The organism is Streptomyces chisholmiae (assembly GCF_031845445.1).
GTDB classification, from domain to species: Bacteria; Actinomycetota; Actinomycetes; order Streptomycetales; family Streptomycetaceae; genus Streptomyces; species Streptomyces chisholmiae.
Genome location: NZ_JAVREO010000003.1, coordinates 452,694 through 510,364, shown reverse-complemented (window position 1 = coordinate 510,364; position 57,671 = coordinate 452,694). Strand labels below are relative to the sequence as shown.

At 72.2% G+C, this 57,671-nt stretch carries 46 protein-coding genes (1 of these 46 only partly in view); 31 read left to right on the top strand and 15 right to left on the bottom strand.

The features are described 5' to 3' along the window. Positions 1-229: 229 nt before the first annotated feature. A complete protein-coding gene (locus tag RM844_RS07350) occupies positions 230-1,396 on the bottom strand; it encodes a hypothetical protein (protein ID WP_311666113.1) in 1,167 nt (388 codons plus the stop codon). Positions 1,397-1,821: 425 nt separating this feature from the next. Here RM844_RS07350 and RM844_RS07345 point away from each other — a divergent pair, with 425 nt between their 5' ends. The 10 genes from RM844_RS07345 to RM844_RS07300 all read left to right on the top strand — a co-directional run bounded on the left by RM844_RS07345 (position 1,822) and on the right by RM844_RS07300 (position 9,907). Continuing rightward, positions 1,822-2,115 (top strand): hypothetical protein, encoded by a 294-nt coding sequence (locus RM844_RS07345; RefSeq protein WP_311666112.1) that lies wholly within the window; start codon positions 1,822-1,824, stop codon positions 2,113-2,115. 229 nt (positions 2,116-2,344) lie between these two features. Beyond that, positions 2,345-2,608 (top strand): hypothetical protein, encoded by a 264-nt coding sequence (locus tag RM844_RS07340; protein WP_311666111.1) that lies wholly within the window; start codon positions 2,345-2,347, stop codon positions 2,606-2,608. A 99-nt stretch (positions 2,609-2,707) separates the two neighbouring features. After that, positions 2,708-3,271, top strand: a complete 564-nt coding sequence (locus tag RM844_RS07335; RefSeq protein WP_311666110.1) for an HAD domain-containing protein — start codon at positions 2,708-2,710, stop codon at positions 3,269-3,271. A 505-nt stretch (positions 3,272-3,776) separates the two neighbouring features. Further along, positions 3,777-4,562 (top strand): class I SAM-dependent methyltransferase, encoded by a 786-nt coding sequence (locus RM844_RS07330; protein WP_311666109.1) that lies wholly within the window; start codon positions 3,777-3,779, stop codon positions 4,560-4,562. A gap of 24 nt (positions 4,563-4,586) precedes the next feature. Then, the gene (locus tag RM844_RS07325; RefSeq protein ID WP_311666108.1) at positions 4,587-5,639 is read left to right on the top strand and encodes a cytidine deaminase; all 1,053 of its coding nucleotides are present in this window, start codon (positions 4,587-4,589) and stop codon (positions 5,637-5,639) included. A gap of 65 nt (positions 5,640-5,704) precedes the next feature. Then, complete coding sequence (locus RM844_RS07320; protein WP_311666107.1) at positions 5,705-6,643, top strand: phosphotransferase; 939 nt, start codon at positions 5,705-5,707, stop codon at positions 6,641-6,643. Further along, on the top strand, positions 6,640-7,209 hold the full coding sequence (locus tag RM844_RS07315) for a dCTP deaminase (protein ID WP_311666105.1): 570 nt from the start codon (positions 6,640-6,642) through the stop codon (positions 7,207-7,209). The genes RM844_RS07320 and RM844_RS07315 overlap by 4 nt, the downstream gene beginning before the upstream one ends. Positions 7,210-7,218: 9 nt before the next feature. Beyond that, on the top strand, positions 7,219-7,764 hold the full coding sequence (dcd, locus tag RM844_RS07310; protein WP_311666103.1) for a dCTP deaminase: 546 nt from the start codon (positions 7,219-7,221) through the stop codon (positions 7,762-7,764). Beyond that, the gene (locus tag RM844_RS07305; protein WP_311666101.1) at positions 7,761-8,882 is read left to right on the top strand and encodes a hypothetical protein; all 1,122 of its coding nucleotides are present in this window, start codon (positions 7,761-7,763) and stop codon (positions 8,880-8,882) included. Before dcd ends, RM844_RS07305 begins: the two co-directional genes overlap by 4 nt. Positions 8,883-8,893: 11 nt before the next feature. Beyond that, positions 8,894-9,907: an NUDIX hydrolase gene (locus RM844_RS07300; RefSeq protein WP_311666099.1), complete on the top strand. Its 1,014-nt coding sequence runs from the start codon at positions 8,894-8,896 to the stop codon at positions 9,905-9,907. Here RM844_RS07300 and RM844_RS07295 read toward each other — a convergent pair. From RM844_RS07295 to RM844_RS07280, 4 genes are all read right to left on the bottom strand, one after another. Continuing rightward, positions 9,889-10,146 carry a phosphopantetheine-binding protein gene (locus tag RM844_RS07295; RefSeq protein WP_311666097.1) on the bottom strand — a complete coding sequence of 86 codons (258 nt, stop codon included), beginning with the start codon at positions 10,144-10,146 and terminating at the stop codon, positions 9,889-9,891. The two genes, RM844_RS07300 and RM844_RS07295, sit on opposite strands and share 19 nt — an antisense overlap. 63 nt (positions 10,147-10,209) lie before the next feature. Then, complete coding sequence (locus tag RM844_RS07290) at positions 10,210-11,379, bottom strand: acyl-CoA dehydrogenase family protein (RefSeq protein ID WP_311666094.1); 1,170 nt, start codon at positions 11,377-11,379, stop codon at positions 10,210-10,212. After that, positions 11,366-12,694: a type III PLP-dependent enzyme domain-containing protein gene (locus tag RM844_RS07285; protein WP_311666093.1), complete on the bottom strand. Its 1,329-nt coding sequence runs from the start codon at positions 12,692-12,694 to the stop codon at positions 11,366-11,368. Before RM844_RS07285 ends, RM844_RS07290 begins: the two co-directional genes overlap by 14 nt. After that, complete coding sequence (locus RM844_RS07280) at positions 12,691-14,247, bottom strand: class I adenylate-forming enzyme family protein (RefSeq protein ID WP_394814451.1); 1,557 nt, start codon at positions 14,245-14,247, stop codon at positions 12,691-12,693. Before RM844_RS07280 ends, RM844_RS07285 begins: the two co-directional genes overlap by 4 nt. Before the next feature lie 317 nt (positions 14,248-14,564). Here RM844_RS07280 and RM844_RS07275 point away from each other — a divergent pair, with 317 nt between their 5' ends. The 7 genes from RM844_RS07275 to RM844_RS07245 are packed head-to-tail and all read left to right on the top strand — an operon-like array spanning position 14,565 to position 28,786. Further along, on the top strand, positions 14,565-15,752 hold the full coding sequence (locus tag RM844_RS07275) for a nucleotidyltransferase family protein (protein WP_311666091.1): 1,188 nt from the start codon (positions 14,565-14,567) through the stop codon (positions 15,750-15,752). A gap of 24 nt (positions 15,753-15,776) precedes the next feature. Then, positions 15,777-16,757 (top strand): HAD family hydrolase, encoded by a 981-nt coding sequence (locus RM844_RS07270; RefSeq protein ID WP_311666089.1) that lies wholly within the window; start codon positions 15,777-15,779, stop codon positions 16,755-16,757. Then, positions 16,754-24,811 (top strand): non-ribosomal peptide synthetase, encoded by an 8,058-nt coding sequence (locus RM844_RS07265; RefSeq protein WP_311666087.1) that lies wholly within the window; start codon positions 16,754-16,756, stop codon positions 24,809-24,811. The genes RM844_RS07270 and RM844_RS07265 overlap by 4 nt, the downstream gene beginning before the upstream one ends. Then, positions 24,808-25,764, top strand: a complete 957-nt coding sequence (locus RM844_RS07260) for an ABC transporter ATP-binding protein (RefSeq protein ID WP_311666085.1) — start codon at positions 24,808-24,810, stop codon at positions 25,762-25,764. The genes RM844_RS07265 and RM844_RS07260 overlap by 4 nt, the downstream gene beginning before the upstream one ends. Further along, entirely contained in the window at positions 25,761-26,573 is an 813-nt protein-coding gene (locus RM844_RS07255; RefSeq protein ID WP_311666083.1) for an ABC transporter permease, read from the top strand. The genes RM844_RS07260 and RM844_RS07255 overlap by 4 nt, the downstream gene beginning before the upstream one ends. 22 nt (positions 26,574-26,595) lie before the next feature. Further along, positions 26,596-27,384, top strand: coding sequence for an ABC transporter permease (locus RM844_RS07250; RefSeq protein ID WP_311666081.1), 789 nt, complete (start codon positions 26,596-26,598; stop codon positions 27,382-27,384). 46 nt (positions 27,385-27,430) lie between these two features. After that, positions 27,431-28,786, top strand: a complete 1,356-nt coding sequence (locus RM844_RS07245) for an alpha/beta fold hydrolase (RefSeq protein ID WP_311666079.1) — start codon at positions 27,431-27,433, stop codon at positions 28,784-28,786. A gap of 366 nt (positions 28,787-29,152) precedes the next feature. On the opposite strand, the gene RM844_RS07240 is transcribed toward RM844_RS07245, so the two are convergent. Next, complete coding sequence (locus tag RM844_RS07240; RefSeq protein ID WP_311666077.1) at positions 29,153-30,136, bottom strand: SDR family NAD(P)-dependent oxidoreductase; 984 nt, start codon at positions 30,134-30,136, stop codon at positions 29,153-29,155. Between the two features lie 360 nt (positions 30,137-30,496). On the opposite strand from RM844_RS07240, the gene RM844_RS07235 reads away from it, so the two are divergent. Further along, positions 30,497-30,637 carry a LuxR C-terminal-related transcriptional regulator gene (locus tag RM844_RS07235; protein WP_311666075.1) on the top strand — a complete coding sequence of 47 codons (141 nt, stop codon included), beginning with the start codon at positions 30,497-30,499 and terminating at the stop codon, positions 30,635-30,637. A gap of 16 nt (positions 30,638-30,653) precedes the next feature. On the opposite strand, the gene RM844_RS07230 is transcribed toward RM844_RS07235, so the two are convergent. Continuing rightward, positions 30,654-31,076 (bottom strand): winged helix-turn-helix transcriptional regulator, encoded by a 423-nt coding sequence (locus RM844_RS07230; protein ID WP_311666073.1) that lies wholly within the window; start codon positions 31,074-31,076, stop codon positions 30,654-30,656. 124 nt (positions 31,077-31,200) lie between these two features. Then, the gene (locus tag RM844_RS07225) at positions 31,201-31,494 is read right to left on the bottom strand and encodes a hypothetical protein (protein ID WP_311666071.1); all 294 of its coding nucleotides are present in this window, start codon (positions 31,492-31,494) and stop codon (positions 31,201-31,203) included. A 95-nt stretch (positions 31,495-31,589) separates the two neighbouring features. On the opposite strand from RM844_RS07225, the gene RM844_RS07220 reads away from it, so the two are divergent. Continuing rightward, positions 31,590-32,126, top strand: coding sequence for a CPBP family intramembrane glutamic endopeptidase (locus tag RM844_RS07220; protein WP_311666069.1), 537 nt, complete (start codon positions 31,590-31,592; stop codon positions 32,124-32,126). A gap of 1,174 nt (positions 32,127-33,300) precedes the next feature. On the opposite strand, the gene RM844_RS07215 is transcribed toward RM844_RS07220, so the two are convergent. From RM844_RS07215 to RM844_RS07200, 4 genes are all read right to left on the bottom strand, one after another. Continuing rightward, complete coding sequence (locus RM844_RS07215) at positions 33,301-34,113, bottom strand: hypothetical protein (protein ID WP_311666067.1); 813 nt, start codon at positions 34,111-34,113, stop codon at positions 33,301-33,303. 1 nt (position 34,114) lies between these two features. Then, positions 34,115-38,497: an AAA domain-containing protein gene (locus tag RM844_RS07210; RefSeq protein ID WP_311666065.1), complete on the bottom strand. Its 4,383-nt coding sequence runs from the start codon at positions 38,495-38,497 to the stop codon at positions 34,115-34,117. 1,895 nt (positions 38,498-40,392) lie between these two features. Next, positions 40,393-41,067, bottom strand: coding sequence for a response regulator transcription factor (locus tag RM844_RS07205; RefSeq protein ID WP_311666063.1), 675 nt, complete (start codon positions 41,065-41,067; stop codon positions 40,393-40,395). Next, on the bottom strand, positions 41,064-42,308 hold the full coding sequence (locus tag RM844_RS07200; protein ID WP_311666061.1) for a sensor histidine kinase: 1,245 nt from the start codon (positions 42,306-42,308) through the stop codon (positions 41,064-41,066). Before RM844_RS07200 ends, RM844_RS07205 begins: the two co-directional genes overlap by 4 nt. Positions 42,309-42,440: 132 nt before the next feature. Between RM844_RS07200 and RM844_RS07195 the strand changes: the two genes are divergently transcribed. From RM844_RS07195 to RM844_RS07175, 5 genes are all read left to right on the top strand, one after another. Continuing rightward, positions 42,441-43,325: an ATP-binding cassette domain-containing protein gene (locus RM844_RS07195; protein WP_311666059.1), complete on the top strand. Its 885-nt coding sequence runs from the start codon at positions 42,441-42,443 to the stop codon at positions 43,323-43,325. After that, positions 43,322-44,914, top strand: coding sequence for an ABC transporter permease (locus RM844_RS07190; RefSeq protein WP_311666057.1), 1,593 nt, complete (start codon positions 43,322-43,324; stop codon positions 44,912-44,914). Before RM844_RS07195 ends, RM844_RS07190 begins: the two co-directional genes overlap by 4 nt. Continuing rightward, complete coding sequence (locus RM844_RS07185) at positions 44,911-45,867, top strand: CPBP family intramembrane glutamic endopeptidase (protein WP_311666055.1); 957 nt, start codon at positions 44,911-44,913, stop codon at positions 45,865-45,867. Before RM844_RS07190 ends, RM844_RS07185 begins: the two co-directional genes overlap by 4 nt. A 150-nt stretch (positions 45,868-46,017) precedes the next feature. Continuing rightward, positions 46,018-46,134, top strand: coding sequence for a deaminase domain-containing protein (locus RM844_RS07180; protein WP_311666053.1), 117 nt, complete (start codon positions 46,018-46,020; stop codon positions 46,132-46,134). Between the two features lie 96 nt (positions 46,135-46,230). After that, positions 46,231-46,512, top strand: coding sequence for an ankyrin repeat domain-containing protein (locus tag RM844_RS07175; protein WP_311666051.1), 282 nt, complete (start codon positions 46,231-46,233; stop codon positions 46,510-46,512). A gap of 581 nt (positions 46,513-47,093) precedes the next feature. On the opposite strand, the gene RM844_RS07170 is transcribed toward RM844_RS07175, so the two are convergent. The 3 genes from RM844_RS07170 to RM844_RS07160 form a co-directional block, all read right to left on the bottom strand. Next, complete coding sequence (locus tag RM844_RS07170; RefSeq protein WP_311666049.1) at positions 47,094-47,516, bottom strand: YjbQ family protein; 423 nt, start codon at positions 47,514-47,516, stop codon at positions 47,094-47,096. A gap of 65 nt (positions 47,517-47,581) precedes the next feature. Beyond that, positions 47,582-48,604, bottom strand: coding sequence for a LacI family DNA-binding transcriptional regulator (locus RM844_RS07165; RefSeq protein ID WP_311666046.1), 1,023 nt, complete (start codon positions 48,602-48,604; stop codon positions 47,582-47,584). A gap of 118 nt (positions 48,605-48,722) precedes the next feature. After that, the gene (locus RM844_RS07160) at positions 48,723-49,043 is read right to left on the bottom strand and encodes an L-rhamnose mutarotase (protein ID WP_311666044.1); all 321 of its coding nucleotides are present in this window, start codon (positions 49,041-49,043) and stop codon (positions 48,723-48,725) included. Between the two features lie 248 nt (positions 49,044-49,291). Here RM844_RS07160 and rhaI point away from each other — a divergent pair, with 248 nt between their 5' ends. From rhaI to RM844_RS07125, 7 genes are all read left to right on the top strand, one after another. Continuing rightward, positions 49,292-50,452, top strand: a complete 1,161-nt coding sequence (rhaI, locus tag RM844_RS07155; protein WP_311666042.1) for an L-rhamnose isomerase — start codon at positions 49,292-49,294, stop codon at positions 50,450-50,452. A 5-nt stretch (positions 50,453-50,457) separates the two neighbouring features. Next, the gene (locus RM844_RS07150; protein WP_311666040.1) at positions 50,458-52,521 is read left to right on the top strand and encodes a bifunctional aldolase/short-chain dehydrogenase; all 2,064 of its coding nucleotides are present in this window, start codon (positions 50,458-50,460) and stop codon (positions 52,519-52,521) included. A 222-nt stretch (positions 52,522-52,743) separates the two neighbouring features. Then, positions 52,744-54,186: a rhamnulokinase gene (locus RM844_RS07145; RefSeq protein WP_311666159.1), complete on the top strand. Its 1,443-nt coding sequence runs from the start codon at positions 52,744-52,746 to the stop codon at positions 54,184-54,186. 1 nt (position 54,187) lies between these two features. Then, positions 54,188-54,940 carry a (Fe-S)-binding protein gene (locus tag RM844_RS07140; protein WP_311666038.1) on the top strand — a complete coding sequence of 251 codons (753 nt, stop codon included), beginning with the start codon at positions 54,188-54,190 and terminating at the stop codon, positions 54,938-54,940. 31 nt (positions 54,941-54,971) lie between these two features. Continuing rightward, positions 54,972-56,456: a lactate utilization protein B gene (locus RM844_RS07135; protein ID WP_311666036.1), complete on the top strand. Its 1,485-nt coding sequence runs from the start codon at positions 54,972-54,974 to the stop codon at positions 56,454-56,456. Then, positions 56,453-57,094, top strand: coding sequence for a LutC/YkgG family protein (locus RM844_RS07130; RefSeq protein ID WP_311666034.1), 642 nt, complete (start codon positions 56,453-56,455; stop codon positions 57,092-57,094). The genes RM844_RS07135 and RM844_RS07130 overlap by 4 nt, the downstream gene beginning before the upstream one ends. Before the next feature lie 145 nt (positions 57,095-57,239). After that, positions 57,240-57,671, top strand: partial view of a questin oxidase family protein gene (locus tag RM844_RS07125; protein WP_311666032.1) — the beginning only. Its footprint extends 624 nt past the window's final position; 432 of the gene's 1,056 nt are visible here — the first part of the coding sequence; the start codon lies at positions 57,240-57,242; its stop codon lies beyond the right edge, outside the window.

The following is a 57,671-nucleotide window of genomic DNA, read 5'->3' as shown; positions in this document are numbered from 1 at the left end:
CCCGGCCTCGAACGACACCGGACCGGGCGGCGACACCGGCCTCGGGAGTGGACGATCAGCTCCACCGGCCGGTTCGGGCGGTGCAGCGCCGAACATCCTGCGGATGACCGCCCATCCCAGCGCGGCGGCCCTGGCGCAGGATGCCCGCGACCGGCGGCCTGGTGCGCGAGTTGACGGGCCCGGTGGCAGCCCAGCCCGCAAGGCGCGAGCCGGACGGTGCCCCCGGTCGTCACACCGCGGCCCGGAGCCGTTCCCGGATCCGGTCGACCGGATCAGCGACCACCGCGGCTCCCGTCGCCGCGGCGACGGCGGCGAACTCGGCGAGCCGAGCGCGAAGCCGACCACTGACAACCTCACCGGCCCCGTCCAGGACCCGGCCGATCTCCCCACACGCCTCCTCCACCTCCCGCGCCTCCAACAACGTGAGCGCGAGCCGCGAGCGGTACAACGCCGCGTTCCGCGCGTGGCCAGCCCCCGCGGCGGAGACCGCGTTCCGCAGGAACGGGACCGCCCGGGCCGGCTGGCCGTCGCGGCGGTGCCAGGCGGCGGTGGCGTAGTCGATCTCCACCTGGCCCGTGGACCCGGCCCACACCGGTACGTCCTCCTGATCGCGGTCAGCGCGGGCGTGGTAGTACACCGCGCGGCTGAGCGCCCGACGGGCCACGGCCTGGTCTCCGGCGCGCGTGGCCGCGCCGGCCTCCCGCAGAGCGATGACGCGATGGACGGCGGGGCCGGCTCCGGCGGCGCGCGCCAACTCCCCCGCGCGCTCGACGGCCGACCGGGCCTCCCAGACCCGGCCGGACCGCATCGCGACCAGCGCGTGACCGCCCAGCGCGCGGACCTGGAGGAGCGGGTGCCCGGTGAGCTGGGTGGTGGTGACGGCCTCCAACGACGCGACGCGGGCCGCCGCGCCGGAGGTGTCGTAGTCGTAGACGCACCACGCCCGGTGGCACGCGAGTTCGGCGAGTGCCGCCTCCAGGTCCCGGATGACCGATGGTGGCAACGAGGCCGCGTCGAGGGCCTGGGTGAGGTACCGGCCGAGCGCGGCGGCGCGCGCCTGGGCCGGGACCCCGCCACGCTGGTCGGCCATCCGGTAGAGAGCGGCCAACTCGTCACGGACACCGGCGACATCGACCGCCCCGCCGACCCGGCCGGCGCTGTCCGACAGCACCCCCGGGCCCCCACCGGGCCCGCCACGGACCACGTCCTGGCGCCCGGTGTCCCCGCCGCCACGGGACCGCGACGTACGCCGGTGTGGCGGCACGACGAAACCGAGTTCCTCCAACGGCGCCCCGAGGACGACCTCAAGGAGCTGCTGCTGAGCGGGCTGGGGCAGGGGCGGCGGGTCCCCGGTCTCCCACCGGCTGAGCTGCCGGACCGTCAGGGACGCCCGCACACCTAACCGAGCGGCCTCCCGCCGGAACTCGGCGACGAACGTCTCCTGGGTGTATCCGGCCGTCCGACGTGCCCCGGCCAACACCCGCGAACCCACCACCACGCATCCCCTCTCCTCCACCGTCGCACCTCACGCTAGCCAGGCCCACCCGCCGCCGGGACGAGAATCCCGATCCCGGAAAGTCCGGCCAGAAGTCCGGTGGAACCACGAGGCCGGCGGTCGGCCGCGCGGTGCACTGGTGCGGACGGTCGTCGGACGGACGAGAGGGAACCGCGGTGAGACGACAAGAGGACGGAGCCGGGTGCGTGTCGGGGCTGCGGCCCCCGGACCGGCGACCGGGGCGGGACGTCGAGGTCGACGAGCGGGACGAGGCCGCCCACGGCACCCGCGCCGGCCTCCGAACGGACCCGCGAACAGGACGCCGCGTGGACGAACCCCAACCGGCCGCGCTCAACCTCTGGTGCCCCACCTGCTCGACCCACCACGCCGAGTGCGACGGACACCGGCGCGCCGCTCCCGTCGTGCCGGCGTCGCTGGCCTGGGTCGATCTGGATCGGCTGACACCCGCGCAGTGGGCGGGCACGGCGTGCGTGCGCTGTGGTGGGGCGTTCGCGCCACGCGGGATGACGCACCGCTGGCTGGGCGAGGTCATCACCGCCACCGGGCTGCGACGGGTGCTGTACGACCACGCGCACCACACCCCCCAGCACGGCTGCTGACCGTGACACGGCCGAGGCAGCGCGGGAGCGGGCGACCGGAACGAGAGAGCGCCGGGACGAGAGAGCAGGGGGCGACCGTGTGGGTCGCGGGGAAGGCGCTGGTGAGCGGCACCGTGCCCGGGGTCGCGGCCAGGGCGTGGCCGCCGCTCGGGGACCGCCGCCGGCGGGCGGACCGTGCGGACGACGTACAGGTGGCGGTGCCCGACGAGCGGCGGACGGCGGGCCGCTCATGACCGGCGCTGGCCGCAATCTCGGGATCGGCCACGAGCACCATCCGCTCCTGCACACCCTGGTACGCGACGCCGAGACAGGGCTGATCGGGGTGCTGTGCGGCATAACCCGGCACCCGGCGACAGTGGAGCCGGGCACCCGGATCACCGTCCGCAGGGCCTGGATCAAACCGCCCGGAAGCAGCCGGGAGATCCCCGTCTCGACGGACCGTCTGGAGCCCGCCGCCGCACCACCCGGCCGCCGGGAGGGCGCCGGCGCCTGAGACCGCGCCCCGTCTCGTTGCACACCCCTCCCCCGCGGGCGGGTTGTCGGTGGTTCGGCGGGCGCCTCGGGCGGTGGTGTCGTGGCTATCCTGGCCGCCATGACTGGTCGTGCCGGGCGTCCGCTGTTGTTCCTCGATGTCGACGGGCCACTGATCCCGTTCGGCGCGCCGCCCGGGAGCTACCCGACGTTCCACGAGAGTTCCGGGCCCGTGGCGGTGGCCGGGAATCCGCTGCTGGCCAGGCTCGACCCGGCCCACGGGCCCCGACTGGCCGCACTGGGCTGCGAGTTGGTGTGGGCGACGAGTTGGCTGGCCGAGGCCAACGCGTGCGTCGCCCCGCTGCTCGGCCTGCCGCCCCTGACGGTGGTCGAGTGGCCGGAGGCGTCCGAGCAGGACGAGCGGGACGAGCGGGACGGGCTGCACTGGAAGACCCGCGCCCTGGTCGGCTGGGCCGCCGGGCGGGCGTTCGTCTGGGTCGACGACGAGATCACCGCGGCCGACCGGGCCTGGGTGGCCACCCACCATCCGGGGCCGGCGCTCCTCCACCGAGTCGCCGCCCGCCTCGGCCTGACCAGCGACGACTACACGCGGATCAGCGCGTGGCTTCGGAAGCGCCCCGGGGCGGCGGGGTGGGGCGGCGCTGGTCAGCACGCCTTGTCGTAGCGCGTGACCACCGGTCAGCCACCGGACCTCCCTCAGGAAAACAGCCCGGGACCTCGACGCGCACGCGGCCGCGCGTAACCGCCGTCGCCGACGCGCGCGACCGAGCCGCGGAGGAACGCGCGCACCGCTCACCCGAGGCCGCCTCCCGCAATTCGCCCCAAACGCCTCCCCGACGCCCGGGCACCGAAGGAAAAACCGGGCACCGGTGCCACACAATTTGGCGGAATACGCGGAAGGGTGGGGTGTACCGACACGGATCAGCCGCCCCAACTTCCCCTCTACCGCCTCTTGTTCATCTGCTGTACCCACGCTAGTCTCTCTGATCACGCCAACAGGGGATCACCACTGTCCTGACTTGTTGTTCCAGCAGTCAGCACGCTTATCAGCACAAAAGGTGAGGTGAATAGTGAGCCAGACCACGGTGCCATCGGCCCAGCCCTTTGAATTCGGTCTCGACTACATTCGGGTCCATTTCGGCAACAACACGGCGCTCGCCACCCAGCAGATGACCCACAATCTGTACCGGGACAATCCGGAGCCGCTCATCGACCACATTCTCCGGGCGCTGGAGCTGACCGGGCGTGAGTCGGTCCTGGACCTCGGTTGCGGTAACGGATTCATCCTGCGTGACGTCGTCAGCCGCATGCGCGCCGGGGGCCGGACGATCGCCATGGACATCGCCCCCTCCATGCTGGAGTTGGCGAAGCGGAACGTGACGGTCTCCTGGGCTCCGCTGGAATTCGTCGAGGGGCAGGCGGAGGACCTCTCCCGCTACGCCGACGGCGAGTTCGACCGCGTCATGGCCAACTACATCTTCCACTACATCAAGGACCCCGACCTGGTCTGCGGGGAGATAGCCCGGGTGACCAGCGACACCGGACGTGCGCTGATCACCATCGAGGCCCGGGGCTCCATGCCCGAAATGTACGAACTGCACTTCGCCTCCATGGAGAAGGCCGGGTTCCCCGCCGACTTCATCGAGCGGCTGCCGCGCGGGCGGCGCGGGAAGATGGTCCTGGACAACGCGGAGGAGACGCTTGTCAAGCACTTCTCCTCGGTGGAGGAGCGTCCCTACCCGGATACGCTCCGTTTCGAGACCCCCGAACCCTTCATGCAGTTCTACGCCACCGGCCACAAGTACTGCGGGGCCAAGGCGATGGCGGGCGACGACTTCCCGGAGAGCATATTCGACCGCCTCCACGAGGAAGTGGAGACCGTGGTCAAGCAGCGCATCTCCGACGTCGGCTACTTCGAGGTCAGCAAGCGGAATTCCGTCTTTGTCTGCAGGTAACGGAGCGCGGGGGAAGTGAGTCAGATGGCGGATGGCGACCGGAAGACGCTGCGCCTTGCCCTCTTCGGGAAGCCGGGTGCGGGTAAGTCGACCACGGCCGGAATCCTGGAGAAGGCGCTCCGGGAGGCCGGGCAGCGGGTCGCGGTGGTCAGGATCGCCGCGCCGCTCTACGACGTGCAGGAGTTTTTCCACGCACGCGCCGGGGCGCCGTTGCGGAAGGGGCAGCAGGACGGCGCGCTGCTGAACTTCCTGGGCTCGCATTTCCGGCGCACCGCCAGCGGTTTCCTGCTGGAGGACTTCGCGGAGCGATGTGCCCTGACCGCGTTCGGCGGCGTGGATGTGATCCTCTGTGACGATGCCCGGCCGGCGGATCTCGGTGGCCTGGCGGAGCAGGGATTCCATCTGGTGCGGATCTCCGCCCCGGACGCGGTCCGCCGCCAGCGGAAGGCGGGCCGCGGGGACGCCACCGCGGGGCAGGACGACCATCCCACGGAGCTGGGTGTCGACGGCGCGGTGGCGGACACCGAGCTGGACAACTCCGGCACCCTGGGCGAACTGGAGTCCTCCGTCACCGCGTTCGTCGCCGCGTTGAAGGACCCGGGATTCGTCGGAGCGGACCGGGCGGGGCCGGACGAGCGCGCCCTCGCGGTGCGGGCGCTGGTGCGGCACGCGGAGCGGACCATCACCCCCCGCTATGTGGAGGGGCGTCACCAGATCGGTGCGGTGGTGCTGTCCGGGGACGGCCGGCTGTTCACCGGCGTGCACCTGGAGGCGATGGTCGGCCGGGCGTCGATCTGTGCCGAGGCGGTGGCGCTCGGCCAGGCGTGCCTGGCGGGGGCCACCGACCTGCGGGCGGTGGTGGCGGTGCGGCACCCCAAGCCTTCGGAGGACCACGACGAGGTGCGGCTGGTGCCGCCGTGCGGGCTGTGCCGCGAACTGCTGCTCGACTACGGGGCGGAGATCGAGGTGGTCGTCGACTCCGGCGGCACGCCGGTCCTCAGGCCGCTGGCCGGTCTCCTCCCGCACAAGTACCGCGGCACCAAGTGGGCGGTACCCGCCGGATCGTCCGCCGGCTGACCCGCCGTCCCCCGGTGCGGCAGTCACCCCCCTGACCAGGTTTGACGCGAAGAACGATTGAGGGAATGGGTACCTTCCAGGATTTCCTTGCGGCTGAGTTCCCCGGTGCGCGGGTCAGCGAGCTCAGCGGTTCCAACAACACGGTGTTCCACGTCGAGTCCGACGACGGGCCGATGGTGGTCAAGCACGTCACCGACACGGACATCCCGCTGTCCTACCTGGCGGACGCCAACGCGCGGCTGGCGGAGTTCATGCCCGTGCAGCGGGTCTTCCGGGTGTGTGAGACCGAGCGGGGCGATCCGTTCGACGCGGTGTTCTCCGAGTACCTCGAGGGTGAGAACCTCGCCACGCTGCTGGAGCGGCCCGATGCCGGGCCCACCACCGAGGAGTTGGTTGACCACCTCTGCCGGTTCGTGCTCGCCTGTCGCGAACTGCCCCGTCTGCACGACGGGTTCGGGCTGTACAAGCGGGAGGCGCCCGTCCTGGGGAGCCACCCGGACTTCGTCCTGCACTACGCGCGCCGGTACTGGGGGCGGGCCCGACCCTTCTACGAGGGCACGCCGGTGGGGCGGGCGGTGGACGCGTGGCTGGACGAGGGCCTGGCCGCGGCCCTGCGGCGACACCCCGTGCCGTACACCGTCGTCTCCATCGACTCCAACCTGAAGAACTTCCTGGTCACCCCGGACGGCCGGATCGTGGTGCTCAACGTGCCGATCGCGGGGCACTCGACCCCCGCCCACGCCGTGGGGGCGATCAGCACCCACCTGCGGGGCCGGGAGCCGCACCAGCCGTTCCTCCGGGCGGCGGCGGAGCGGCTCTGCCCGCAGGACGCCGACCTGGTCCCGCACTTCGAGCTGTGGGGTCTGCTCGGCATCCTGTCCTTCTACGCGGTGCGGCACCCGGATCAGCGGCACAGCTGGCGGAACTGGGGTTCGCCGGTGTTGCTGGACGAGGACTTCCGCGGCCTGGTGGAGGGGCAGATCCTGGGCTCGGCACGGTCGTGATCCTCACCGGCGCCGCCATCACCCGGGCCGTGGAGCGCGGCGAGATCGTCATCGATCCGTTCGAGCCCGCGCAGGTCAACCCGAACAGCTACAACTACCGCCTGGGGTCGGAGATCTTCCGGGTGACGCCCCGGGAGGACCCGCGGGCCGGGGTGCGGCAGGAACAGCTGGAGCCGACCGGCGGGCGGTACCTGCTGCGCAGGAACCAGCTCTACCTGGGGCACACGGCGGAACGGATCGGCAGCACCCGCTATGTGACCTCCCTCATCGGCCGCAGCTCCATCGGCCGTCTCGGCCTCTTCGTGCAGCTCTCCGCGGACCTCGGCCACCGGGGCGCCGTGCACCGCTGGACCCTGGAACTCCTGCCCGTGCTGGACATCTACCTCTATCCCGGTCAGATCCTCGGCCAGGTGTCGTTCTGGGCGACCACGGGGGAGGCGCTGCCGTACCGGGGCTGGTACGGCAGGCACGACGTGCCGATGCCGTCGAAGCTGCTGCCGTCGGAACTGCACAGACACGCCGACCGGGACGTCACGGTGCCGCGTGCCCGCGACGCAGAAACGTGAGAGTGGACCGTGATCCTCAGCGGGCGTGAAATCCAGAAGCGGATCGAATCGGCTGACATCACCTGCACGCCGTTCGACCCCGACCTCATCAACCCCAACAGCATCGACCTCACGCTGGGCGAGTCGCTGTTGCGCTACCGCGACGACGTCATCGACCCCCGGGTGGAGCCCGAGGTCACGGAGATCACCATCCCGCCGGACGGGCTGGTGCTGGACGCGATGAGCTTCTCGCTGGGGGCGTCTCGGGAGATCGTCGGCAGCACCGAGTTCGTGCCCATGGTGCACGCCAAGTCGAGTACGGCGCGGGCCGGGCTGTTCGTCCATGTCACCGCCGACCTCATCGACATCGGCTCGGTCGGGACCGTGACGTTCCAGCTGTTCGCGACCCTGCCGCTGAGGGTGTTCCCGGGCATGCGCATCGGCCAGATGACCTTCTGGAAGCCGCAGGGTGAGATCGAGCTGTACTCCGGCAAGTACCAGGGGTCCAAGGGGCCACGGAAGTCCGAGATCTACCGAGACCGGTACTGGGAGACCTGGGAGGGACTGCCCTCGTGACAACCGCAGACGGTGCCGCGGCGAGCCCCGGACGGGCCGCGGACGACGGGGCGGTGAGCGAGCGGGTCACCGCCGCGGTGGCCGCCGACCCGGGCGGGCCGGCCGTGGACCTCGTCGGCCCGCCGTCGGCGGTGGCCGAGTTCCGCGCGCTGGCCGAGCCGTTCGTCGAGGTGCGGACCCCGTGGGACGGCGGGCCGCCGCGCCCCACCGTCCACGTGGTGACCGACGCGCCGCGCGGCGACGGCTGGCGCCGGGTCGCCTACGCCTCGGCCTACGAGCCGGACCGCGTGGTGTGGCTGGACGACGCCCGGCGCGGCGTCGCGGTGGTCGGTGAACCCTCCGCCTGGCGGGCGCAGCAGGTGCTGCGGTCGGTGCGCCACCTGCTGCGCTGGCAGGCGTACGCGCGGGGGGACCTGCTGCTGCACGGCGGCATGGTCGCCCTGGACGGCCGTGGCCTGGTGGTGATCGGCGGGAAGAAGTCGGGGAAGACCTCCACGCTGCTGAGCGCCCTGGTGCACGCCGGCGCGGACTTCGTCTCCAACGACGACGTCACCCTCACCGAGGGGCCCGGCGGTCGGCTGGTCGGGTACGGCTTCCCCCGGACCGTCAACATCCGCACGGACGTGCTGCTGGCCCTGGCCGGTTCCTCGCCCCGGATCGGCGACCTGCTGGCGGAGGCGGGGCACCCGACCAACGGCTTCGCCGGGCGGCATCGCACGGCGGAGGCGCTGCGGACCGAGTCCGGGGCCGAGCTGCCCGGGTCGCTCTGGGTCCGTGCCACGGAGCTGGCGCGGGCGACCGGCTGCCGTCTGCTGCCCCGGTTCCCGGTCGGCGCGGTGGTGCTGCCCGGTTTCGACGCGGCGGTGGACGGGCCCCGGCTGGGCGGGCTCGCCCCGGGGGACGCGGGGCCCCGGCTGGCCGAGCACGTGGAGCGGGAGGGGACCAAGTACGACCCGTTCCTGCGCGCGTGGTTCCCGGTCACGGACGAGGCGCGCCGCGCCCGGCTGACCGGGCTGCTGACGGCGGCGGTGCCGTTCGGGGAGCTGCGTCAGTCCATGGTCGCGCTGCCCGAGGCGACGCGGCTGGTGGGCGGCTGGCTGGCGGGGCGGGGCCGGTGACGGGCGGGGCGGTGACCACCGTCTCCGCGCTCGTCACCGACCCGTCGGGCGGGGTACTGCTGGTCCGCGCACCGGACGGCGGGCGCTGGGCGCTGCCCTCCGGTCCGGTTCTTCCGGGCGCGGCACCGCGGGAGTCCTGTGTCCGGTGTGTGACGGCGGCGACCGGGCTGGTGCCGAAGCTGGGGGCGCCGCTGGTGACGGGGTGGTACGGGGACGGGCGGGCGGGGGCCCGCGCGACCCGGCTGGTCTTCGACGGCGGCCGGATCAGCGCGTCCGCCGTGCCCCGGGTGCGGGGACTGCGCGCGGTGCCGCCGGAGGTCCGCTTCGTGCCGCCGGCGGAGTTGCCCTCGGTGGCGGGGGCCGCCGAGGCGTCCGTGGCGGAGGCGGCGCTGGCGGCTCGCGCCGGGGGCCGTACCGCCTATCTGGAGGACGGTCGTCCGCCGCGGGTCCTGGAGCTGATGACCACGTACGGCATCGTGCCCTGGGTGCACAGCGGTTCGGCGTGGGTGTGGCACCCGGAACCGGTGCCCACCGAGGTGCCGATCCGCCAGTCCTGGGTCTGGGTGTTCGCGCCCGACGGCCGGGTGGTCCTCTACGTCGACACCGCCGGGCACATCGGGCTGCCCGGTGGGACGTTGGAGCCGTTCGAGCATCGTGACCCGGTGGCGGCCGCGGTGCGGGAGGTGCGGGAGGAGACGCAGATCTCCATCACGCCGCCCCGGTATCTGGGGTATCTGCTGGACCATCCACCGGGCGGGGGCCCGGTGGCACGGGTGCGGATGGCGGCGGCCATCACGGCGGTGGGCCCGGTGGCGCCCGACCCGGCCACCGGGACCGTGCACCGGAGGCTGCTGGTGCCGCCGCAGCTGATCGCCGAGGTGTGTGGCTGGGGCCCGGGGGCGGACGCGCAGACGGCGGCGGCGATCCGGGCGGGCCGGGCCCTGGGGGTGGCGGAGCCCGACCCGGAGGCCCCGGTGACGGAGCTGCCCGCCGGGGGCGTGTCCGGTCAGCCGGCGTCGATCTGACGCTGGATCAACGTCCAGAGGGTGCCGGCGCTGGTGAACGCCTCCTCGGTGATGTCCTCGTCGGGGAGGGACACGTCGAAGAGGTCCTCCACGTCGACCAGGAGCGCGACGGTGGACATGGAGTCCAGACCCAGGGCGGTCAGGGAGGCGTCCGGCAGGATCTCCCGGTCGTCCGGCAGCATCGGGAGATGGGCGCGCAGGACCTTCTCGAAGTCGGCGGGCCAGGTCGTTCCGGGCATGATCGTTCGACTCTCCGTTCGTGGGCCGGTGCTCCCGCGGGGAGCCGGGCGGGGTGGGGCGGCTCAGGCCAGTCGGGCCGTGCGGTCGAGGAGGCTGAGCGCGCCGTTGGCGGTGAGCAGCCGGTCGTCGGCGTAGTTGAGGCTGGCGGACCGCAGGTCGCGGAAGTGTCGCTCCAGCGGGATGGCCGCGTCGGTGCGGTAGGCGCTGAACAGCCCGCACAGTTGCACCAGTTTGTGCACGGCGGCGAAGGTGTGCTCGGCGGCGGCGACCTTGAGGGTGTTGAGGTGTACCTGGGTCGAGGGTCCGCCGACGCTGGTCCCCGCCGCGCGGTGGTCGTCCACCTCCTGGCGGACCCGGTGGAGGTAGGCGCTGACCAGTTCGAGGTCCATGCGGACCCGGGCGAGGCGTTCCCGTACCAGGTCGGAGCTGGGGTCCAGGCCGCGAGGCCGGTTGCGGGAGCGGATCAGGTCCAGAACGCCGCGCAGCGCGCTGTGGGCGGTGCCCAGCCAGCAGGCGGCCCAGGCGAGGTGGCCCACGGGGGCCATGGACTCCATCGCGACGTGCCGGAAGTTCCCCGGCTCTCCCACGACGTTGCCGGGGGGCACCCGGCCGCTGAGCTTCAGTCCGCCGCTGGAGGTGCCGCGCATGCCGAGGGTGTGCCAGCCTTCCTGGGGGACGATGTCGAGCTGGTCCCGGTCGGCGTACACGAGGGAGACCTCCCGGTCGGCGGCCTCCTCGGCGGAGCGCATGGTGATCAGGAAGCCGTCCGCCTGCGCGCCGCCGGTGACGATGGGCGCGTCGCGGTCCAGCAGCAGTGACCCCTCGGCGGCGCGCAGCGGCGCCCCGCCGGTGAGGAGGTGGCCGCCCTTGCCCGGTTCGGTGGTGACGGAGGCCAGGTACAGCTCGCCCCGGGCGACGCGCGGCAGCACGTGGTCCTTCAGCTCCGGTGCGGCGTGCCGGACCAGGCTGTCCACCTGCTGGCAGTGCATGGCCCAGATCATGCCGGTGGAGAGGCAGGCGCCGGCGAGCCGCTGGGCGAGGTCGGTGAGGTCGGCCAGGCCGCCGCCCAGGCCGCCGTAGTCGGCCGGCACCAGGAGACCGAGGAGCCCGTTCTCGCGCAGGAGGTTCAGGTTGTCCTCGGGGAAGGCCGCGGCGCGGTCCACCTCGGCGGCCCGGTCCCGCAGCGTCGGCAGCATGCCGTCCACGAGGGTGGCGGCGTCATCCAGCGGCATCGGGTCCGCTCCTTCCGTCCGGGTGGCCGAGGCCGCTGACGGCGCTCGGTGGAGGTGTCGCGGGGGTGTGGGCGGTCCGGACCAGGCTCAGCCGGGTCACGTCCACGGGTTCGCCGCCGCGGACGACCACCTCGGCGGCGGCTGGGTGGCTGAGGAAGCCCAGCAGGGACGCGGTGAGTCCGTAGGCGCCCACGTTGGGGATGATGAGCACGTCGCCGGGCCGGGGTGGGACGTCGGTGGTCAGGTCCCGGGAGAGGACGTCGGCCGGGGTGCAGAGCGGTCCGGCCAGCACGGCGCGGGTGGCGTCCGCCGGCTCGGCTCCGGGCGGCGGCGGGGCGGGGGTCAGGGGCTCGGCCTGTACCGACACCGGGCGGATCCGGCCGAGGGCGGAGAGCCCGCCCAGATGGTGCACGCCGGTGTCCGCGACGACGTAGGTGCGGCCGTGGCTGGTCTTGACGTCGGTGACGGTGCACAGCAGGTGACCGCTGCTCCCGGTCAGGTACCGGCCGGACTCGAAGGCGATCTCCGGCGCGCCCTCGCGCCAGCCCGGCAGGGCCGTGTCCAGCGCGCTGGTCACCGCGGCCCCGAGGGCCGGGTAGCGGGCCGGCGGCCCGGGGCGGGCGTAGGGCGCGGCGAAGCCGCCGCCGAGGTCCACGGTCCGCAGTTCGACGCCGGCGGTGTCGCGGAGCCGCGCGGCCTGCGCCACGCTGTGGGTCATCTCGGCGATCAGGCTGGCCTCGTCGCGTGCGTTGCTGAGCGGGAAGAAGTGCGCGCCGGTCAGCTCGGCGCCGGGCCGGGGGGCGAAGTCGTCGCGGGTGGCGAGGAACTGTCCGGTCGTGATGCCGAAGGGCGAGGGGGTGCCGGACATCCGGACCCCGGTGGCGCCCTGCGCGCCTTCGGCGTGGACGCGGACCAGGCAGGAGGCCGTGATGCCGCGGGCGGCGGCGAGGTCGGCGATCCGGCGGTAGTCGACGGCCGATTCCACGGAGAACCGCCGGACGCCGGCGGCCAGCGCCGCGTCCACCTCGGCGGCCGTCTTCCCGGGGCCGGTGTACAGGCAGGAGTCGCCGGCGAACCCGGCTTCCAGGGCCGCGGCGAGTTCGCCGGGCGAGCTGATCTCCGCGCGGCAGCCGCGCCCGCGCAGCGTGCGGGCGATCCAGGGATGCGGGTTGGCCTTGAAGGAGTAGTAGAGCGTGCTGGGCCGCGGCAGGCAGGCGAACAGCCGGTCGGCGGCCGCCGACACCTCGTCGAGGTCGTAGACGTACAGCGGGCTGCCGTAGGCGGCCAGCAGCTCCCGGAACTCGGCCGCGCTCATCGCGTGGTCTCCGCCAGCTGCTGGGCGAGCCGGGCCCGGTCGGTCTTTCCGTTGCCGGTGAGCGGGAGTTCGGGGAGGACGCGGCTGACGGCGGGGACCTTGGTCGGGCCGATCAGCGCGACCAGCTCGCCCGTTACCTCCTCGGGTCGGCGGCTGGTGACCAGGCAGAGCACCGCGCCCCGGCCCTGGGCCGGTGGCAGGACGGCCGCCGCGGTGACCCCCTCGACCAGCAGGGCCGCGGCCTCGATCTCCTGGGCCGACGTGCGGGTGTCCCGCAGCTTGAAGATCTGGTCGCGCCGCCCGTGGAAGTAGAGGTAGCCGTCCGCGTCCAGGGACCCGAAGTCGCCGGTCCACAGCTGGCGTTCACCGGTACGGGGATCGGTTCGGAAGCGCTGCGCCTGCTGCTCGGGGCTGCGCCAGTAGCCCGCCATGACGTGTGGGCCGACGACGACGATCTCCCCGGTCTCGCCGGGGGGTTCCGGCCGGCCGTCCGGGCCGGCGATCCACACCGTGGTGCCGGTGAGGGGCCGTCCGACGGAGCCGGGCCGCACCAGGTCGCCGTCCCGTTCCAGCACCGAGACGCGCTTGCACTCGGTGATGCCGAACATCAGGTGGACGCCGGAGCCGGGGAAGGCGGCGCGCAGCCGCGCGGCCAGGGACGCCGGCAGGTGCTCGCCCGTGTTGGTGAAGGTGCGTACGGCGGGCGGCCTGTCGGTGCGGGCGGCCAGCTGGACCAGCATCGTCGCCAGGGACGGCACCAGCGGCATCACGGTCGCCCCGCTTGCGTGGAGGTCGGCGAGCAGGGTGACCCGCAGCGTCGGGTCGGCGAGGACGAGTTCGGAACCCGTCAGCGCGCTGAGGAACACCTGGTAGAGGCCGTAGTCGAAGGAGAGCGGCAGGCGGCAGTAGACGACGTCGCCGGGCCGCTGGTCCAGTCGTTCGGCGATGGCGCGGACGGCGAAGACGATCTGCCGGTGGGGGCAGATCACGGCCTTGGGCCGCGCGGTGCTGCCCGACGTGTAGATGAACAGGGCGGGGTCGTCACCGGCCGCCGGGCGGTCGCCGTCGGCCGCGGCCGGGCCGTCCTCGCCTCCGGCGGGATCCGTCGGCTCTTCGGTATCCGGGGCATCCGGGGCATCCGGGGTTGCCGCGCAGAGTGCGCTCAGCTCCTCGGCGTCCGCGACGACCACCGTGGGTTCGGCGTCCTGGAGGATCGCCGCGCGCTGGTGGCCGCTGGCGTCCGGGGCGACCGGCAGGAACACGGCGCCGACGCGGGAGCACCCGTAGAGGAGGGCCACGGTCTGCCGCAGCGGCAGCGCGGGGACGGCCACCCGGTCGCCGTGGCGCACTCCCCGGGCGCTGAGCGCGCGCGCCGCCCCGCGCGAACTCCGCGCCAGATCCGTGTACGTCCAGGCTCCCCCGGTATCCCGCAACGCCCGAGCCGAAGGCCACCGCAGCGCGGCGTAATCCAGGAGGTCATGTACGGATTGGAAATCATTTGGCAACGCGGGCGGCGACGAATCCAAGAGCACGTACACCTCGTATAGCGCCATATGCGCACGCTGGCGCCCGGACAATTTTCCGGCACTCTAGAGCTGTTCCTACCCACCGTCAAGAGTCGTGCGGGAAATCAGAGTTACCGCGGAGAGGTCTCCGCAGTGGAGCACTGCCCAGCACGTACACAGCCAAGGAATCTTGTTACGTAAGGCACCAAGTCACCCGAATCGGTCGACAATCGAACTCCGGGTAACGAACCGCTTCTGGGTCAACTTCTGCCGCACCGAAGGCTCTTGCGCCGCGATGTGGGACGTGCTGCAATGAGCAGCCATCTGTGGGCCCAAAGAGTGACCGAGTCCGCCCAGTACGGCTGATGCCGCCTGCGCTCGGAGCATCACGTCGGGAGAGTCGCATGAACCATTCCCTCTCGGAGTCCGGCCGCGTCTGGCGCGCCCTGGAGCTCCTCTCCGTCAGCGACCCGGGTGATTCGACATTCGCGGAGGCCGCGGACCTCCTCAAACAGGGCGCAGACCCCGATAATCTCCTCTCCCAGGCAGTAAGGCACGGCTTGGTCCCCGCCGTCGCCGATCTGCTCGCGCAAAGCGGAATTACACAATCCGTGTCCTCTCGGATGCGGCTCTTTCTGTTGAATTGCCACTATGCGAACAGGAAGAAGAACGAGCTCGCCACGCGGGAGGCGACCGTGCTTCACGGCGCGCTCGCCGAGGCGGGAGTCCGGGCCGCCTTCACCAAGGGCGTCGTGGGGCATCTGTCGCTGTACGGCGGACGCGGCACCCGCGTGTTCAACGACATTGACATGATGGCCGAGGGCGACGCCGAGACGATTGCCAAGGTCCTGGACGGACAGGGTTACGCCAAGAACAAGCGTTACGACCCGGGGCTGCACCAACTCGTGGACCTGCCGCGCCGGGACCAGGTCATGTACCGGCTATCTCCCGACCACCTACCGCACTTCATGCGGGTGCTCGACGGTGAATGCGTACCGTTCCTGATGGTGGACGTGGCGTTCAGTCTGACCTGGCACGCCAGCCCCTGGCAGATTCCCACCGAGGACGCGCTGCGCGAGCTGGTGGAGGTCCCCGTCCCCGAGGTCGGGACGAGCCTGCCGACGCTGCATCCGGTCTACGAGTTCCTCTTCGCCGCCTTCCACCTGTTCCGGGAGGCGTGGGTGGAGCGAACGATCCTGAAGAGCGATGTCCGGCTCACCCAGTTCGCCGACCTCCTGCGCGTGTGGCGGCGGCACGCCTCCGGGCACCGCGACGCGGTCGTCGACCGCGTCGCGGCCCACGGCCTCCAGCTGCCCCTGGTCTGGGCGTGCGCGCACACGGACACGCTCTTCGGCAGCGACCTGGTGGGTGAGCTGGGGCTGGACGGCTACCGGGACCAGGACTGGCTGCGCACGGCGCGCGGCACCGACGGGTCGTGCCGCTACTGGAGCGGGGACATCAGGCGGCGCCTCGCCGACCCGGCGCCCCCGGAGCTGACCACCGGCGCACCGCCCGCCCTCCCCGGCGGCCTCGCGGTCTTCCGCCAGTCGTAGCGCACGGCGTCCCGACACCACCTCATGGACCAGCCACCCCCCAGCACCGCGGCGGCGGCGAGGGCGCCCGCCCCGCGCTCCGCCGCCCCGGTGACCGGCGCCAGCGGCCGGATCCGCTGTGCCGCCTTCGACCTCGACGGCACCCTGCTAGACCACGCCGGGAAGTTCCTGCCCCAACTGCCCGCGGCCCTCGGCCGGCTGCGCCGCCTCGGCGTGCGCCCCCTCCTGGTCACCGGGCGGTCCCTGGCCACCCTGCGTCCGCTGGCCGCCGCGCCCGTCCTCGCCGAGCTGGAGGACGACCTGCTGCTGAGCGACGGCAACGTGTGGTTCCACCGCTCCCGCGGCAGCTGCCACACGCTGCGGAGTCTGCCGTGGGCGACGCTCGACGCCCTGGCCCGGCATGACGCCACCGACCTGGTCGCCGAGGTCGACCGCGAGCTGATCGCCAGCAGCCGCCGGGCCGCCACCGCCTTCGCCCTCGCCTACCGCGTGCCCCGCTCGCACATCGCCGTCCGGCCCGCCGCCCTGCGAACCCCCGAGGGAGGCGGCGACGAAGCGGCCCGGCGACCGGACCGGGTGCTCGACGCGGTCACCGTCTTCGGCGCGGACCTGCGGGCCCTCCCCGCCGGCGCCCTGCCCCCGCACGAGCCGCACCTCATCCGCGCCCTCGACGGCCAGGTCCTGCGCCCGCACGGCAGCTGCAAGGCGTCCGCCCTGGAACGCTACCTGGACCAGCGCGGCCTCACCCTGCGCGCGACCGCCGCCTTCGGAGACGCCTACAACGACGGCTGCCTGCTCGCCTCGTCCGCCCTCGGCGTGGCCGTCCGCCACGCCGACGAGGTGGCCGTCCGCCACAGCGACCTCCAACTGGACCAGTCGCTCGACGAGTTCCTGCTCACCTTCGACCCCGCCCTCGCGGTCGCGCCACCGCGCCAGACGGCCCCACGCCAGCACGGGACCGCCTGCGTCGGCGGCCACGCGCACCCCGGATCGGACTCGCCATGACCCAGACGCCCGCCCCGCCCCAGGTGGCGCCCCTCTCCTACGGCCAGGAGCGGCTGCTCTGGCTGCACGAACTCAACCCGGCGGACATCTCCTACCACCTTCCGCTGGTGCTCCACTTCCACCGGGGACTGGCCCCTGACACCCTCGAAACGGCCCTGGCCGCCCTGATCCGCCGGCACCCCGGCCTCGGCACCCGCTACGTGCGGACCGGCTCGGGGGAAACCGTGCCCAGCCCGGCGCCGGACTTCACCGTGCCGTTGGAATGGGCCACCGAGACGCCCGACCGGGGCTGGCGGGACCACCTGGCCGAGGTCAGCGCACCGCCGTTCGACCTGCTGCGCAGGCCCGGCATCCGGGCCCGCGCCGTGCGCCGCGCCGACGGCGGCACGGTGCTGCTGCTCATCACCCACCACATCGCCGCCGACGGCGGCTCCCTGCGCATCCTGGCCGAGGACCTGACCGCGCTCTGCACCACCGCGCCCGACGGCGCGACACACCTCCCCGTCGACACCTCCCGCCCCTACCCCGACTTCGCCCGGCGGGAACGGGAGGCCCTGGACCCGGCCACCCTCGGCGCACGGCTGGCGTACTGGCGGGAACGGCTGGCCGGTGCCGAGCCCGTACGCCTCCCCGGCGGCCCGGACGGCGGGGAGGCGTCCGACGGCGTCGAGCACGAGTTCCGGCTCTCCGCCGAGACCACCACGGCGCTGCGACGCCTCGCCCTGCGGCAGCGCGCACCGCTGACCGCCGTACTCGGCGCGGCCTTCCAGGTCTGGCTCGCCCGCCACACCGGGCAGCGGGACATCACCATCGGCGTCGGCCTGGACCGCCGGCCCGCCCGCGACTTCGCGCGCACCGTCGGCTTCTTCGTGGAGAACACCGCGCTGCGCGCCACCGTCACCGCGACCGCCTCGTTCCGCGACCTGGTGGGCGGCGCGGGTCGCGACCTGCGCGCCGCCGTCGAACAGGCCGTGCCCTTCCGGCAGATCGTCGCGGAGGTACGGCACACCGGCGCCGGCGACCTGGTCAACGCCTTCTTCGTGCACCACGGCACCCGCCCCTCGCTCGTGTGGACCAGCGAGAACGGCGAGGCCACCCGGCTGTGGACGCCCAGCGGGGGCGCCCGCTTCGACATCGAGCTCAACACGCTGGTCTGCGACGGAGAACTGCGCGGCGGCATCCGCTTCCGGGCGGGGGTGCTCGATCCGGGCGCCCGGGAGGCGTTCGTCGCCCGGTTCGCACGGCTGCTGCGGGCCGCCGTCGACGACCCGGCCACGCCCGTGACGGCACTGCCGCTCTCCACTCCGGAGGAGGACGCCGCGCGGCTCGCCGTCGGTGTCGGTCGGCGGCCTCCCGCCGCCGCGCACCGCCTGGTGGTGGACGTTCTGGGCGACCAGGTGACCCGCTCCCCCGACCTCCCGGCCCTCGTCTGCGGCGGCCGCCGACTGACCTTCGGCGAGCTGGGCGGCCGGGTGGCGCGCCTCGCGCGCCTGCTCACCGCTCGGGGGGTCGGCCCGGAGAGCCTCGTCGGCGTGCTCGCCGAGGAGCCGGAGACCCAGATCACCGCGCTCCTCGCCATCCTGACGGCGGGCGGCGTCTTCGTGCCGCTGGACGTCCAGCACCCGCCGGCCCGCACCGCCGCGACCGTGCGCAACGCGGGGGTCGGCCTGCTGCTGACCGGGCCCGAGGACGCGGCCCGCTCCCTCCCCGGGGACGTGCCGCGGATCGCCCTGGGCGACCCCGGCACCGAGGCCGAACTCGCCGCCCTGCCGGCCGACTGGCCCGACGACTCCGACCGCGCCGCCCCGCTGCGCCCCAGCCACGCGGCCTACGTCATCCACACCTCCGGTTCCACGGGGGAGCCCAAGGGCGTCTGTGTGGAGCACCGCCAGCTCTCGGCGCTCCTCGCCGACCTCGGCCAGCGCCTCTACGCCCCGCTCCCCGGCTCCGGTCGGCGCCCCCGGGTGGCGATGACCGCCGCCGTCTCCTTCGACGTGTCGTGGCAGGGCCTGCTCGCCCTGGTCAGCGGCTGCGAGGTGCACGCGGCGAGCACCGAGATCCGGCGGGACGTGATCGCCTACGCCGACTATCTGCGCTCGCACCGGGTGGACCTCATGGATGTCACCCCCACGCACCTGGCGTTGCTCGTCGACGCGGGCCTGATCGACGCGCCGGAGGAGGCGCCGCGCGTCATCACCGTCGCCGGTGAGGCCCTGCCCCGCCAGCTGTGGGACGCCCTGGCGGCCAGCGAGGCGACTACCGCGCACAACTACTACGGGCCCACCGAGGCCACCGTGTACGCCACCGCCGCCCCCGTCGCCGCGGGCCGCGAACCGGCCATCGGCGGCCCGCTGGGCGGCACCGACGTCTACGTCCTGGACGAGCGGCTGCGCCCGGTGCCCCCCGGGGTGCGCGGCGAGATCTTCCTCGCCGGCGACCAGATCGCCCGCGGCTACCTGCACCGGCCCAGGCTGACCGCGGAACGCTTCGTGCCCTGCCCGTTCGGGCCGCCCGGCAGCCGGATGTACCGCACCGGGGACCAGGGCCGCTGGGACGCCGCCGGCCGACTCGTCTTCGAGGGACGCGGCGACGGCCAGGTCAAGCTGCGCGGCTTCCGGATCGAGCTGGGGGAGATCGAGGCGGTCCTCACCCGCCATCCCGCGGTGGCCCGCGCGGCGGTCCTGGTCGTGGACGGACGGGCCGGACCGCAGCTGGCGGCGTGCCTGACCACCCGCGCCGAGGTGGACTCCGCGTCGCTGCGCGAGTACGCCACCCGCCACCTGCCCTCCTACATGGTGCCCGTGACCTATCTGCGCCTCGCGGACCTCCCCCGCAACACCAGCGGCAAGCTGGACCAGCGTGCCCTGCGGGCCCTCGCGGAGGCGGCGGCCACCGGCCCCCGGGCCCGCGGCGGTGCTCGGCCCGCCGCCGCGGCGGGGCGCGAGGAGACGCTCTGCCGGATCGTCGCCGAGGTCCTCGGGACCGACGGCGTCGGCCCGGACGACAGCTTCTTCGCCCTGGGCGGCCACTCGCTGCTCGTCCCCCGGCTCCAGGCGCGGGTGCGTGCCGAGCTGGGCACCGACGCGGCCTTCCGTGACTTCTTCGACTGCCCCACGCCACGCGAGCTGGCCGCCCGGCTCGCCGAGCACGGTGCCCGCAAACCGCCCCTGGTGCCCACCGTGCCCGGCGCGCGGCCGCCCCTCTCGCCGGCCCAGCAGCGGCTGTGGTTCATCGCCCGGAGCGACGGTCCGAGCCCCACCTACAACATCCCCGTCGCCACCCGGCTCACCGGGCCGCTGGACGTCCCGGCGCTGCGCGCCGCGCTGCGGCACCTCGTCGAACACCACCCGACGCTGCGCACCGTCCACCCGGACGCGGACGGCGTGCCCTACCAGCGGATCCTCAGCCCCGCCGACGGCGCGCCCTTCTTCGAGCTGCGGGAGACCGCCGCCGCCGAGCTGTCCGACGCGGTGACCGAGGCGGCCGCCCATCCCTTCGACCCGACCACCGAGACGCCGCTGCGGGTCACGCTCTTCCGGACCGGGCCCGAGGAGCACGTGCTGCTCCTGCTGCTGCACCACATCGCCGCCGACGGCTGGTCGGTGCGGCCGCTGCTGCGCGATCTGGGCACCTGCTACCAGGCGGCCGTGGCCGGCGCGGCGCCCCGGCTGCCGTTCCTGCCGCTCAGCTACACCGACTACGCGTACTGGCAGCGCTCGTGGCTGGGGGACCCCGCCGATCCGCGGAGCACCTGGAGCGACAGCCGCGCCGTCTGGAAGCGGGCCCTGGACGGGATGCCCGTGGAACTGGCCCTGCCCTACGACCGGCCCCGACCGGAGGAGCCGGGCGGTGCCACCGCCGGGGTGGTGGACTTCGTGCTGCCCGCGGACCTGCACGAACGGCTGGCGGCGCTCGCCGTCGAGCGACAGGCCGGGCTGACGGTGGTGTTGCAGGCGGGCGTGGGGGCGTTGCTGTACCAGTGCGGGGCGGGCGAGGACGTGCCGCTCGGCGGCGTGGTGTCCGGCCGGGCCGACGAAGCGCTGGAGGACCTGGTCGGCTTCTTCGTCAACACCCTGGTCCTCCGCCTCGACCTGAGCGGCCAGCCCAGCTTCCGCCAGCTCCTCGACCGCACCCGGGAGACCGCCCTGGCCGCCTACGACCACCAGGACCTCCCCTTCGAAGGCGTCGTCGAGGCCGTCAACCCCCCGCGCTCGCTCCACCGCCACCCGCTCTTCCAGACCCTGGTCGTGCTGCAGCCCGGGGGTTCTCCACGGCTGCCCGGCCTGCACGCGGAGCCCTACCAGGTGGCGGGCGGCGGGGCCAAGTTCGACCTGGCGTTCACCTTCCGGGAGCGGCGCGACGCGGACGGGCGGCGCGGCGACCTCCACGGGCGGCTGGAGTACCAGCGCGACCTCTTCGACCACGCCACCGCGGAGCGCCTGGTGGCGGGCGTGCGGCGGCTCCTCACCCAGGGGGTCGACGCACCCGACGTGCCGCTGCGGGCGGAGCCTCCCGTCGCGGGGCTGCGGGCCGCGCCGCTGGTCCCGGCACCGCCTCGGATCACCGCGCGGGCGGCGTCCCGTCCAGCGGCCGGGGCCCCCGCCCCGGAGCCGGGCGCCGCGCCCGGGAGCGGCGGCTCGCCCACGCCCAGGACCGAGGCGATGTGCGGCCTCTTCGCGGAACTCCTCGGCGCCGACCAGGTGGCCGCGTCGGACGACTTCTTCGCGCTCGGCGGCCACTCGCTGCTGATCCCCCGCCTGCTGGCCCGCGTGCGGTCCGTGCTCGGCGCCGACCTCGCGGTCCGTGACGTCTTCCGCAGCCCGACGCCGGCCGGCCTCGCGGCGCGCCTGACGGAGGCCACCGACCGCAGGCCCGACCTCACCCGGCACCGCCGCCCCGCCCGGCCGCCGCTCTCCCCGGCCCAACAGCGGCTGTGGTTCCTCACCCGGCTGCCGGGCCAGCGCGCCGCGTACAACATTCCCTTCGTCACCAGCCTGCGGGGCCCCCTGGACACCACCGCCCTGCGGCGCGCGTGCGGTGACCTCGCCGCGCGCCACGAACCGCTGCGCGCCGTCGTCGGCGAGCACCGGGGCGTGCCGTACCAGCGGGTGCTCGGCGGGGCCGCCGCCGAACCGCCCTACGCCGAGCGGGAGACCACCCCCGACGAACTCGAACGGGCGCTGCGGGAGGCCGCCGCCCATCCCTTCGACCCGGCCACCGAGACGCCGCTGCGGGTCACCCTCTTCCGTACCGGGCCGGAGGAGCACGTGCTGCTCCTGCTGCTGCACCACATCGCCGCCGACGGCTGGTCCATGGAGGTGCTGGCGCGTGACCTCGCCACCGCCTACCGGGCCCGCTCCGCCGGCGACGCGCCGCGCTGGGCTCCGCTGCCGGCGACCTACACCGACTACGCCGTCTGGCAGCACGCCCTGCTCGGCACCCCGGCCGAACCCACCGAACGAGCCGTCCGCCAGCGGGCGTTCTGGGGGGAGACGCTCGCCGGGCTGCCCGCCGAGACCGCCCTGCCGCACGACCGGCCGAGGCCCCGTCGCCCCAGCGGGCGCGCCGGTGCGGTGGACTTCGCCGTCCCGGCCGAGACGCACCGTGCGCTGACCGCGCTGGCGACCGAGCGGTACGCCGGGCTGACGATGGTGTTGCAGGCGGGCGTGGGGGCGCTGCTGTACCAGTGCGGGGCGGGCGAGGACGTGCCGCTCGGCGGCGTGGTGTCCGGCCGGGCCGACGAAGCGCTGGAGGACCTGGTCGGCTTCTTCGTCAACACCCTGGTCCTCCGCCTCGACCTGAGCGGCCAGCCCAGCTTCCGCCAGCTCCTCGACCGCACCCGCGACACCGCCCTGGCCGCCTACGACCACCAGGACCTCCCCTTCGAAGGCGTCGTCGAGGCCGTCAACCCCCCACGGGCCGTCGGCCGCCATCCGCTGTTCCAGGCGATGGTGCTGCTGCGGCCGGACGCCAGGACCTGCGTGCGTCTGCCCGGGCTGGTCTGCGCCCCCGGGGCGACGGACACCGCGGCCGCCAAGTTCGACCTGACGTTCTCCTTCGCCGAACGTCTCGACGCGGCGGGCGCCCCCGCCGGACTCGGCGGCCAACTGGAGTACAGCACGGACCTGTTCGACGAACCCACGGTCCGTGGGCTCGCCGACGCCCTGGTGGGGCTGCTCGCCGAGGTGTGCCACGCCCCCGACCGGCCGCTCGCCCCGGGGCGTTCCGCCGCCCTGGCCTCCTCCCGAGTCACCGCCTCGACCCCGCCGCCCGCCGAGCCCGGCGCCCCCTGGGCCCCCGGGCCGGACGACGGGGCCGGCACCGATCCCGCGGCGCTGCGGATGAGCGGCCTCTTCACCGAGCTGCTGGGGCCGCGGGCGGACGGCGTGGGCCGGGACTTCTTCGCCGCCGGCGGCAACTCCCTGCTGGCGGTCCGGCTACTCAGCGCCGTCCGCGCCGAGTTCGGCCGCGATCTGACCGTCAGCGACGTCTTCGAGCGGCCGACCCCAGCCGGACTCGCGGCACGGCTCGCCGACCGCCAGGACACGGCGGCCGGCCCGCGCCGCCCCCCGCTGCGGCCGGGCGCCGCCGCCGGGCGCGCCCCGGTCCTGGCCCCCGTGCAGCAGGGCCTCTGGTTCATCCAGCAGCTCACCGGGGGCGGCGCCGCCTACAACGTCCCACTGGCCCTCCGGCTGCCCGGCCCGCTGGACGAGGAGGCGCTGCGCCGGGCGCTTGACGACGTGCGGATCCGGCATGACGCGCTCCGCCTCCGGTACGCGGAGGAGGACGGTCTCCCCGCGCCCCGCCTGGTGCCGCCCGCATCCCTTCCGGACCCGCTGCCGGTGCGGGCGGCCCGCGAGGCGGACCTTCCGGACCTGCTGCGCGCCGAGGCCGGCCACGGCTTCGACCTCCAGGCGGAGCTGCCGATCCGGGCCCTGCTGCTGCGGCTGGACAGCGGAGAGCACCTGCTGTCCCTGGTCGTCCACCATCTCTCCATGGACGCCTGGTCGTTGGGGCTGCTGCGGCGTGATCTGGCCACCGCCTACCTGAGCCGTCTGGCGGGCTCGGCGCCCGACTGGCCACCGGCCCCGCCGGGCTACGGCGACTACGCGGTCTGGCACCAGGAGCTGCTGGGCACCCCCGAGGCGCCCACCCCGTTCGCCCGGTCCCAGGAGGAGTTCTGGCGGGCGACGCTCGCCGGCCTGCCCGCGGAACTGCCGCTCCCCCTCGACCGGCCGCGCCCCCGTACCGGGGAACTCACCGAGAGCTCCGTCAGCGTGCACTGGGGTCCGGACGTGCTCGCCCGGCTGGACGCGCTGGCGGCGGCGGCCAGGACCTCCCGGCTGACCCTGGCGGAGGCGCTGGTCGCGACGCTGCTCTCCCAGGTCACCGGGGCGCACGACATCCCGCTGGGCACGCCGGTGACCGGCCGCACCGACCAGGCGCTGTTCGAGGTGGTGGGGCATCTGGTGAACACCGTGGTGGTGCGGGTGGACACCGCTGGCCAGCCCAGTCTGCGGGCCCTCACCGCCCGCGTCCGGGATGCCGCGCTGGCCGCCTACGACCACCAGGACCTGCCCTTCGACCGGCTGGTGACCGCGCTGCGGCCAGCCCGCCGCACCAACCGCAACCCCCTCTTCCAGACGCTCGTCACCTGGCCGGGGACGGACCCCGGACCGGGCACGTCCCCGGGCCCCGCGCCCCAGGAGGCCGACCCCGCCGCCCCCGGCTCCGTCTCCGGCTCGGGCTCGGGCTCGGGTCGGGCTGACGGTCCGTCCCGGGACGGCGCGGCGGTCGCCGCCGCGCTGCGGTCGGCGCGCCCCGAACCCACCCCGCTCGGCGCGGCCAAGTGCGACCTCACCTTCGAGTTCACCCTCGTGGGCGGCGACCCGGCCGCCGCCCCCGGGCTGCGCTGCCGCATCGGCTACGCGGACCAGCTGTTCCACCGGGAGACGGCGCTCGCCCTCTCCGAACGGCTCGGGACCCTGCTGGAGCGGTCCGTGACGGAGCCCGACCGTCCCCTGCCCGAGATCGACCCCGGAGCGCCCCAGTGACCCACGCAGTGGAGATCGAGGAACTGACCCGCGTCTACCCGCGCAAGGGACAGCCCGACCTGACCGCGCTCAGCGCGCTGTCCCTGAGCGTCCCCCAGGGCGAGGTGCACAGCCTGCTCGGCCCCAACGGGGCGGGAAAGACCACGCTCTGCCGGATCCTGTCCACCGTGCTGCTGCCCTCCAGCGGCAGCGCGCGGGTGCTCGGGCACGACGTGGTGCGCGACACCGCCGCGGTGAAGCGCTCGATCGGCGTGGTCTTCGGCGGTGATCGCGGCCTGTACAACCGGCTGACCGCGCGGCAGAACCTCGAGTTCTGGGCGTCGCTCTACGGGCTGCGCCGCGCCGCGCGGCGCCAGCGGGCCGACGAACTCCTGGCGCGGGTGGGCCTGTCGGGCCGCGCCGACCAGCCGGTGCAGTCGTACTCCCGCGGCATGAAGCAGCGGCTGCACCTGGCGCGGGGGCTCGTCGCCGATCCGGGGGTGCTGATCCTCGACGAGCCGACGGTCGGCATGGACCCGCTGGCCGCCCGCGACTTCCGCGCCCTGGTACGGGAACAACGCGCGCGCGGCCGCACCATCCTGATGACCACCCACGACATGGCGGAGGCCGCCGACCTCAGCGACCGGGTGTCCTTCGTCGACAACGGCCGCCTCACGCTCACCGAGAGCCCGGAGACCGTGGGCCGCCTCGTCTCGGAACGCGAACGGGTCGAGGTCCAGGAGGCCCTGCCGGCGGAACTGGGCGCGCGGCTGGCGGAGGTCCCGGGCGTCGTCAGCGTCACCGGCCCCGGGGAGCGCCCCGCCCGCGTCGAGACCGCCGGCACCGAGGCGACCCGGCAGGTCATGGGTCTGCTGCTCGCCGCCGGCATCACCGACCTGGCCAAGAGCCGCCCCTCGCTGGAGGAGACCTACCTCCACCTGCTGGGCAGCCGGGGCATGGACGTGGGCCGGTGACCGGGCGCCCACGGGAGACCGAACCCGGCCGGTACGTCGGGTTGCACGCCCTCGGCGCGGGCCTCCGCTTCCAGCTCCTCGCGCTGCGCGGGCAGGCCGACACGTACTTCTCGCTGCTCTCGGCGCCCTTCTACACGCTGATCTTCCTCTCCGTCATGGAGTACAGCGGACGCACCGACCTCAACGGGCACGCCGTCATCGCCCCGATGCTGATCACCGTGTGGACGGCCGCCCTGATGTTCTCCGGGGAGATGATCAGCGAGGACCGGGAGAACCGGCGCATCGAGTCCCTGGTGGCGACCACCGCCTCCTTCCCCCTGCTGGTCGTCGGGCGGCTGACCGCCTGCATGCTGCTGGCGGTCCCGTCCTTCGTGGCGTCCTACCTCGTCGCCGGGGGCCTCTTCGGGTACTGGTTGACGATCGGGCATCCCGTCCTCTTCGCCGTGGCGCTGCTGCTGACGATGTTCGGCACGGCCGGCGCCGCCACCGCCCTCTCGGCGCTCTTCGTGCTGGCCCCCAGCGCCCGCATCGTGCAGAACACCCTCTCGTTCCCGATGTTCCTGCTCGGCGGCGTCCTCGTGCCGGTCTCCTTCTTCCCCGCCTGGCTGGAGGCCCTCAGCCGGGTGGTCTACCTGTCCTGGGCCTCGGACCTGCTGCGCGCCGCCGTCGGGCCGGAGGCGGTCGAGCACGGCGCCGCGCGTGCCGCCATGGTGTTCCTGCTCGGCGGCGTGACCCTCGCCTTCGGCCTGGTCTTCATCCACCGCTTCCTGCGCCGGGCCCGGGCGGTCGGCGCCCTGTCCCTCGACTGAACCCCGCCGACAAGGGAGCGCCATGACACCAGCAGACGCGATCCGGGCCTTCCGGCAGGGCACCGTGGTAGCCGCCGCCGACCTGCGCGCGTTCTACACCTGGCGCACCTGGCTCGGCGGCTGGCTCGTCCGGGTGCTCTGCCAGGTGGTCTTCTACAGCCTGCTGGCCTCGCTGGTCGGCGACGAGGAGTACATCACCTACGTCATCCTCGGCGCGGCGCTGATGATCGGAGTCACCGAGGCCATGCTGACCTCCGCCTCCACGACCTGGGACCGCTACCTCGGTACCCCGCCACTGCTCGCCGCCGCGCCCTCGCGGCCCGGGTTCTACTTCGTCGGCCGCAGCGTCCAGTGGCCCGTCTCGGGGGTGGCGAGCACCAGCATCGCGCTCTTCACGCTCTCCCCGTTCTTCGGTGTCTCCTGGTCCCTCTGGCAGATACCGGTGGGCCTGCTGCTGGTCGCCGTCACCACCTTCGCCACCTACGGCATGGCCCTGGTCGTCGGCGCCGTGGCGCTGACCGTGCCGGGGGCCCGGAACGTGCTGAGCAGCGTGACGGTGATGGCGATCACCGCCTTCTGCGGGGTGCTCACCCCGGTGGACTTCTGGCCCGCCGCCGTGCGGGTCATCGCCCAGGCCGTCCCGGTCACCCACGGTCTCGAAGCGCTGCGCCAGTTGGAGGGCGGCGGCGCGGCGGTCGCCGGGAGCGCGGGGCTGGCGGCGCTGACCGGGCTCTGCTGGACGGCCCTGGCGCTGCTGGCGTTCCACGTCCTCTTCGCCCGCGCCCGCCGGGGCAGCGCCCTGCTCACCTGACACCAGCCCGACGAGAACCATCCGACCCTTGGAGGGGAGAGGATCCATGACCACCGTGCCCGCCGGACGCGCCGCGGGGAACGAGCCGATCGAAATCTTCGGCTGCCGCGTGGACCCGGAGCAGGTCGAGGCGGCGCTGACCCGCCACCCGGCGGTCACCGAGGCCGTGGTCACCGCCCGACGGCACGCCTCCGGGCAGCAGGAACTCGTCGCCCATGTGGCCGTGCCCGGCGGCGCCACCACCGCGGAGCAGCTGCGGCACCACGCGACGGCGCTGCTGCCCGAGCACATGGTGCCGCGCACCGTCGTGGTGCTGCCCGCCCTGCCCCGCACCGCCGACGGGCGGCTCGACCCGGGGGCGCCGGCGGACGGGCCGTCCCGGTCGTCAGGGCCGCGCGGCCCCCTGGAGCTGGCGCTGTGCGAACTCTTCGGCAGCCTGCTGGAGACCGGCACCGTCGCCCCCGATGACGACTTCTTCGAGCTGGGCGGCCACTCGATGCTGGCCGTGCGGCTGGCCAGCCGGGCCCGCGCCGTGCTGGGCCGGCAGTTCGCGGTGCGCGACGTCTTCGACGCGCCCACCCCACGCCTCCTCGCCGAGCTGCTGGCCGCCGGCGACCCGTCGTCCCACACCGAGCCCTGCCTCGCGCTGCGCGCCGGGGACGGTGGGCCCCCGCTGTTCTGCGTGCACCCGGTGCTCGGGCTGAGCTGGAGCTACGCGGCGCTGCTGCCGCACCTGGACCAGCGGGTGCCGGTGCACGGCCTCCAGGCCACCGGGCTCCCCACCGGCGCCCAGGCCCCCGGCACGTTGGACGCCGTCGCCGACGCCTATGTGCGGCTGATCCGCGAGGTGCGGCCCGACGGGCCCTACCACCTGGCCGGCTGGTCCCTCGGCGGGGTGCTCGCCCACGCGGCGGCGGTGCGCCTGCGGCAGCAGGGGGAACGGGTCGCCACCCTGGCGCTGATCGACGCCTACCCCCTGACCCGGCGCCCGGGCGAGGAGGCGGAGGCGACGCGGCGCCGGGTCCTGGCCGCGATCCTGGCCAGCGTCGGCCACCCGGAGGAGGAGGCCACCGTCCTCGGCGGGACCACGGCGGTCGACGCGGCCGTGCGGGACCGGCTCGGGCTCGACGAGGCACCCGGACTCGTCGAGACGGCGTGCCACGTCGCGGAGTTGGCCCACGACCACACCCCCGGCCGGTTCGACGGCGAACTGCTGTTCTTCGAAGCGGATGAGGACCGCCCCGAGGCGCCGCGCCCCGACCTGTGGGGCGCCCACACCACCGACCGGGTCCGCCTCCAGCGGGTCCCCGGCGACCACTTCGCCATGATGCGCTCCCCGGCGACCGACGCGATCGGCGCCGCCCTCACCGCCCATCTCCGGGCCACCGGCCGCATCACCTGACCACCACCCTCGTCCCACCGGACCGCAACGTGACGCGGCGGGTCGTCCCGGCCTCAGAGTGTGTGGCGGGAGCAAAGATAGGGGGTGGATCGGGGTTTCCGCACACGGTCACCGGCCCTGGGCTCGGGGCACTTCTCACCGCCTGTGAGAGTTCCCTTTCCCGCGCGACGTAGAGCCGCGGAGTGGGCGCCGGAAAGCGGAGGATGTGGACGCCGCCATCGCGGGGTTCGACCTGGCGGGCGTGCCGCTGCCGACCCTCTCCGTGTGGTTCGCGATGATCGTCGAGTTCGTCGGCGGCGTTTCGCTGCGTCGGCTCCGTGGGGAACGAGGCTCGGCGTGCTCGCCTCGGGTTCCTCCCGCCGGCGGTCAGCTCGCCGGGCTGCGGTCGGCCAGCAGTTCCTCGGTCACCGTGCGCAGCCGGTCGGCGTCCTCCGGGCGGAATGTCTTGAGGCCGAGCCCGATCTCCTTGAGCTTCTTCCAGGCGCTGATCGGCTGGTCCGGCGGATTGTCGATCAGCTTGATGATCGGCTGAATGCCCTTCTCCACAGGAGTGGCGGCGACCCGCTTGGCGAAGCTGACCAGCGGTCGGACTCCCTTTTTGTAGTCCCCGGAGAAGCTGGTGGCCACGAAAACCGGGTTGTACAGCAGGTACCTGACCTTGCTGTCGGCGTGTGCACGGGCAAATCCGACGCCGAGCAGGTCGTTGGTCCTGCTGCCCTGCATCAAGGCCTTCATACCCTTGTAGCCGTCGGCGAGTTGGAGGTCGCCCCAGTGCACCTGGCCGGCCGTCGTGCCAGGACCGCAGATGTTCAGCACCACCGGCCGCTCCGCCCGCTCCAGTTGGGGGCGGAGTCCCTCGCCCAGCACGTAACGGCTCAGGTAGTAGAGCGCGAAGGTGTGCTCGTTGCCCTCGGCGGTGACCACCCGCTCGGCCCGGTAATGCTGGGCGGCGAGAACCAGGGCGTCAACGACCGGGAAAAGAGAGCCGATTCGCTCGACCGCGCGTCGCTGCTCGCTCACCAGACTCAGGTCGACTCGGATGAAGTGGGCGCGCTCACCGGCCCCCTGCTGTTGGGCGTACGCCAGGATTTCGGCTCCCTTTTCCTGACTCCTGCCGAGAACGACAACGGCGTTACCTGTCCGGACATAATGCCGCGCCAAGGCCTGTCCCATGCCGTCGGTCCCACCCGAGACAACAATATTCCTCACGCTACTAACAACTCCCTGGGGCGCCCGGCCAACATGCCGGGTCGGCAGAATAACTGGAGAGTTCTCTCCCCATCTTCCGATGGTGCGCGCGCGCCCAGCCAACCGCAAGATCGCACATGACTGTGCGTTACGCACGCGCATGTAACTAACGAGTCAGGCGCGTCGACACCGGTCCGGTCGTCACGAACATCACGTCTCGATCCACCGCTTCGCGCCCATTTCAGACGGCGAGAAGCACGCCGAGTTCACCAACTACCAGACGAGTTGGGCGCAGATGAGCCAATCTGCCACACGGCGTTCACCCGGGCCTCAGGGGCGAGTAAGGGTAATTCCTCCCTGACAGGCACTCCGGTGTGACTAGAGAATTCCGGGGCGAGACCGTAGCGTCGTCGAGGCTTGGGGGAGAAGGCATGACACCACTGACCGCACACGCAGATGATCTACGAAGAATGATGTTGACCCTTCACCATTCCGGTAACGGAATCGGGGCCGTCGTGGGAGATGGCCAAGGAGCTGTACATCACGGTCTCCACCGTCGGGCAGCATCTAACCAGGGCCTACCGCAAGCTCAACGTGCGCCGCCGCACGGAGCTGGCGGCGATCCTGGCGCGGGTCGGGGCGATCGTCACGGCTGACCGCTGACGGCTGGCCGGCGGCGCTACTCGGGCAAACGCTCGTCGTAGTGCCGCCGGCTCACCCTGATGGTGTCCAGGTGGGTGTCGGCCCATCGGCCGAGCTCAAGCGCGGGGCCGAGGAGGGCCGAGCCGACCTCGGTGAGGGAGTACTCGACGCGGGGCGGCACGGCGGCGTAGGCGGTCCTGGCGATCAGGCCCTCGCGCTCCAGCCGGCGCAGGGTGAGGGTGAGCATGCGTTGGGAGATGCCGCTGGCGGCCCGCTGCAGTTCGCCGAACCGCAATCGGCGGTCGCGGAGTTGACCGATGATGATGAGGCTCCACCGGTCGCCGAGGATGGTGAGGGTCTCGTGGATCTCGCGACAGTGGTCGAGGTCCGGAGGCTGCTCTCCGGGCGGCGGGTGCTCCGGGTCCAGGACGCTCGGGACGGGCCCGGTCTCTTGAGTCATCCTCGCCTCTGCGGTCGTCACGGACGTGGCGGTCACCTCGGGTAGCCATCCTACCCACCGTTCGGCGTCAACGTGGGTTTGCGCGAGTCCAGTTGAGGGCCCGTAGGTAAGGCGGCGGGGACGGTCAGGGCGCGACGCGGAAGGCCAGCAGGACGAAGCCCCTGTCACTCGGGTAGAACGGCCAGTAGCCGAACTGGACGTAGAGGGTGCCGTCGGCGACGACCACTCCCCCACCGTTGCCGGAGATCGGTCCGCCACGACCGACCGGCCCGTTGACACCGGGGAAGTCCCTGAGGGTGTCGTACTCCCAGGCGGGCGGCCGGAGAAGATCGCCGAGCAGACGCGCGGCGCGATCCCGCACCGTCCACCCCGGCCCCGAGGGCTTCCGCCGGTCGGCGGCCGGCAGCGCCCGCACCATGCGCCGTGGTGCGGCCGGTTCGCTGCCAGCGGGGACGGGCGTCGCGGGGCGGTCCCCGCCGGGGCCGTTCCACGCCGTCCGCGGTCGCGGCGTCCATGACAGCAGGCAGCCCGCCAGCCACCCGGCGGCCCGGGTTCGGCTGGACCAGCTATTCGCGGCCGGGGGTCGGCGGTGGTCAGCTCCGTTCCATCACGGTGACCGGGCTGATCTGGGCCGTGTGGCACTATCCGCTGGCCTTCGTCCGCTATGTGGAGTTCGGCAACGTCGGCGCCGGGCTCCTGGTCTGGACGGTCTCGTTCCTGCTCCAGGAGATGCTGCTGGCCTGGCTGTTCATCCGCAGCGGCAGCATATGGACGGCGGCGCTGGCGCACGCGGGCAACAACATGGTGCTGTCACTGCTGCTCGCCGTTCTGATGGAGGACCCGGACGGCGGCGACGGGCTCGGCGCGACCACGCTGACCTGGCTGCCGATCATCCCCATGGCGCTGCTCTGTGGCTGGCTGCTGTGGCGCGGCGCGTTCCGGGACGCGGCGAGAAAGTCCCCCCGCCGCCACGCCCGTGAGGGGTTCGGCGGCGAGGGGTGCGGGCCGGCCGGCCGCCGCGGACGATCGGGCCCACCGGGGCCCCGGTGAACCCCGCGTCGGGGAAGCCGGCGTCATCGCCGAAGCCCGCCCCGGCGAAGACGGCACCGCTGCCGGATGGCGCCCCGTTGAAGGAGACGCTCTCGGGGGATCACTCCGCTCGCGCGGAGAGGACTCTGTCTGACCTGCGACGTTAGAGGGGATTCGCGGTTTCTTTACCGCAGAACCGCCGGGGTGGTTGGCGGCCGAACGGGCGCGGGGAGGGTGACGGCATGGGGCATCCCAGAGCTCGGATGGCCCGCTGAGGTCCGCTCCGCCGTCGCCTGGTTTCGCCGCATCCGCGGCGGTGGCCGCGATGGCACGGGAAGTGGGGTCCGAGGGTGGGGGTCGTGCGGCGGTGGAGGTGTTCGAGGTCATGTGCCAGCGGCCGATGCGGCCAGCGGTCGCTGCCTGGTAGACGTCGGGGCGCCTGAAGGAAAGCGCGGCCACGTCGTGCGCCGCGCCCGGGCGGGTTCGCCTCCTCTCGGGAAGGGCTTGGCTATCCCAGGAAGCTCAGCCGCACCTGCCGTCGCGGGTTGTCCACGTTGGTGTCCGCCAACCCTTGCTGATACGACCGTCACGTTACCTGGTCACGCCCCCAATGATCGATCATCGGACGAGCTTCGCATGAAGGGAGAGGCTGGCCTAGACACAGTGTGGACTCAAAACATCCGTGGGTAACCGCGTGACCATCGACCCGCGAAGGAGGCCGTGTACGAGCGCGCGAACCACCGGTTTGTCCCCCGCCTCTCCCCCGGCTCGGCGAGGGGGCGGGAAGGCAGCGCGGGCCGCTTGCGGCGCTCTCCCGTCCCAGCGGTGCCGCTTGCCGCAGTCTGGACAGGCCAAACCAGTCAGGCCGAGCCCGCTCTGCTGGGCGGCCCACCAACATGGCCAATTCCACGACGAGATCAACATCTGGGACCAAAGGAGCGGAGACTGCTTGCCTATCCGGGACGCGGGGCACTGTTGATCTCACGCCAGCCGCCGCCCCTCATCCCCCGGCCCCAGCCTTCGATGAAGGTACCGCCCGCAGCGAACTTTCACGGCGGACCCACTTCCAGAAAGAGTCGAACTCCCTTCCGGACACGAAGGTGCCCAATACAGACTGAACCTGGACACTGCCCGGCTGCACCTGGGCGGGCTGCGCGGCGGCGTTCGGGGGCTCTGTCCAAGTTCGGTGAGGTAGTCAGACGCGACTGGCCGCCAGGTCATTGAGGACGGCGTTGACGGTGGACCAGCACAGGTCGGCTGTGTCGAAGTCCGCGCTGTGCTTGGCTCGCTTCTCGGCAAGCGGGTGAACCAGATTGCGGTAGGTTCGCAAAAGTTCCGAAGCCATTTTCGCGTCTTGGTCGATCCATCCATTCACGTGGGCGTGCTGAACAAGGTCCTGCATGCCAGCCGCGCGCAACGGCTTGGAAAGCGGCGTGCTGGCGGGCCTGACTTCGGCTGCATGTACCAGCACGCCCTCGAGGAGACTACCTAGCATAATAACGGCTGAGGTGTAAGCGCCGTGTTCCTGACAGGTATGCGCTTCGTCCAAACGTAGCTGGACGGCGCGGGCCAAGTCGGGATCCGCGACGATGTCGGTGATGGTGACCTTGAGCTCGACGCGCTGCGGCCGGGGTGGGTGGTCGGGGTCGTATTCAACGAGGTTAGGCCGCCCATTCCGGTATTCGACGCGTAGACCTTCGAGGGCCAGGACCTCCTGAAGCCGCTCGATGACAGGTGTGTATTCACTGACTTGTTGCTGGTACTCACGCCGGTCGGCCAGACGCAGTACGACACGTTCGATGTCCCCCGCATCGTCTTCCTTACGCTCACGCAGGAGTTCCAGAAGCCATGGGTGTCGTGGGCTGCCGTCGTGATCGGGAACATCTTCCCAGCCGGCTCGACGGAGGAAAGGCGCCAACTCCCAGCCACCGCGACGTTTCATGCCGGCCTCATCTCCGCTGATCATGGCAGCCAGTTCTTCGAGAGTACTTTCGTCGAAATCTTCCATGTCAGACTGCCTCGCTGTCGTCATCCAGTTCACCGTCATAGGGGTCCGCTTCTTCCTCTTCGGGCTCGGCTACAGCCAGACCGACTGGCGCCCACACCACTCGAGGTTCCGTGTCATCCGCGGATGTGTCTGACGTGGTGGTACCCGGGTAGATACCCAGGTCGGTCAAGCGTTTCCACAGTGGGGCCAGGGCATCCTCCGGCGAGAGAGCAAAGGCGCTGCTACGTACGCGCCAAAAGGTCCAGCCTGCGCGGCGCAGTTCTCGTTCCCGCTCCGCATCGTCGTGGATCTGTTGCCTCGTGGAGTGGTGTGGACTTCCGTCACACTCGACGGCGAGACGTCCATGGCCCCCAGTGACGACGAGGTCGATACGCTTGCCGTTGACTTCCCATTGCGGCACTACGTCGTAGCCACGTTCCTTGATGCGCAAGTAAACGCGCTGCTCAAAGAGCGAGTCGAAGGGGGCGCATAGCCGGTCTGGGGTGACGTTGGCGGGCTGACGAGCGTGCGTGTAGGGCGGGGGCGGGTTTTGCATGTAGGTGAGCAGGGAGCGGCGCAGGTCTTTGCTGCTCAGTTGGTCGACGGTCATCGAGTGGAAGAGCCACATCTGGTCGCGGGCTCGGCTCGCTGCGACATTGAAGCGCCGTTCATGGCTGCGCCCAGTTGCAGCGATGACGTTGGCGCCATCGACGACCATGGAGAGCAGGATGACGTCGCGTTGATCGCCTTGAAATTCTTCAGGAGTACCGACCAGGATGTTGTGGCGCTCGCGGGCGGGCATGTCGATGCGCAGGTCGACGAGGTCTTGTACGAGCCGGGTCTGTGCGCCTTGGCGCAGGATGATGACGCCTAGGGTGCGGTCGGCATAGGCCGGGTCTTGGGTGAGGCGGCAAAGCTGGTCAACGACTACTTCTGCTTCGGGGCGGTTGATCAGTTTGTCTCTGCGTCCTTCACAGTGGCCTTCTGGCACGTGGACGACCTTAAGCGGGGGAAGACGGTCCGAGCCATGCTGACGCAGCAGGATGAGCTCGTTCTCTGGGTAGAACTGCATGGAGGACCACTTGATGATCTCGGGCATACAACGAAAGTGTTCGGTGAGACGGACCACTTCGGTGAAGCGCGAGGAAAGCAGCTCGTACAGGTTGGATTTGGGGTCGAAGCCCTCGCGCTGCCAGGGTTCCAGTGCATCCATGCGTTCGTCGAAGATTTGAGTGATCCGGTCGTGTTTGCTGCCGGTGTAGTAGGGCGCGCACTGGCGATCATCCCCAACGACGATGATCCGCGGGGCGAGCCACAACAGCAGGAGGCCGTTCAAACCGACCTGGCTAGCTTCGTCGACGATCACAACATCGAAGGAGTCTGGTTCCGGGCTGATCGTCTCAGCTACCTGCCTGAGTGGCATGATCCATGCGGGGACCGCGCCCTGAGCTGTCTGCATGGCTGAGCGCGCGTGTCGTTGATGGCGTTTTCCGTAGTCCGTTGTCCCTTGGCCGGCATTGGCTATGGCGCTGGCGTAAGCGGCCAGGGCTTGTTTGTGTTTCGTTGTCATGCGGCTCACGCAGTGCAGGGCCGCACGGTCGCACACGAGGCCCTCTACCAGGTCGTGGAGCCTGCCTTCGATCTGTGCCAGCTCCCCCTCGAGCTGCTCCTCACGGCCGGGGAGGAGAACGGTGTCGAGGAAGTCCTGTGCTTGCCGCCAAGCCCACGCGTGGGGGAAAGCAGCGAATCGGTCACGCCAGTGCCCTGCGAGGGGGTCGGAGGCGAAGACCTGCGCCAACTCAGCGTGGGCTTCGCTCAGGCGCCGGAACAGCTTCCCTGTCTCTCGACGGTCCGCTTCCCTCTGGTACGCCTGCGTCAGTGCTTGCACTGCGTTGGCATAGGCCTGGGCGTCGCGGGCAGTTACGGCATCAGCTGCCTGGCGAAGCTCCTGAACGCCTTGAGAATGTGGCTGAGGAAGGCTGGTGAGAAGCTCATTGAGCTGGCGGTTTGCTGCTTTGACCCGTAGCAAATTCCGGGCCTGTGCGGCGGCTCGGCGGATGTTCTGCCACTGATCAATTGTGGTGACAGATACTGGGATGCCGCTGGTAAGCAGCCTCGTGTGGACTTGGCGGATTGCCGCGACGCAGCAGTCGACGGCCTGCAGCAAGGAAGCCCTGTCCAGGAGTTCGGAGAACGCCAGCTCCGGTGTGTCCTTCTCGACATCCCATCCGACCCCTGCCCAGCGGCTACGCAAAGTGCGGACATGGGAGCGCATCTCCAGATGGCGCACCACCGCCGTAACCTGCTCTCGGTTGGCGGGTGCTGCACCTTCGACTCTGCATTGTTCCAATAGGACCCGGGCTTGTTTGAGAACAGCTGGCCGGGGCCATCGTTTATTCAGTTGCCCGTTACCCAAGAGGTACTTTTCAACGTCTCGACTGCTTACCAGTAGTTCTCTTTCTTCGCCTTCGGAAAGCTGGGGCACTTCCACATTCAGAAAGGAGGCGGTCGCGATCTCATGTTGGGTCTGTTGGGCTCGCTGTGAGGCGTTGCGGATGCTGTCCCACATCTGTTGCGAACGTCGTGCGATGCCGTCCTCAAGCGCGCGAGTGGGCCAGTTCTTCTCTTGCCACGCTGCAGGCTCTGCGGACAGCCCCACAGTCTGAAGGGCCTGCTGGGCTTGCTCCAGTAGACCTTCCGTCACCGCAAGCTCCACGTCACCCTGGTCGGCCAGGGTCTGGGCTAGTGGCGTTAGGGGCTCCGATCCGAGGGCTTTGTTAGCTGCCTCTACGTCCCTGATGCGGCCTGAGACGTCTTCGGGGTCGGGCAAGGTGGCTGGATCGGGGCAGTACTGGATGTGCGCATCGAGGATTTCTGGGCCATGGTGGGTCACCAGCAGCCATAGCCGCTGAGCCTCTTCAGTATCCAAAGGTGGCAGCTGTCCTGGCTGAGCAGGCAGCGGCGGCAGCCACCGGTAATCAGCGTTGCCCCGCTCGACTGCTTGCACAATCTCATCGAGGCGGCCTCGGTATCCCGGGGCGATCTCGGGGTGCTCGTACCACTCGACTTCCCGTACCGCTCTCAGGCGTTCTCGCAGCTTGGCCCGTTCAGCCACAAGTTGGTGCCGCTGAGACTGCTGGGTCTCGATGCGCTGCTGAAGCCGCTCAGGGTTCGTGGTCGCGCTCAGGTGGGCCAGAGCTCCGAGAGACTGGCGCAGATCGGAGCTGCCGCCCTGCCACTGATCGCGCTGGAGCACGCACATGCTGCGCAGGTTGGGGGGCAGCTGGTCGATCAGTACCTTAAGAGCCTGTCCCTTCTCACTGGTGACCAAGACTCTCTTGCCATCCGCGAGAAGCGCCGCGATGAGATTGCTAATCGTGTGAGTCTTTCCGGTGCCTGGCGGGCCTTGGACCACCACGCTCGTGTCGTGCTGCAGTCTGTCCAGCACGTCCAGCTGGGCGGCATTGGTGAGCATGGGGAACAACGGTTCCGGACCCAGAGCCGGAGAGACGGGACCCTTGCTGCTCCCCCAGGCGGTGCGTTGCTCAGGTTCGAGGTCGTACAGCAGCTGCGCCAGTCCCAGGGGTGCCTGCGCTCCGGGACGCTTCAAGACCCGCGCGATACTTTCGAAGAAGCCAAGCACCGAGCGCTGACCATGTTCGCGCAGGATGAGCGCCGGTGCATGATGCAGTGACCGTACCTGCGGGTCGGCGGTGAGGTCAGGGTGCCCGCTACCGGAGTCGAACGAAACCGATCGCTCGACACCGAAGGCACGCTGGGCCCATGAGCGCACAGCCTCTGACGCCCGGTCTGACAAGGGATGGAAGGCGGCTTCCTCCACTTCAGAGCGTACGACCCCCAGCAGTTCCGAGGTGTAGCCATCTGATTCGCTAAGAAACTCGGTATCCTCCAAGCGACCTGACTGACCTGGCACCAAAGACACCGTGACGTTGACCGAATTCGGATCAACCGTAAGGGTGACAGGAACCGTCACAATGTGCCTGCGCACCCGAGCCGAAGCTCGCCCGGCCCCTACTTGCAGGAGGCCTACTGCCAGGACGGTTTCGAAGGAGTCACCGTCCTGCTGGATCTTCTTGGCAATCCGATACAGCTGCTGGTGCAGATGGCGGTGTGTCGCAGCAGCCAGCTCTTCCTGCGCCCACCGCTTCCATCGGCCGGCCCAGCCCTCGTAGGCCTTGCGCACGTCCGAGCTGCCAATGTCCAAAGCCAGCGGCCCCTCGGCCTCGTCAGCGAAGGTCTCTGTCCGTTCACTGACCATCGCCGTGTCGTCAAGCAGTTCGGGAGGCTCCGCGGCGGCGGTCGCAGCGGCCTCGACTGATACGCGTCCCTGCAGAATCGCTGGCAACCGGGGCGCGTCCAGGGGAGGACGGTGCTTCACCACCATGATGCGGGGGTCAGTGTCACTCGCGCGCCGGACGAGTCCTTCTGGCACATCTGCAAGCCACACCATTTCGGGGTATTTGCCGCAGTTTCTGACAGGCCGGTAGGCGCCTCGCACCAGCTCCTGAAGACAGTCGACCAACACGCGAGTGTCACGGACAGCCTTGGGATCGCTGCCATCGCGTACTGTCGGGCGTACCATCACATCCCCCAAACGCCCGCCACCGTGGCAAGCCTTCCAGAGTCCATGAGCACTGCAAGTTAGGCAATGCAGCAGACCTCGGCCACGACGTTTTCCAGACAAGCAGCGGATCACTGCTCAACCCGATCGGCCACGCCTGAGGTAGCAGAGCGAGCGCTACTAGCAGGAGCACCGCCGGCACGAACGCGAGAGGAGCTCCCCCCGACCCGGCGGGGCCACCTCTTCTCTGGCTCGGAGCCTGTACCCACATCCGTCCGCAGTTTCAGCACCGGCAAGTTCTCATATTTCGCCTGTATCTGCATCCCCGGGGCATACCTGACCAATCGCACCGCCCTGGCCTCGATCGTGTGCACTGCGAGGGCCAGGTCCACGATCGCGTCGTCCTCGTCCGGCAGCCGCGCATGCCCCGGGTTGTCAAAGAGCACTTCGACCTTCACCCGTCCCAGGCTCACCCGGTCCAGGCCGACCTCCGACGGCGGCCGCCCAGGAGTCCGCGGCACAGGCACATGTCGAGGCCGAGCAGGCGGCTGTCGAGGCGGCGGACGCCGAGACCTCCCAGTCGTCGGCCCACCCGACGATGTGTCCCCCAGCGGATGCGGCGGCGGCCAGCACATCGCTCCGCTGACGCTCCGGCGAGGTGGTGGCCGCCTTCGTCCGCGACAGCCGCCGCATTCCCAACAGGCACCTGCCGCACCCGTCATACGGCCGCTCGATCGCTCCCAGGTCTGTGTCGTGCATAGCCTCTCCGCTCCGGTCGCACCGGGTACGGAGAATCGGCGACATCACCCTGGGGAAGGCCTTGGCTACCCCAGGAAGCTCAGCCGCACCTGCCGTCGCGGGTTGTCCACGTTGGTGTCCGCCAACCTCCGCTAAGGCGACCGCAACGGTACCAGCGGCTTCGACACCGTGCGGCAAGTGCGCCGCCACAACAGCCGTCGCGTCGGTATACGTTGGGGAGGCGTCGCTCGAACCACTCGTGATACCGAGCAGCCGGGCCGAAGCCGCTGCCGACGACTGCCGGCCAGGCGGGAGGCCCAGCGCGAGCCAGTGGCCGTCGTAGGTGGTGACCTCCCCGCCAAGGATCACCAGCAGATCGTCGACGGCAAGCTTGGCCCAAGGGCGTACGCCTCGGCAGTGTTGTGCTCGGTGGTCGCGAGGAAGTCCAGGCCAACGGGAGACGGCGAGGGCCAGCGCCCGGGGATCGGCTCGCCGGAACCAGGCGACGACGCGGGGCGTGGCGCGCGGCGGGGCATCGACCAGCGCGCTCGGGGGAGGTCGGCGTGTGCGTCGATCCACTCCTGGTTGGCCCGGTGGATCCAGGCCTCCAACGACTCGTCCGGGGGCGCGGCCCCGGGCCAGTCGCTGCCCTTCGAGGTCGTGTCCGAGGCGGCCGGAGAAGATCGCCGAGCAGGCGCACGGCGCGATCCCGCACCGTCCGCCCCGGCCCCGAGGGATTCCGCCGGTCGGCGGCTGGCAGCGCCCGCAACCTGCGCCGTGGTGCGGCCGGTCCGCTGCCAGCAGGGACGGGCGTCGCGGGGCGGTCCCCGCCGGGGCCGTTCCACGCCGTCCACGGTCGGGGCGTCCATGACGGCAGGCAGCCTGCCAGCCACCCGGCGGCCCGGGTCAGCCGAACAACGGGCCCGCCGAACGGACCGACCGAACGGGCCCACTGGACGGGCGTCTCGCTTCGTGTGCCCTCACGGCGGGCCGAGCGCGCGTTCACCAGGTGTGACGATGCCGCTCTCATAGGCGAAGATCACGGCCTGGGTGCGGTTGCGGGCGCCGAGCTTGGCCAGGACGTTGCTGACATGCGTCTTGACGGTCTCCATGCCGACGGTGAGGTGGTCGGCGATCTGCGGGTTGGAGAGGCCGGAGGCCATCAGCCGCAGAATGTCCGTCTCACGACCGGTGAGCGGCACCGGAAGCCGGGGGCGGCCAGCTGGGATAGTGCGGGCGCGGACCAGTCCGCGTACGGCGTCGGGGAAGAGGAGGGTGTCGCCGGCGGCGACCAGCCGGACGGCCTGCGCGATCTGCCGAACCGGTGCGCGTTTGAGCAGGAAGCCGTCCGCGCCGGCGCGCAGCGCGTCATAGACGTAGTCGTCGCTTTCGAAGGTGGTGATGACGATGATCTTCGGCGGGTCGTCGGCGGCGCGCAGCCGGCGGGTGGCCTCGATGCCGTCCATGCGGGGCATCCGGACATCCATCAGGACGACATCCGGGCGCAGCCGCTCGACGAGCGGCAGCGACTCGGCGCCGTCCGCCGCCTCGCCGACCACGGTCAGGTCGGGCTGGGCGGACAGCAGGGCGTGCAGCCCGGTGCGGGTCAGCTCGTCGTCCTCGACGAGCAGCAGGGTCAGCGGCTCGCCGGTCATGACACGGACCGCAGCGGGATGCGCGCGGCAAGCCGCCAGCGCTTCGTGTCGGCGTCGCGACCGGCGGTGAACTCGCCGCGCAGCAGCCTGACTCGCTCGTCCAAGCCGGTGAGCCCGCGCCCGCCACGTGGCCTCGGGGTGCGGGGGATGCGCTGCTCGGGCAGCGGATTGGTCAGCTCGATGGCGAGCCAGTCATCGGCGGTGGCGACCCGCAGGGTGACGGGCGCGTGGCGGGCGTGGCGCAGGGCGTTGGTCAGGCCCTCCTGCACGATGCGGTAGGCCTCGCGGGAGACGGCGGCGGGCAGCCGGGCGAGATCGCCCTCCGCGTGGGCGTCTATGTCGGTGCCGGTGTGGCGCAGGCGGTGCAGGAGCGGCGCGAGATCGGCGAGGGTGTGCCTGGGGGTGGTGGGGGCACGGCCCTCCCGCAGCACACCGAGGACATGGTCAAGATCGTCCAGGGCGCCGCGGCTGGACTCCTCTATGGCGGTGAGCGCCCGCCGGGCCGCCGCCGGATCGGTCTCCAGCAGCTGACCGGCCACGGCCGCCTGGACGGTGGCCGCGGTGAGGGTGTGGCCGACGGAGTCGTGCAGCTCGCGGGCCAGCAGGTTGCGCTGCTCCAACTCGCGTACCTGCGTTTCGAGGGCGGCGAACCGTTCGTCCGGATCGTGGCCCAGCAGCGCGGGGGCCGCGCGGCGCAGCAGCCGGGTGGCCGCGGCGCTCGACAGCGCGCCCAGCAGGAGGGCCACGGCGGAGACGGGCGGTGCCCACGCCCCGGCGGGCCCGGCGGCTATGTGGACGGACAGGTTGAAGAACGTGATGTCGTCCCCGCCGCCTATCCAGACACCGGTGAACACCAGGGCGCTGCTGACACAGACCAGGGTGCCGGCGAGCAGCGCCCAGCCGGTCACCTGGTGCAGAACGAGCCAGCCCGTCGTGCGCGTCCCGGCTGACCAGGCGGAGCCGGGCCGGGGCGGCGGCGCGGGGAGGCCGGTGTCCAACAGGCGGTTGGCCAGCCGGATATGCCAGCGCCGGACGGCGGGCAGGGCACCGGCGGCCACGGTCAGCAGCGCCAGCAGCACGACGAAGGCGGCCCAGCGGGTGGCCGTCGCCCACTCGCCCGGGGCGAGGGCGGCCACCAGCGCGACGGCCACGGCCGGGAGGCTGAGCGCCGCCCCCGCCATGGCCAGGGCCCAGCCCCGGTAGGTGTCGGCCCGCCGGAGCGGGCGCAGGAGAATCCACACACCGCGCAGTATCGCAGTGGGGTCTGACAACTCCCTCCCCCAGCGGGGCATTTCCGCCTCCCCCGATCGGGGGAGGAAATTTCCCTCCTGGCCGTGATGTGCCGGTGGGGACCGTTCGGCGAGAGTTCCGGCATGCTCGAACTGATCGATATCGGAAAGGTCTATCGGGACGGCAGACACGCCGTTTCCGGAATGACACTGCGGCTGGGCCCAGGAGTGCTGGGACTGCTCGGACCCAACGGCGCCGGCAAGTCCTCGCTGATGCGGATCTGCGCCACCGTCACCCGGCCCAGCAGCGGTTCCCTGCTGTTCGACGGCGCGGACGCCGTCGCCGAGCCGGAGCCGTTGCGACGCGCGCTCGGTTATCTGCCGCAGGATTTCGGCGTCCATCCGCAGCTGAACGCCTGGGAGTTCCTCTCCTATCTGGCCGCGGCGAAAGGGCTTTCGGCCCGTTCGGCGCGGGCGCGTATCGGGGAACTCCTGGAGACGGTAAATCTGACCGGCGCCGCCCGGCGGCCGCTGGGCGGCTATTCCGGCGGAATGCTGCGGCGGGTCGGCATCGCGCAGAGTCTGCTCGCCGATCCCCGGGTGCTGGTGGTGGACGAGCCGACCGCCGGGCTCGACCCCGAGGAGCGGGTGCGGTTCCGCAATCTGCTGAGCGATCTGGCGGCCGACCGGACGGTGTTGCTCTCCACTCATATCGTGTCCGATATCGAGTCGGTGGCCTCGGAAATCGCCGTGATGGTCGGCGGGCGGCTGGTGCGGCGGGGCTCGCCCACCGAGTTGCTGCGCGAAGTGTCGGGCCGGGTGTGGGAGTTGACGATCGCACCCGAGCAGGTGCCGATGGTCAGGGCCCGGCACGTGGTGAGCCGGACGCTCCGCACGGACACCGGGGTGCGGCTGCGGGTGCTGGCCGACGGGACGCCGTCCTTCGACGCGCGGCCGGTCGAGCCGGGCCTTGAGGATGTCTATCTGGCCGTCGTCGGCTCGACAGGCACGCCCGGGGAGCTGCCGTGAGGGGGGCGTTGGGCCGGCTGGCCATCGCTGACTTCCTGGACCGGATGCGACGGCCCGCTTACGCGGTGACGCTGGCCGGGGCCGTCGCACTCGGCTATCTGGCGGTGCCGTCGACCGACAGCCGCTGGGTGATCATGCAACTGGGCGAGTACCGGGGCCTCTACAACAGCCACTACGTCGGGATGGCCACGGCACTGGCCGGGACGCTCTGGCTGACGTTCGGCGGCTTCTACGTGGCGCGCAACGGCGTGGCCAGGGACGAGTCCTCGGGCGTGGGTCAGCTGCTGGCGGCGACGCCGCTGAGCCGGTGGCGCTATCTGGCGTCGAAGTTCCTGAGCAATGTGCTGCTGCTCGGTTCCATGGCCGTCGTCCTGGCGGGCACCGCCGTCGTCATGCAGCTGGCGCGCGCGGAGGATCGGTCGCTCGAACCAGTGCCACTGCTGCTGCCGTTCCTGGTGCTGACGCTGCCGATGGTGGTGGTGACCGCGGCGGCGGCCGTGCTGTTCGAGACGACGCCGGTGCTGCGCACGGGCCTGGGCAACGGCATCTGGTTCTTCGTCTGGCTGGCGCTGGTGCTGGGCGGCCAGAGCCCGTCGGCGCCGCTGGGCGGGACCGGGGTGCACGAGGTCGCGGCCTCGATGGGTGACGATCTGGCGCGGCAGGGAGTGTCGCTGTCCGGTGGGGACTTCAGCCTGGGCCTCACCATGGTGGAGGAACCGCTGCGGACCTTTGTCTGGGACGGCTTCACGCCGGACGGCTGGTTCCTCGCCGGACGGCTGGCGGTGCCGCTGCTCGCGCTGCCGCTGGCCCTGTTGCCCGCGCTGTGGTTCCACCGTTTCGATCCGGCCAGGTCGGGGCGGGCACCGTCGCGCACCGCGCCGAGGGCCACCGCCGTGGCATCGCTCATGCCCGAGCCGCCGCGGGGCCCGGCGGCCCCCGCCGGGCCGCCGCGTACCCCCGCGGCCTTCGGCCGGCCGCTGCCTCGGCTGTTCGTCGGGGAGTCGCGGTTGCTGGCGCATGGCCCGCCGTGGTGGTGGGCCGGCGTCGCGGTGGTCTCGCTTGCCGCGCTGCTCGCCCCGCTCGACTCGGTCAGCCGCATCGTGCTGCCGCTCGCCTGGCTGTGGCCGCTGCTGGTGTGGTCGCGGCTGGGGGCGCAGCACCACGAGCACGGCGTCGCCGTGCTGTTGGACGCCTGCCCCTCCGTTGTGCGACGGACCTTGGCGGAGTGGTGCGCCGGCCTCGCCCTGACGGCGGCGACCGGGCTGACCGCGCTGGTCCGGCTGTTGGTGGCGGGCGACGGGGCCGGAGCCGCCGCCTGGGTCGGCGGGGTGCTGTTCGTGCCGTCCCTGGCACTGGCGCTTGGCACCCTCAGCCGCACCCGTCGCGCGTTCCAGGCCGTCTATCTGCCGGTCTGGTACATGACGGCCAACGGTCTGCCGTTGCTCGACTTCATGGGCGCGGTACGGGACCACGGGCAACCGGCCGGGCCGCATCCGGCCGTCTTCGCGGGGATCGGCCTGCTGCTGCTCGCCATCGTGCTGCTCACCGGTGCCGCCCGACAGGGCACGGAGAAAGGTTTCCGCCGATGAACGCCGTTCCGCTGCTTGACACGGCCGCCCCGTCCGACAGCGCCAGGCGCAGGGGGCTGGTGGCCTTCTTCGCCATCGCCTTCGGCGGCGCCTGGCTGTGGGTGCTGGGCGCCAACGCCCTGGGTCAGTCCCTGGTCAATCCGCTGGTGCAGCTGCCGTTCGCCTTCATGCCCGCGCTGGGCGCGATCGTGGCGCGGCGCTGGGTGACCCGCGAGGGCTTCGCGGACGCGGGGCTCGGGCTCCGACTGCGCGGCGCCTGGCCCTACTATGTCGCGGCCTGGCTGGGCCCGTTGGCGATCACGGCCGGTGCGGCGGGCACGGCCGTACTGCTGGGGTTGTGGGACGGTGATCTCGCCCCGTTGCGCGACGCCCTGCCGGGCGTCCCCTGGTGGCTGACGGTCCTGCTGCTGGTGAGTGTGATGCCGCTGTTGGCGCCGGTCTACTGGGGCGAGGAGTTCGGCTGGACCAGCTATCTGCGGCCGCGCGTCGGCGGTGGTCAGCTCCGTTCCATCACGGTGACCGGGCTGATCTGGGCCGTGTGGCACTATCCGCTGGCCTTCGTCGGCTATGTGGAGTTCGGCAACGTCGGCGCCGGGCTCCTGGTCTGGACGGTCTCGTTCCTGCTCCAGGAGATGCTGCTGGCCTGGCTGTTCATCCGCAGCGGCAGCATATGGACGGCGGCGCTGGCGCACGCGGGCAACAACATGGTGCTGTCACTGCTGCTCGCCGTTCTGATGGAGGACCCGGACGGCGGCGACAGGCTCGGCGCGACCACGCTGACCTGGCTGCCGATCATCCCCATGGCGCTGCTCTGTGGCTGGCTGCTGTGGCGCGGCGCGTTCCGGGACGCGGCGAGAAAGTCCCCCCGCCGCCATGCCCGTGAGGGGTTCGGCGGCGAGGGGTGCGGGCCGGCCGGCCGCCGCGGACGATCGGGCCCACCGGGGCCCCGGTGAACCCCGTGTCGGGGAAGTCGGCGTCTTCGCCGAAGCCCGCCCCGGCGAAGACGGCACCGCTGCCGGATGGCGCCCCGTTGAAGGAGGCCCCTCGGGGGGTCACCTCCGCTCGCGCGGAGAGGACATCGGATCCGTGAGCCTTCGGACGTCGTGGACGGGACCATTGACCTCTACACCGAGCTGCCTGTCTGCGACAGTTGCAACGACGTCATCAACCAGTTCAGGAACGAGTTCCCGAACATCACCATCAACATCACCGACGGGTAAGCACTGATGGAACCAGATCGTCAACCGCCCCAGACCGACGCCTGTCCCGCTCCGATCCCCCGTAGTCCAGCCAACCGAGCGGTCGGCAAGCACGACTTGGCCACCCTGCGGGACGCGCTCGACGCCGGCGCCGATGTGGAGGAGGCGCAGTTCGGTACCTCGCTGCTCTACGACGCTGTCGATGTCGAAGGCGACGGATCCCTCCAGCGAGGCACCCCGCTGCACGTCGACATGACCGCTTTCCTGCTCGCCCGCGGAGCTGACCCGACCCGACGTTCCACCTCGACTGGTCTCACCGCCGAAGAAGGGGCGAGGATCCTCGGACACTGGCTGGCCACGGAACTGTTCGAAGCCTGGAAACGGGAACGCAACCGCTGAACCGGCCCCCGCCTGGCGACTCGTCCGCGTCACGCCGTCGGCGCGGCGCGGGCCCCGTCAACACCCCACTCCCAAGACCGAAGAGCATTCATGGACCCCGACGCCTCTCCCCGACGCGCCTAGCCACCCAACCACTACTTCTGGAGCCCGGCGCACCGCGCGATCGCACTCGAGGATCTGCCAGCCCTGCGAGAAGCGCTCGACGCCGGCGCTGACATACGCGAGGAACACCTCGGCCTGTCCCTGCTCCACCACGCCGTCGACATCGAAACCGACAGCACCGCGCACAGCCAAGGCCACCACACGCCGACGCGATCGCACTCCTGCTGGCCCGAGGAGCGGACCCGACTCGCCGATCGGCGCAGGGCACCGGTGCGGCGACAGCCAGCACATCGCTCCGCTGACGCGCCGGCGAGGTGGTGGCTGCCTTCATCCGCGACAGCCGCCGCACCCCAGCAGACACCTGCCGCACCCGTCATACGGTCGCTCGATCGCTCCCAGGTCCGTGTCGTGCGTAGCCTCGCCGCTCCGGTCGCACAGGGTACGGAGAATCGGCGACATCACCCTGGGAAAGGCCTTGGCTACCCCAGGAAGCTCAACCGCACCTGACGGTTGACATTGGAGATGTTGGTGTCGACGAGGCAGACCGACTGCCAGGTGCCGAGGGCGAGTTGGCCGCGCACCACGGGGAGGGTGGCGTGCGGTGGGACGAGGGCGGGCAGGACGTGGTCGCGGCCGTGGCCTGGGGTGCCGTGGCGGTGGTGCCAGCGGTCGTCGGCCGGCAGCAGGTCACGGAGGGCGGCCAGCAGGTCGTCGTCGCTGCCGGCGCCGGTCTCGATGAGGGCGATGCCGGTGGTGGCGTGCGGGGTGAACACGTTGAGCAGGCCGTCCCGGCCGGCGGCGACCTCGCGGAGGTAGCCGGCGCACTCCGCGGTGAGGTCGTGAACGACCTCGCGGGAGCCGGTGGTGAGGTCGAGGACCCGGGTGCTGAAGGAGTCGGTCATGGGGTCCATGGTCGGCCACCGGCCCGGGGCGCCGCGGGGCCGGGGCGGCGTGTCGCCGCCGCGGGTCAGCGGCGGCCCGCGAGGCTGGAGTCGCGGACGATCAACTCCGGGTCGAGGACGATGCGTTGGTGCCGGTGCCGGGCGGCGTCCTCGCCGGTCTCCTCCAGCAGAAGTTCGGCGGCCTGCTGCCCCATCCGGACGGCCGGCTGCCGCACCGAGGTGAGCGGCACCGCCGCCGCCGCGGCGAACTCGATGTCGTCGTAGCCGACCAGCGCCATCTCCTCGGGCACCCGGACACCGGCGGCGAAGAGGGCCTGGAGGACCCCGAGGGCGAGCAGGTCGTTGGCGCAGAAGACGGCGGTGGGGCGGGGCGACAGGCCGAGCAGTCGGGCGCCGGCGTCGCGCCCGGAGGCGACGTCGAGGCGGTCGGCCTCGATGTGCCGGAGCGCGGTGTCGGGCAGGCCGGCCTCGGCGAGGGCGGCCCTGGCGCCCTCCTCGCGGTCCCGGCACTGCTTGAGGGACATCGGCCCGCTGACGTAGGCGACGGTAGGGTGCCCCTGGTCGATCAGGTGCCGCACGGCGAGGCTGCCGCCGCGCACGTCGTCCACGGAGACCGAGCAGCCCTCGGCGCTGGGCAGCACCCGGTCGACGAAGACGAACGGGATGCCGTGCCGGCGGAACTCGGCGAGGTTGCGTCCCGACATGTCGGCCGGCGTCAACAGCACGCCGCGGACGCGCTGTTCGGCGAAGAGCGACAGGTAGTCGGACTCCTCGGCCGGGCTCTGCGCGCTGTTGCAGTGCATCACGCCCAACTTCTCGGCGCGGGCGACGCGTTCGGCGCCGGAGGCGACGTCGACGAAGAACGGGTTGGCCAGGTCGAGGACGAGCAGGGCGATGATCCGGCTCTGGCCGGCGCGGAGTTGACGGGCGGACTCGCTGCGGACGTACCCCAGGCGCACGATCGTGGACTGGACCCGTTCCCTGGTCTCCTCGGCGACCATGTGGGGCCGGTTGATGACGTTGGAGACGGTCCCGACGGAGACGCCGGCGGCCTTGGCCACTTCCTTGATCCCCACCGTGTGCGCCATATGCGTGTTCCGTTCGTCTCGTGGCCCGCCGTGCCTCGCGGGCCATCGTATGCACCCGGAGCGTGCGTGCGCGCCCGGCGGCGGGCCGCACCGTCGGGTGGTGGCGCGCCCCGGCGGGTCAGGCGAGGTGGAAGACCTCGGTGAGGGGCTTCATCGCCTCGTCGGGCCGCTCCCCTTCGAGCGCCTCGAAGAGCGGGCCCATCTCGGCCTGCCAGCGGGCGTTGACCTCGGTGGCGGCCATGTCGCGCTGGGCGGCCTCGAAGTCCTCGGTCTCCAGGTAGCCGACGAGGAGGCCGTCGTCGCGCAGGAAGAGGGAGTAGTTGTGCCAGCCGGTGGCGGAGAGCGCGTCGCACATCTCGGGCCAGACGTTGGCGTGCCGGCGCCGGTACTCCTCGATACGGTCGGCGCGGACCTTCAGCAGGAAGCAGACGCGCTGCACGGGCTCAACCCCTTTATGAAAGGTTTCATGGAGGTGGGGGCAAGCTAGCCACCACCGGCGCGCGGCGTCAAGCGCGCCGGGTACCTGCGACCACGCGCCGGTTTACCCCCGGCCGGGGGTGGCGAAAGGTGAGTTGATCAGGCCACTCCCTTGACAGCGCTTGGCGCGGGCTCTTAGCGTCGAGCCACTGTGAAACGTTTCATCAGCCAGTCTCCGGACCTTCCTCGCGCTACGGGAGCACTGATCGCATGACCCCCTCATCCGCCGTCAAGGCGGCCCTGTCCGCCCAGGCCATCGAGACACCCTCGTGGGCCTACGGCAACTCCGGCACGCGCTTCAAGGTGTTCGCCCAGCAGGGCGTGCCGCGCACCCCCCAGGAGAAGCTGGACGACGCGGCGCGCGTGCACGAGCACACCGGGGTGGCCCCCACGGTGGCACTGCACATCCCGTGGGACCGGGTCGACGACTACGCCGCGCTGGCCGAGCACGCGCGGGCGCGGGGCCTGAAGCTGGGCACCATCAACTCCAACGTCTTCCAGGACGACGACTACAAGCTGGGCAGCGTCACCCACCCGGACCCCGCGGTCCGCCGGAAGGCGCTGGGGCACCTGCTGGAGTGCGTCGACATCATGGACGCCACCGGGTCCAGGGACCTGAAGCTGTGGTTCTCGGACGGGACCAACTACCCCGGCCAGGACGACATCCGCAGCCGCCAGGACCGGCTGTCCGAGGCGCTGGCCGCGGTCTACGAGCGGCTGGGCGACGAGCAGCGGATCCTGCTGGAGTACAAGTTCTTCGAGCCCGCGTTCTACATGACGGACGTGCCGGACTGGGGCACCGCCTACGCGCACTGCCTGAAGCTGGGCCCCAAGGCGCAGGTGGTGGTGGACACCGGGCACCACGCCCCGGGCACCAACATCGAGTTCATCGTGGCGACGCTGCTGCGCGAGGGGAAGCTGGGGGGCTTCGACTTCAACTCCCGCTTCTACGCGGACGACGACCTGATGGTGGGCGCGGCCGACCCGTTCCAGCTGTTCCGCATCATGTACGAGGTGGTGCGCGGCGGCGGGTTCAGCCCGGACGTGGCGTTCATGCTGGACCAGTGCCACAACATCGAGCCGAAGATCCCGGCGATCATCCGCTCGGTCATGAACGTCCAGGAGGCGACGGCCAAGGCGCTGCTGGTGGACGCCGAGGCGCTGGCCAAGGCGCAGCGGGAGGGCGACGTGCTGGGCGCCAACGAGGCGCTGATGGACGCCTACCACACGGATGTGCGCCCGCTGCTGGCGGAGTGGCGCGAGGAGTCGGGTCTTGACCCGAACCCGATGGCGGCGTACCGGCGTTCGGGCTGGGCGGAGCGGATCGTGGCGGAACGACAGGGCGGCCAGCAGGCCGGTTGGGGAGCGTGACGGGAATGAGTGCCAGGCCGACGACGGAGCGGGAGCGGCACCCGGAGGTGGCGGCGCTGCTGGAGCGTTCGCACCGGTTGGGCGCCGACCCGAGGAACACCAACTACGCGGGCGGCAACACCTCGGCCAAGGGCACCGAGACGGACCCGGTGACCGGTGGCCCGGTGGAGCTGATGTGGGTGAAGGGCTCGGGCGGTGACCTGGGCACCCTGCGGGAGGAGGGCCTGGCGGCGCTGCGGCTGGATCGGCTGCGGGCGCTGGTCGGGGTCTACCCGGGGGTGGAGCGCGAGGACGAGATGGTCGCCGCGTTCGACTTCTGCCTGCACGGGAAGGGCGGCGCGGCGCCGTCGATCGACACGGCGATGCACGGCCTGGTCGAGGCGGCGCACGTGGACCACCTGCACCCGGACTCCGGGATCGCGCTGGCCTGCGCCGCCGACGGTGAGGCGCTGACCAGGGAGTGCTTCGGGGAGACCGTGGTGTGGGTGCCGTGGCGGCGGCCCGGTTTCCAGCTGGGTCTTGACATCGCCGAGGTGCGGCGGGCCAACCCGCGGGCGATCGGCTGTGTGCTGGGCGGCCACGGGATCACCGCGTGGGGCGAGACCAGCGAGGAGTGCGAGCGGAACTCGCTGCACATCATCCGCACCGCCGAGGCGTTCCTGGCCGAGCGGGGCGCGGCGGAGCCGTTCGGCCCGAAGCTGCCGGGCTACGGCGCGCTGCCGGAGGCGGAGCGCCGGGAGCGGGCGGCGGCGCTGGCGCCGTACGTGCGGGGGCTGGCCTCCCGGGACCGGGCGCAGGTGGGGCACTTCACGGACACCCCCGAGGTGCTGGACTTCCTGGCGCGGGCCGAGCACCCGCGGCTGGCGGCGCTGGGCACCTCCTGCCCGGACCACTTCCTGCGCACCAAGGTGGCGCCGCTGGTGGTGGACCTGCCGGCGGACGCCCCGCTGGAGACGGTGGTGGCGCGGCTGGGTGAGCTGCACACGGCGTACCGGGAGGAGTACCGGGCGTACTACGAGCGGCACGCGGGGCCGGACTCGCCGGCGATGCGGGGCGCCGACCCGGCGATCGTGCTGGTGCCCGGGGTGGGCATGTTCTCGTTCGGCAAGGACAAGCAGACGGCGCGGGTCGCGGGCGAGTTCTACGTGAACGCGATCAACGTGATGCGGGGGGCGGAGGCGGTCTCCTCCTACGCGCCGATCGAGGAGTCGGAGAAGTTCCGCATCGAGTACTGGGAGCTGGAGGAGGCCAAGCTGCGGCGGATGCCGGCGCCCAAGCCGCTGGCGGCCCGGGTGGCGCTGGTGACCGGCGGTGGCTCCGGCATCGGGCGGGCCACCGCGCTGCGGCTGGCCGCCGAGGGTGCCTGTGTGGTGGTGGCCGACCGGGACGAGGCGGCCGCCGCGGCCGTGGCCAAGGAGCTGGGCGGCCCGGACCGGGCGGTGCCGGTGGTCGTGGACGTCACCTCGGAGGAGCAGGTGACGGCGGCGGTGCGGGCGGCGGCGCTGGCCTTCGGCGGGGTCGACCTGGTGGTGAACAACGCCGGGATCTCGATCTCCAAGCCGCTGCTGGAGACCTCGGTCGGGGACTGGGACCTGCAGCACGACATCATGGCGCGCGGCTCGTTCCTGGTGTCGCGGGAGGCGGCGCGGGTGATGATCGAGCAGGGCATCGGGGGCGACATCGTCTACGTGTCGTCCAAGAACGGCGTGTTCGCCGGCCCGAACAACATCGCCTACGGCGCGACCAAGGCGGACCAGGCGCACCAGGTGCGGCTGCTGGCGGCCGAGTTGGGCGAGCACGGCATCCGGGTCAACGGGATCAACCCGGACGGCGTGGTGCGCGGTTCGGGGATCTTCGCCGGCGGCTGGGGTGCCAAGCGGGCCGCGGTGTACGGGGTGGAGGAGGAGAAGCTGGGCGAGTTCTACGCGCAGCGGACCCTGCTGAAGCGTGAGGTGCTGCCGGAGCACGTGGCGGCGGCGGTGTTCGCGTTGACCGGTGGGGATCTCAGCCACACCACGGGGCTGCACATCCCGGTGGACGCCGGGGTGGCCGCCGCGTTCCTGCGCTGAGGTCGTCCGCCCGCCGGTGGGTCCCGGGTTCGGGGCCCACCGGCGGCGTGTGCCGGGGGGTGGTGGCCGCCCTGTCCGAGTGTCGTTTTCCGTGTGTCGGCGCTTCGCGTGTCGCGACTGTTTTCGAGGTGTGTTGTGTCTGCTTCCCCGACGACCGGGTCCGCCTCGGCGGGTGGTCCGCCGTTCGCCGCCGTCGATCTGGGCGCGTCCAGTGGGCGGGTGATGCTGGGTGAGGTGTGGGAGGCGGCGGACGGCGCGCCGCGGCTGCGGCTGACGGAGGTGCACCGGTTCGCCAACCGGCCGGTGCGGGTGGCCGGCACCCTGCACTGGGACGTACTGGCTTTGTACCAGGGCGTGTTGGACGGGCTGCGGGAGGCGGGGCGGCGGTCCGGGGGGCGGCTGGCCGGGGTCGGGATCGACTCCTGGGCGGTGGACTACGGGCTGCTGGACGCCTCGGGCGCGCTGCTGGGGAACCCGGTGCACTACCGGGACGAGCGGACCGCCGGGATGGCCGAGCGGGTGGCGGAGGTGCTGGGGCCGGCGGAGCTGTACGGGCACACCGGGCTGCAGTACCTGCCGTTCAACACGGTCTACCAGCTGGTCGCGGCGCAGGGCTCGCCGCAGTTGGCCGCCGCGCGGCGGCTGCTGCTGATCCCGGACCTGATCTCGTACTGGCTGACCGGGGTGGCCGGCACGGAGCTGACCAACGCCTCGACCACCCAGCTGATCGATCCGCGCACCGGGGACTGGGCGCCGGGGGTGGCCGGGCCGCTGGGCGTGGACCTGGGGTTGTTCCCGCCGCTGCGGCGGCCGGGCGACCCGGCCGGCGAGCTGCTGCCGGAGGTGCTGCGGGCGTGCGGGCTGCGTGGCCCGGTGCCGGTGACGGCGGTGGGGTCGCACGACACGGCCTCGGCGGTGGTCGGGGTGCCGGCCCAGGACGAGCGGTTCGCGTACATCGCGACCGGCACCTGGTCGCTGGCGGGGCTGGAGCTGGACCGGCCGGTGGTGACGGAGGAGAGCCGGCGCGCCAACTTCACCAACGAGCTGGGCGTGGACGGCACGGTCCGTTATCTGCGGAACATCATGGGCCTGTGGCTGTTGCAGGAGTGCCTGCGGGAGTGGGCGGACGGCGGGGTGGAGCCGGAGCTGGGGCCGCTGTTGGCGGCGGCCGAGCGGGTGCCGGGGCCGCGGTCGGTGGTGGACGCGGGGGCGGCGGAGTTCATCGCGCCGGGCGGCATGCCGGAGCGGATCGCGGCGGCCTGCCGGCGCACCGGGCAGCCGGTGCCGAACGGCCGGGCGGAGCTGGTGCGTTGTGTGCTGGACTCGCTGGCGCTGGCGCACCGGGCCGCGGTGGCGGACGCGACGCGGCTGGCGGGCACCGAGGTGTCCGTGGTGCACGTGGTGGGGGGTGGGGCGCACAACGCGCCGCTGTGCCAGCTGACGGCGGACGCCTGTGGGCTGCCGGTGGTGGCGGGGCCGACGGAGGCCGCGTCGCTGGGCAACGTGTTGGTGCAGGCGCGCGCCGCGGGTCGGGTGCGCGGCGGGCTGCCGGAGCTACGCTCGCTGCTGCGGGCGTCCGAGTCGCCGCGCCGGTTCACCCCTCGGGGGGACCGGGCGGCCTGGGATCGGGCGGCCCGTCGGGTCGCCGACGGCGGAAGGGACTGATGTGCGCGTCGCGCTCTTTGTCACCTGTGTGAACGACACCCTGTTCCCGCGTACCGGGCAGGCGGTGGTGGCGCTGCTGGAGCGGCTGGGGGTGCGGGTGGAGTTCCCCGAGGCCCAGTCGTGTTGCGGGCAGCCGCAGTTCAACACGGGGTACCGGCGGGAGACCGAGCCGCTGGTGCGCCGGTACGGCCGGGCGTTCGACGGCTATGACTACGTGGTGACGCCGTCCGGCTCGTGCGCGGCGATGGTGCGGGACAACTACCCGCGGATCGGGGCCAGGGCGCGGGCCGAGGGCCGGGGCGGGGAGCTGGCCGCGGTGGCCGGGGCGGTGGTGCCCAGGACGCTGGAGCTGACGGAGTTCCTGGTCGACGTGTTGGGGGTGACCGACGTGGGTGCCTACTACCCGCACGCGGTCACCTACCACCCGACCTGCCACGGGCTGCGGATGCTGGGCCTGGGCGAGCGGCCCAGGCGGCTGCTGGAGGCGGTGCGCGGGCTGCGGCTGGTGGAGCTGCCGGGCGCCGATGAGTGCTGCGGCTTCGGTGGGACGTTCGCGATGAAGAACGCGGCGGTGTCGGCGGTGATGGGCGCGGACAAGGCGCGGCACATCATGGGGACGGGCGCGGACGCGGTGTGCACGGTGGACAACTCCTGCCAGACGCACATCGGCGGCACGCTGTCCCGGCTGGGTTCGACGGTGCGGCCGGTGCACCTGGCGGAGATCCTGGCCAGCACGGAGGAGACGCAGTGGTGAGGCGAGCCGGCGACGAGCGGAGGGCACCGCGATGAGTGGGACGTATCTGGGCATGCCGGCGTTCCCCCGGGCCGCCGAGGCGGCCACCAGGAACGAGCAGCTACGGGCGAACCTGACGCACGCCACCCGCACCATCCGCGACAAGCGGGCGGCGGCGGTGGCCGAGCTGCCGGACTGGCAGCGGCTGCGGGCGGCCGGGGCGGCGATCAAGGACCGGACGCTGCGGCACCTGGACGGCTATCTGGAGCGGTTGGAGGAGGCGGTCACGGCCGCCGGCGGGCAGGTGCACTGGGCGGTCGACGCCGAGCAGGCCAACCGGATCGTGACCGAGCTGGTGCTGGCGACCGGGGAGCGCGAGGTCGTCAAGGTCAAGTCGATGGCCACCCAGGAGCTGGGCCTGAACGCGGCGCTGGAGCGCGCCGGGGTGCGGGCCTACGAGACGGACCTGGCGGAGCTGATCGTGCAGCTGGGCGACGACCTGCCGTCGCACATCCTGGTGCCGGCGATCCACCGGAACCGGCGGGAGATCCGGGACATCTTCCGGGAGAAGATGGGCGACTGGGGCCGGGCGGCGCCGGAGGGGCTGAGCGACCGGCCGGCGGACCTGGCGGAGGCGGCCCGGCTGCACCTGCGGCAGAAGTTCCTGGACGCCAAGGTCGGGATCTCCGGGGCGAACTTCATGGTGGCGGAGACCGGCACCATGGTGGTGGTGGAGTCCGAGGGCAACGGCCGGATGTGCCTGACGCTGCCGGAGACGCTGATCTCGGTGGTGGGCATCGAGAAGGTGGTGCCGACCTGGCAGGACCTGGAGGTGTTCCTCCAGCTGCTGCCGCGGTCCTCGACGGCGGAGCGGATGAACCCGTACACCTCGATGTGGACGGGCACCACGGACGGCGACGGGCCCGAGACGTTCCACCTGGTGCTGGTGGACAACGGGCGCACCGACACGCTGGCCGACGAGGTGGGCCGGCAGGCGTTGCGCTGCATCCGCTGTTCGGCCTGCCTGAACGTGTGCCCGGTGTACGAGCGGGCCGGCGGGCACGCCTACGGCTCGGCCTATCCGGGGCCGATCGGGGCCATCCTCACGCCGCAACTGCGGGGCGTGGACAGTCCGTTGGACGCGTCGCTGCCGTACGCCTCGTCGCTGTGCGGGGCGTGCTACGAGGTGTGCCCGGTGGCGATCGACATCCCCGAGGTGCTGGTGCACCTGCGGGAGCGGGTGGTGCAGGGCGGCGAGGTGACCGTCGGCGGCACCCGCACCCGGATCAGGCCGGCGCGCGGGCACGCCGCGGAGCGGGCCGCGATGCGGGCGGCCCGCTGGACGCTGGACCATCCGGGCGTGCTGCGCGCCGGGCAGCGGGCGGCCGGCCGGCTGCGGCGGCTGACGCCCCGGCGGCTGCCGGGCCCGGGCCGTGCCTGGTCCCAGACGCGGGACCTGCCGCCGCTGCCGGCGGAGCCGTTCCGCGAGTGGTGGCGAAGGACCCGGGGCGACGACGGTCAGGAGGCGGGTCGGTGAACGCGCGCGAGGTGGTGCTGGGCCGGGTGCGGCGGGCGTTGGCGGACGTGCCGCGCGAGGAGACGCCGGACCAGGTGCCGGTGGAGCGGACGTATCTGGAGAGTCACCGGCCGGCCGACGCGACGGAGCTGCTGGCGGAGAACCTGGCCGACTACCGGGCGCTGGTGCACCGGGCGACGGCGGCCGAGCTGCCGGCGCTGCTGGCCCGGCTGCTGGCGGAGCGGGGCGCGGCCTCGGTGCTGGTGCCGGCCGGGCTGCCGGCCGGCTGGCTGGCCGCGGTGCCGGAGTCGGTGCGCCGGGTGCCGGACGCGACGGCCGACACCGCGCACCGGCTGGACGCGGTGGACAGCGTGGTGACCGGCTGCGCGGTGGCCATCGCGGAGACCGGGACGCTCGTCCTGGACGGCGGCCCCGACCAGGGGCGGCGGCGGATCACCCTGGTCCCCGACCACCACGTGTGCGTGGTGCGGGTGCCGGAACAGGTGGTGGACTCGGTGCCGTTGGGGCTGCGCCGGCTGAGCCCCGAGCGGCCCATGACGTGGATCTCCGGCCCGTCGGCGACCAGCGACATCGAGCTGGACCGGGTGGAGGGGGTGCACGGGCCGCGCCGGCTGGACGTGGTGCTGCTCGGGCCCTGAGACCGGTCCGGGGCTTCTCCGACGGCGGAGCGGTACGGGCGGCCGGCCCGGGCGGGCTACGGCCGGGGGCCTACGTCGTTCGGCGGCGCCGGGCTCGTTCCCCGGACCGTTCCGGCGGGCGCGGGCCGGTGCGTACCGTCGCGGCATGGACGCGACACACGGGACGAGTCCCGACGGCACGCTGGACGAGGCGCTGCTGCGGCTGCACCGCTCCGGGCCCGAGTTCCAGGGCTGGCTCTCCAACCACGGGCCGATGGCGGTGGAGGCGCTGGTCCGGCACGGGCAGGCCGAACGGGTGCACCGCTGGCTCGACCGCTACCAGGGGCGGCTGGTCGAACGGCCGACGCCCAGGAGCCGGATCACCGCGGAGAACTGGCGGGAGCGGCTCGGCGACGCGCGCCATCTGGCGGACTGGTCCCGGTACTTCACCGAGCGGCTCGCGGAGCGGCCCTGGCGCGCGGTGCTCGCCGAGTGGTGGCCGCGGCTGCTGCCGGGCATCGCGGCGGGCGCGACGCACCCGGTGATCCGGGTCGGGCACGCGGTGCGGGTCCTGTTGACCGACGGGGAGTCGGCGCCC

What these genes read in the sequence shown, in the direction of transcription:
- RM844_RS07220 (WP_311666069.1), top strand. Translation starts at nt 31,590, where the DNA reads ATGACAGCAGGCAGCCCGCCAGCCACCCGGCGGCCCGGGTTCGGCTGG.
- RM844_RS07275 (WP_311666091.1), top strand. Translation starts at nt 14,565, where the DNA reads ATGCCGCCTGCGCTCGGAGCATCACGTCGGGAGAGTCGCATGAACCAT.
- RM844_RS07240 (WP_311666077.1), bottom strand. Translation starts at nt 30,136, where the DNA reads ATGCGCGTGCGTAACGCACAGTCATGTGCGATCTTGCGGTTGGCTGGG.
- RM844_RS07290 (WP_311666094.1), bottom strand. Translation starts at nt 11,379, where the DNA reads ATGCCGCTGGATGACGCCGCCACCCTCGTGGACGGCATGCTGCCGACG.
- RM844_RS07165 (WP_311666046.1), bottom strand. Translation starts at nt 48,604, where the DNA reads ATGGCGCACACGGTGGGGATCAAGGAAGTGGCCAAGGCCGCCGGCGTC.
- RM844_RS07250 (WP_311666081.1), top strand. Translation starts at nt 26,596, where the DNA reads ATGACACCAGCAGACGCGATCCGGGCCTTCCGGCAGGGCACCGTGGTA.
- RM844_RS07325 (WP_311666108.1), top strand. Translation starts at nt 4,587, where the DNA reads ATGGCGGATGGCGACCGGAAGACGCTGCGCCTTGCCCTCTTCGGGAAG.
- RM844_RS07285 (WP_311666093.1), bottom strand. Translation starts at nt 12,694, where the DNA reads ATGAGCGCGGCCGAGTTCCGGGAGCTGCTGGCCGCCTACGGCAGCCCG.
- RM844_RS07245 (WP_311666079.1), top strand. Translation starts at nt 27,431, where the DNA reads ATGACCACCGTGCCCGCCGGACGCGCCGCGGGGAACGAGCCGATCGAA.
- RM844_RS07170 (WP_311666049.1), bottom strand. Translation starts at nt 47,516, where the DNA reads ATGACCGACTCCTTCAGCACCCGGGTCCTCGACCTCACCACCGGCTCC.
- RM844_RS07215 (WP_311666067.1), bottom strand. Translation starts at nt 34,113, where the DNA reads ATGGAAGATTTCGACGAAAGTACTCTCGAAGAACTGGCTGCCATGATC.
- RM844_RS07270 (WP_311666089.1), top strand. Translation starts at nt 15,777, where the DNA reads ATGGACCAGCCACCCCCCAGCACCGCGGCGGCGGCGAGGGCGCCCGCC.
- RM844_RS07320 (WP_311666107.1), top strand. Translation starts at nt 5,705, where the DNA reads ATGGGTACCTTCCAGGATTTCCTTGCGGCTGAGTTCCCCGGTGCGCGG.
- RM844_RS07230 (WP_311666073.1), bottom strand. Translation starts at nt 31,076, where the DNA reads ATGACTCAAGAGACCGGGCCCGTCCCGAGCGTCCTGGACCCGGAGCAC.
- RM844_RS07225 (WP_311666071.1), bottom strand. Translation starts at nt 31,494, where the DNA reads ATGGTGCGGGCGCTGCCGGCCGCCGACCGGCGGAAGCCCTCGGGGCCG.
- RM844_RS07135 (WP_311666036.1), top strand. Translation starts at nt 54,972, where the DNA reads ATGAGTGGGACGTATCTGGGCATGCCGGCGTTCCCCCGGGCCGCCGAG.
- RM844_RS07330 (WP_311666109.1), top strand. Translation starts at nt 3,777, where the DNA reads ATGACCCACAATCTGTACCGGGACAATCCGGAGCCGCTCATCGACCAC.
- RM844_RS07210 (WP_311666065.1), bottom strand. Translation starts at nt 38,497, where the DNA reads ATGGTGGTGAAGCACCGTCCTCCCCTGGACGCGCCCCGGTTGCCAGCG.
- RM844_RS07195 (WP_311666059.1), top strand. Translation starts at nt 42,441, where the DNA reads ATGCTCGAACTGATCGATATCGGAAAGGTCTATCGGGACGGCAGACAC.
- RM844_RS07145 (WP_311666159.1), top strand. Translation starts at nt 52,744, where the DNA reads ATGCTGGGTGAGGTGTGGGAGGCGGCGGACGGCGCGCCGCGGCTGCGG.
- RM844_RS07265 (WP_311666087.1), top strand. Translation starts at nt 16,754, where the DNA reads ATGACCCAGACGCCCGCCCCGCCCCAGGTGGCGCCCCTCTCCTACGGC.
- RM844_RS07295 (WP_311666097.1), bottom strand. Translation starts at nt 10,146, where the DNA reads ATGCCCGGAACGACCTGGCCCGCCGACTTCGAGAAGGTCCTGCGCGCC.
- RM844_RS07340 (WP_311666111.1), top strand. Translation starts at nt 2,345, where the DNA reads ATGACCGGCGCTGGCCGCAATCTCGGGATCGGCCACGAGCACCATCCG.
- RM844_RS07235 (WP_311666075.1), top strand. Translation starts at nt 30,497, where the DNA reads ATGGCCAAGGAGCTGTACATCACGGTCTCCACCGTCGGGCAGCATCTA.
- RM844_RS07335 (WP_311666110.1), top strand. Translation starts at nt 2,708, where the DNA reads ATGACTGGTCGTGCCGGGCGTCCGCTGTTGTTCCTCGATGTCGACGGG.
- RM844_RS07205 (WP_311666063.1), bottom strand. Translation starts at nt 41,067, where the DNA reads ATGACCGGCGAGCCGCTGACCCTGCTGCTCGTCGAGGACGACGAGCTG.
- RM844_RS07280 (WP_394814451.1), bottom strand. Translation starts at nt 14,247, where the DNA reads ATGGCGCTATACGAGGTGTACGTGCTCTTGGATTCGTCGCCGCCCGCG.
- RM844_RS07185 (WP_311666055.1), top strand. Translation starts at nt 44,911, where the DNA reads ATGAACGCCGTTCCGCTGCTTGACACGGCCGCCCCGTCCGACAGCGCC.
- RM844_RS07150 (WP_311666040.1), top strand. Translation starts at nt 50,458, where the DNA reads ATGAGTGCCAGGCCGACGACGGAGCGGGAGCGGCACCCGGAGGTGGCG.
- rhaI (WP_311666042.1), top strand. Translation starts at nt 49,292, where the DNA reads ATGACCCCCTCATCCGCCGTCAAGGCGGCCCTGTCCGCCCAGGCCATC.